The organism is Paenibacillus sp. SC116 (genome assembly GCF_024733555.1).
Classification (GTDB): Bacteria; Bacillota; Bacilli; order Paenibacillales; family Paenibacillaceae; genus Paenibacillus_B.
The window spans coordinates 1-57,671 of sequence record NZ_JANIOF010000002.1 but is presented as its reverse complement, the minus strand read 5'-3'; the positions used below and the strand labels follow the sequence as shown (position 1 = coordinate 57,671).

Below are 57,671 nucleotides of genomic sequence, written 5' to 3'. Positions count from 1 at the left end.
TAATTAGCTCTTCTAGCTCTTCAACCAATACTTTTGCAAGTTCAAAATCAGTATTTTTTAAAGCCATTTCAATTTTCATTTCAACTAATTTTTTATTTTGCTCCATCTCTAGATAATCTTTATCAAAATGACTAGCATAAATCATCTGTCTAAATTTTCGCATAGTCATTTTTCTAATTGTCTTATCGTCAATGATTAAAACATAATCCATACCATTTGCAACCGAATAGAAATCATGAGAAATCATGAGAATCGCGCCTTTATAGTTCTCAATGGCTTTCTCCAGTGCTATTTGCGCATAAGTGTCCAAATGGCTTGTCGGTTCATCTAGAAGCAATACGTTTGCTTTACTCGCAGAAACTTTAGCCAACTGAAGCATATTTTTTTCTCCGCCAGATAAAGACCCTATCTTCTGATTAACGATTTCTCCCTCAAAGCCATAGTTTGAAATATAGGATCTAACCTCATCATACGTTTTAAACCCAGCATCGATAAATTCTTCTAGTATGGTATTAGAATCATTTAGCACTTCGCCTTGGACCTGAGATAAATAAGCCACTTTCGCATCAGCATTTATTTCAATGGAATCATGATTATTTTTAAAGATATCTCGGAGTAAAGTCGTTTTCCCTGTACCGTTTGAACCAATAATGGCTACTTTATCCGTAGATTTTATCTCAAAGTTAACATTGTCTAAAAGCAACTCATCAAAGGCAACACTATAATTACTGACATTTATAACAGTGGTGTCTTCCATTTCGTTATCCATATCAAAACTAATATTCGGTTGCTTAATATCAACAAATGGTGCTTTAATTCTACGCGCTTCCAATCTCTCTTGAAACCTAACTCTAGCTTTTAGTGCTCTTCCTCTAGATGCTTCTGAATTATGAGTAGCGATAGCTCTAAGATTATCAATAATGCTATCGTATCTCTCAATTTCTTCTTGTTCAGCAACTGCGATTTCTTGCAACTCAATTTTTGTCTGAAGTAATGAGAAATTATACTCAATATATCGCCCATCGAACTCTTGGATCTCCATGTTTTCAAGGTGTATAATTTTGTTGAAACAATGATTCAATAGGTATCGGTTGTGCGTAACAACTAGCAGTATTCCTTTGTGGGAATTAATAAGATTTTTAAGCGCATTTAGGTTGTCAAAGTCTAAAAATACATCTGGTTCGTCCATAATGATTACGTCTGGACTACTCAGCATTTCCTTCATTACTTGAATAAGTTTGAATTCCCCGCCACTCAGATCGGATACATTAAGATCTTTTAGCTTCATAAGGTTTGCTAAATTAAGTTTCTTATTAATTTTGCTTTCAAAATCATCGCCACCGATTGCATCCAATGCGTCTAAAGCCAATTGATACTTTTCCAATAACGAATCAATATCCGATGATGTTTCCATTTCAGCACAAATAGATGTTATTTCATTTTGTAGCTTAATAAACGGCTCACCTATATATTCAAAAACGGTTGTTTCTTTCGTTTTGTCTAATTGAGGGAACTGACTTACATACCCTATTTTACAATCAGGGTCTATTTCTAACTTGCCCTCAAACATGTATCTTTCTGGATCCATCAGTATATCGATTAATGTACTTTTCCCATTGCCGCTTGCTCCTATAAAAGCGCAATGTTGCGCCTCTTCAAGCGTAAATGAAATGTCGTTATATAGTTCTTTTTGTGGAAATGAGAAGGATAAGTTATCAACTTTTATCATCGTATTACCTTTCTTTATAACTAAAATAGTGACTATTATTAGATGTATTGTAAAATATAAATTTTGAGTTTACCGTTGTAAGAGTAACACTGTTTACGACCAACTTCAATCTGTTTTGTATCCCATCTCTTGGGGGTCAAAGTTCCCACTGCCATACCCGCTTCTACCTCGTCCGATTACTTGCAAGTAAAGAGCAGCCAGTCCTCACGAACAAATCCGTATTGAGTCGCTATTTATAATTTTATATGACCTTTCAGAGCTTAAACAAACTTCGTCGATTTACCTTTATTTATCACTAAATTCTATTGAATTGGACATAATTAGTTCAAAAAATTGTTCAAGCGTATTTGCTACTTTTTCAACTTCTTCGAATTCGGGCTCACATCCACATACAATAGCACCTTTATCATTTGTTAAATCAATTGCATAGAAGGAATATCCACCATCAACTGACATAGCTATTGGCAAGTAATTATCCCACCACGTAGTTATTTCTGATTTCCAAATATCATCATCCATTGCCGCTTCTAAACTAAGCAATTCATATTCATTCCATTTAAATGCAGTATCTGAACTATTATTGAACTCATCCTCACAAATAAACCAAGTCTTCTCATTTGGTGTAATACATTTTTTAACCACACTTAAAAAATCTAAATATTCATTTGGGATTCCTTTATATCTAGATATAATGCTGCTATTTAAATTTAATTGAAATTCAGATTTTTCGGTTATATCCCAACCGTTTTCATTAGCCCAAATAATAAATTCGCCCATTTTTTTATTCATATTCATCACCTTCTAATCGTTTTCTAACCACTCCAGTTTAGCTATCCTGACCTGTTAGTTAAAACCATTACGGAATCATACGGGATTTTATTAGGGCCTAGATTTCCAAAGCATTATCTTCACCGTCACTTGTGATAAGGTTCCCCACGATTTATTTTCACCGCACGATAAATCTGCTCCACCAGCACAAGTCGCATCAACTGATGCGGCAACGTCATTCGACCGAATGACAACTTCGTCTGAGCACGTCTCAGAACCGCATCAGATAATCCATTCGATCCACCAATAATAAACACAACATGACTCGTTCCATACGTACCAAGTTTATCAATATGCGCAGCCAAGTCCTCACTCGACCATAAATGGCCATTTATCGCTAGCGCAACGACATGAGCATCTGGCTTTACTTGTGCTAGAATACGCTCACCTTCGCGATCCTTCACCTGTTCTACCTCAGCATCACTCATTTTCTCGGGTGCTTGTTCATCAGGTAGCTCCGTCACTTGAAATTTCACATAAGGTGCTAATCGCTTGCTATATTCCGCAATCCCTTGCACCAGGTACTTTTCTTTTAACTTCCCCACAGTAACCAATTGAATCAACATCTATAATAACTCCATTCTTTTGCTCTAATCTGTTATGATGACATGCCGCTTGACACAAACTAGTGTACTCGATGCATTCTTATAATAAAAGAGAGGACCTAAGCCCTCTCTTCCCTTGCAAAAATGTATAGAAAGTATCTTAACGACGCTCGTGAATAGCTTTCTCCATGCGCTCCAACGCCTCTTGAATGACAGCACGCGGAGATGCCATATTCAAGCGCATAAAGCCCGCTCCATTTTCCCCGAACGAAATACCTTGGTTCAACCATACCTTCGCCTTCAACTGCAAGAAGTCTTTCAACTCATCAGGAGACAGACCCAGCTCACGGAAATCGAGCCATTTCAAATACGTGCCTTCCTGCTCAAATACCTTCACCTCTGGAATGCGTGCCGTAATAAACTCCTCAATGAGCTTATTATTGCCCTGAATGTACTCCATCATTGCTTCAAACCACGCTTCGCCTTCCGTATAAGCTGCAATCGTTGCTTCAATTGGCATCACATCAAGATCATTCATACCCAATGCTTGTACCGTTCTACGGAATGCGTTTCGCAGCTTCGAGTTCGAAATGATAATATTAGCTGCCTTAAAGCCAGCAATATTAAACGACTTACCCGCAGAAGTAGCTGTAATCGTAATATCTGCAACCTCCGATGACAAGGACGCAATCGGCGTATACGTATGCCCAGGGAATACAATGTCATGGTGGATATCGTCCGAGAAAATAAGCACGTCATTCGCAAGGCAAATATCTGCAATCCGCTGCAATTCCTCACGTGACCATACCCGACCACCCGGGTTATGTGGATTGCAAAGGAAGAACATTTTCACCGCTGGGTCCTTCGCCTTCTGCTCGAAGTCATAGAAGTCGATTTCATAATGTCCATTTTGCAGTGCGAGCGGACTTGTAACGACTATACCGCCATTGGAATCAATCATACTCGCAAATGGTGGATATAGCGGCGGCAAAATGATGGCTTTCTCGCCTGGCTTCACCCAAGTTCGCATCGTAACCGCCATCGCAGGGACAACCCCTGGAATCGTCACGATCCATTCCTTCTTAACATTCCAGTTATGACGCTTGCCCATCCATCCGATTACCGCGTCATAATAGCGGTCCGAACGCTCCGTATATCCATAGATCGGCGTTTGAAGACGTTTCACAATCGCCTCTTGAATCGCAGGCGCAGCCGCAAAGTCCATATCTGCAACCCAGAGAGGAATACAGTCTCGATGCGCGTCTGATTGCGGAATTACTTTTGATGCATCCGTATGAGAGCGGTCAATGATTTGATCAAATTCGTACATGATGTCGCCACCTCGTTCTAAATCTATGTAAGTGAAATGAACTAATTTACCAAAGTATAACATGCTATATAGGGATCGCGCTGGCGAGCTTTTTATTTTTAATACCTAGCTCAAACGAACACCATTAAAAAAGTATCAACAGCACTTTCAATAAAAAATAACCACGGGGCTCTAGGGCGAATATGACCTATTCACATCTCACAGCCGAATTATCCCCATCTTACGTAATCTAATCCTGCCTATCTTCCTTTTTAAATCTGCCTGTCCACATGTGGATAACCATTATCATTTCAACCAAACCATTAGTTATCCCCACTTTTCCCGAACCTTTCCCCATAACAAGCAAAAAACAAGGGTATCCACAGGCTCTCGCCCGTATACCCTTGCTTGTTCTTCGTGCGCTGCAGTTATACACAATCTCATACAGTAGGCATCTTCATCTTACTTCTGACATGATTACTTTAAAAGCAATCCCGATGCCTGCAACTATGCAACTAACATCCTTCGCTATACGACCAGGAACTGTGCCTCTTGCTCACAATTCATACAACAACGAATTGGGCGCTCCCAATCACTGAATTGCTGCTCATCCAAGTCTACAATATCCGGTGCATCTTCAAATTCATCAACGAACTTATCAATTGCTAGTTCTACATGCTCTTTGCATACTACGTACATGAAGTTCCCTCTTTCTTGCCTAACCAGCTGTTTGTCTTATCTCTAATGTACTCCAAGCTCTGTTTCGTTTCAACCCAGAATCCAAATAAGAACCGAAACACCGAAAAATATCGCAGAACATAAATCACCTAACACCTAGCAGCTAACTGGCTGGTCACGCACGAGCGGCTCCACTTACGAGTTAGGACGATCTCCTAATGTCACGGTAGCCTTCATTTGCTTGCCATCCCGATAATACGTAATCTCCATCTCATCGCCGACCTGCTTCTGTTCATACAAATATCTTCTTAGCTCCAATGTTGTAGCAATATCTTGTTTGTCGAACTTCACAATGACATCATTCAGCTTAAAGCCTGCCTCTTGAGCTGGTCCAGAAGCCTCCAGAACAATAACACCTGATGTAACAGACTTTGGCAGCTTCAAATCACTGCGCTGTTCATCTGTAATCGGGGCATACTCATTTTCCAGATCAACGGTATACACGCCTAGATAAGGACGAACCACCTTTCCGCTTGCCATCAGATGATCGACAACTTTCTCCACCTCGTGCATCGGAATAGCAAAGCCCAGTCCTTCCGCTCCCGTAGAAGCGATCTTCATCGTGTTAATACCAATGACACGTCCGTGTAGGTCAATCAGCGCACCACCGCTATTGCCTTCATTAATAGCCGCATCCGTCTGGATGACGGCTTGTTCCCAATCAAATACACCATCTCCATTTAAGGAAATAGGAATCATTCGATTCGTGTAGCTAATAATGCCTGATGTAAGCGAACCACCGAGTCCGAACGGATTGCCAATGGCAATAACCGTTTCACCGCGACGAAGGCTGCGCGAATCGCCAAATTCCGCAACTTGATTTACACCAGCACCATCGATCTTGAGCACTGCCAAGTCCGATATTTTATCTTTACCCACAACCTCTGCATGCTTGCGCTGCCCATTGGATAATACAATTTCCAGTTGATGAGCTCCGCTTACTACATGCTCATTTGTAAGGATATATGCTTCGTTATCCTTTTTCTCAAAAATAATTCCCGATCCCAAACTAACATCATCAAGTCCTTGCTTGCTGTCCTCTTTCTCGATCGCCTTCTGCTTATTCAAGATGCTCACGATTGTCGGACTAGCTTTATCTGCTGCTTGCACAAGCAAATCATCGTAAGCATTCGCAATCATATCTATAGATGGTTCAGCCGCAGCGACTACCGTTGCTGGAGTTGGAGCATGGATGATCCATGAATACAACAATATAACAAAGGCCGCACTCGTTAGTGAGCTAATCATCGCAACTTGCAGTGTAGATAAACTGGTACGCCGGTGAGACTGACCTGCGCGTTTCCAATTCCATGTTTCCGAATGCTGCTTGCGATTACTGCTGAACTTGCTCCTACGCGACACCTTTGACGAATAGAAATCATCACCGAACAAACCCATCCGCTCCAACTCCCCTGTAACCATGATTACGAACTGCTTATATGGTCAATACTATATTTAATGCAGCTGCTTCTATTATCATGCTATGAACAATCATAGATTTTAATTCTCTTACATACCATTTATATAAATAGAATTGCTAGACAGCAAGGAGGCCGTAATCTCTACGTAGCCAAGTTCTATGAATACGGTTTATTCCGTATCGACTAACCCCGTGTGATGCCTATATCAAATTTATATTAATAGGAGGTTGTTAACATGTCATTCCGAACTTATTCCGATTATCGTGATCAGCACCATTTTCACTCTAATGCCAACGCTCAGTCATCCATGTGGTCCAATATTGATCTCATCGCCCAGATCGCTGATCTGAAGCAAGACAACTACCGCCTAACTCTTGCCCTCTCTACCTTAATGGAATTACTCGTTGAAAAGGGAATCGTCGAACAGGATGATATTTCACGCAAAGCATTGGAGCTTGATCAATTTCTCGAACTTACAGACGAATGATGGATTTCTCACGTACGTTATCCCAAGCTGTTGGTCGATCATAGTACGTATCCAATACTTGAAGCTCTGATTCTTTATAAAAATGACCGTTGCTTTCCATAACATCCTGTACCGTCATGCGGGCAATATCTTTCTGATTATGCTCACGGCTCAAATGGGCTAGATACACTCTACGTGTGTTACCCGTCACCACTTCACTCATCGCTTCACCAGCAGCTTCATTGGACAAGTGTCCCTTGTCGCCAAGAATACGCTGCTTAATATTCCATGGATAACGGCCCATGCGCAGCATCTGAACATCATGATTCGACTCCAGCACGAGTACATCTGCATCTGAGATCGCATCGCGAACCTTGTCTGACATATAACCGAGATCGGTCGCTACGCTCAGCTTAGTGTCACCTTCGTAGAAATTGTAAGCTACCGGCTCGGCCGCATCATGGGAAATACCGAACGATTCGACACGAAGATCGCCAAAGTCCTTTGCTTCCCCCGTATCCATCACAATTCGTTTCTCCTCTGCCAGCTTGCCGACATGCTTCTGCAGCGCCTCCCATGTCTTCTCATTCGCGTATACAGGCACATCATACTTGCGAGCGAATGCACCCAGTCCCTTTACATGATCAGAATGCTCATGCGTAACTAGGATTCCATCAATACTCGAACCTGACAAGCCTTGCTCATGAAGCAGCTCGTCCGTTCTCTTGCAGCTCAAACCGACATCGATCATGAGCGTCGCATCGTCTGTCTTCACGACCGTACAATTGCCTGTAGAGCCGCTCGACAACACTGTAAATCGTAAGCTCATGCTTCTTTCTCCTTCTTATCCACCTGATAATGCTCAACAGCCGCATTATTGGCACTCACATAATAAATATCATTTCCATTCTCTAATACAACACGCCATACAGGCGCAGCAACTTGAATATCCGTATCAAACTGCTGACCATGATAGCCAAGTTTAATACTTTTAACAACGTCACCAGGAGACAAATGGTCTTCTATCAGCTTGCCTAATGCCTTGGAGGCAGGAAGCACCGCCTGTGCCGGGGCTTCATTCGATTCTACTAACTCCATGTACTGCTGACGATAGCTTGTAATCTTCTGGTTATCATAAAACAGATCCAAGCGTACATCGAATATAGGAAACCCCGTTGGCATCATCTGATGCAGTACGAACATATTGTCTCGATAGGAATCATCGTACGAATACTCTTCAATATGCGGCACTTCATCTTTAAGCGCAGCTATCGTTTCCTGATGTGAAAAGATCACTTTACTATGCTCCTTATTGTTAAGGGGTACAGGTTGATCCTGCTTCACCGTGTAACGGTAAGTAATCTCTCGCAATGAAGGAGTCTCAGAAGGAATTGGTCCTTTAATCTGAATCTGCTTCTCCTCCATCGTGCGAATCGTCTCCTCTGATAGAGACCTCCAGTCCATATCAGAATGCATCCGCTCGCGTATATCCTGCCAGAGCTGATAACCGAGCACAATATTTAAGGCTAGAAAAGCAAAAATTAAGATACTCTTGGCCCGACCCCAATCCATAACTGCTCCTCCTTTCATTCCGAGCTAAATTATATGACCCATCCCGTTGTCCCATCTCGATACGTAACTTGCCAAGCAGGGGTTAGCTTCATTCCTTCGTCCAATAGAACAGGCTTATATACAGGCTGCACATCTGTAATTTCAGAATAGCGCTCCATCTGCTTTAACTTGTTTAGCAATGTTTCTCCGGCTGGAAGATTACGCAGCTCTCTTTGTGTCGCGTGCCCACCTAACTTAATAAGTGAACGATCATATGTCGTGACCATGCCATTTTGCAAAGTGACTTGTACATAGCCGAACTTAAGTGCGGAATTCATCATAATCGGGTAAGAACCCCAATATTGTTGGAATCGTACTTGACTATGCTGACCACTTTGCGATTGAATCATAGAACCAGATAGATCATTTACCGTTCCATCCTCAATCAAAGACAAGCGATACTTACCATTCCATCCTCCATGCTGATTGACAAAGGAAATCGCCTTTAATGCATCTGTTGTAGCCTCACTCTTACCTTCAGCCGGCGCGCTAGGATCAGAATAAGTGACCCAATGATGCTCTTGATTGACCTGCAGTCCTCGTTTACTATCCGTGTAAATCACGGATCCATTCGCTTCGGTAATAATCTTCGTTAGTGTTGGGTCAAAGAACAAGCTGTTTTGCATCTCTTCAGGAGTAAAAACTTGATAAGGTAGAACAAGCTGCACCATCTCATACGGCTCAACAGGAATATAGAATTTGTTATCAATACGCTTATAAGCAGGCACACCCCGCCCAAATTCAACTTGCTGCTTCACATCTTCTACAGTCAAGTCTGCATCCGTGGATTCATAGACACGGCCATTATCTTCCGTCACAAATAGTACCCGCACCTGATTCATATCCTCTAAAGCATATATCCATATCGCACGAATATTTTCGTTCATGAACGCGGAATCACCGTCATTAATAGGAATTACCTTTTCCAGCAGCTTCGCAGGGATAGCTGACTCAAACTGCAATTCAATCCCCTCATACTGGCGTCGAATCAAATTCCAATCAATCGTTTCCGCAGATTTCAGCTGAAATGCCTCAAACGACCTGCCTTTCAATCGATTGAGAACAATATTGTAAAACGGCACGTCTGGATACAGCAACGTATGCTTGTCATTCCCTAAATGAAGAACAATTCGATTCGGATAGATCAAATTCTCTACCTTTTCCTCTTGTCCAAGAGGACGTACTGGCATGTATTCATTCTCCCGCTTCATAACTGCATTGAAGTCCGGCATGTTATAGGTTAAAAAGAAGCTTTGCGTCAGGCTCGTCACAATGAGCACTGCCAGCAAGATCGATTTTGCTTGCTCCTTCACCCTAATCACTTCCTTCTTCAATCAATTTAGGCTGGGACAGATTGTCCTTCTCTTCTAGATGCCCAACAGCATCCTCTTTGGTTGGAACAACAGCAGGAATTGTAAAGGTAACTTTCGTTCCTTGCTCCCATTCCGAGTCAATCGTGATCGTGCCGCCATGCACCCTTATAATTTCCCGGGCAATCGACAAGCCTAGTCCCGTACCGCCCATACCGCGCGAGCGAGCCTTATCCACACGGTAAAAACGATCGAAAATGCGGGCAAGATCTTTCTTCGGAATACCCATACCATTATCCTCTACTGTCACTGCCACCATATTGTGACCCTCTGTCCAAACCGCACGTAGACGGATCGTTCCATGATCGGGTGTGTATTTAACCGCATTGGATAATACATTGTCCAATACCTGATCGATCTGATCACGATCCATAACGAGTGATTCAATGCCAGACTCGATTTCAAGACGTGCGTCAATCCGCTTCTTCCGAAATTGGAAAGAGAACCGATCCATCGCTTCATCCAGCAGCTCAGATACATCCGTAAGCTGCATCCGCAAGCTTGACTGTTTTGAATCCAAGCGAGATAAGTGCAGCAAATCGGTTACTAGACGAATCATTCGCTCTGTCTCATTACGAATAACGCCAACGAACCTTCCTGCTAGCTCGGGCTCATCTAATGCGCCATCATCCAACGCTTCTGTATAACTTTTAATCGTCGTTAACGGTGTTCTAAGCTCATGGGATACATTAGCCACGAATTCACGACGTGACTGATCCAGCTTCTCCTGCTCCGTTACATCACGCAGCACAAAGATTGTACCCGTCGTCCCTTCACCACGACGATGAATAGGACTAAACGTTACCCGCAGTATCGATTCATGATCTCCAGCTGCGCCACCTTCATCCATATATGAACTATACGGCAGCAGCATCCAGTTCACTTGCCCTCCGACCCGCTTCTGCAATACATCTGGAGAGATATTCAACATCTGTGCGATGTCTTTGCCCTCTGCATCGCATTCCTTCATTCCTAGAAGCTCACTAGCTCCTCGGTTCAAAAGAATGACTCTGCCATGCTCATCCGTTGCGATTACACCATCGCTCATATTCGTCAAGATCGAAGCTAGCTTCTCATTTTCTTCTTCATTTACACTAAGCGCTTCTTGGAGCCGCCGTGTCATATGGTTGAAAGCCTCGCTCAAATGGCCAATCTCATCATTTCCAAGCACAGGAACCGTTCCTTCAAAGTTCCCTTCTGCTACTTTGGCTGCTTGGCGGGTAACTTCCGTAATCGGCTGCGTAATCGTATGGGCAAGTATAATGCCTAGTGCAGCCGTAAGACCGAGCGCAATAATCATACCGGATAAGAAGATTTGATTAATCGAGTCAATCGTTTCATACAAATCTTCCATCGAAGCAACGATATACACCGCACCAACTACTCCGCCATCCGCAGAATTAGCCATAATCGGCTTGGCCATGACCTTTTTTCGTACATTATGTTCGTCAATGATATCTTCTTCATTTTCTGGTATGCTCTGCAAAGCACGGCTAACGACTGTTTCCGTATTTTTACGTCCAATGTAGCTGCGATGAGCTTGTACAGAGGTCGCTAGCACTCGGCCTGTATCGTCGAGGACCTGGATCTCTACACCATTCATCGTAAACAACGTCTGCAAAATGTTATTTAGTTCATCCCGCAATTTCTGATCGGGTGTCCCTTCATTCTCTTCCAGCTTGGGAGCTGCAAGAAGTTGTACAATGCTTGCCGTCTTATTTAAATCGTCTGTAAAATTGGTCGTAAACAAATCCTTCATCGTACTGATGAAATAAACGCCGATCAACTGCATCGCAATAAGAATGAGCAACACATAAATAATAATCAGCTTTGCCTGAATCGTACGAAAGAAACGACTCACCCATGCAACCATTACAGTCCTCCGTTATTCGGGTTACGCATCATATAACCAAGACCACGACGCGTAATAATATATTCGGGCTTGCTAGGGTCATCTTCAATCTTCTCACGCAGTCGGCGTATCGTTACATCTACGGTCCGCACATCTCCGAAATATTCGTAGCCCCATACCGCTTGCAATAGATGCTCACGTGTCATGACCTTGCCGTTATTCTTCACTAAATAGTAGAGCAACTCATACTCGCGATGTGTGAGATCGAGTGCCTTTCCATTTTTATATACAAGATACATATCGGTATCAATCAACAGCTCATGCAAACGAATGCCCTGTTTGTCCGGTGCATCTGCTTCAGCAGCTGGATCTGCCTTCTGACGACGTAAATGCGCCTTTACTCGTGCGAGCAGTTCACGTGTGCTAAATGGTTTCGTCACATAATCATCAGCGCCCATTTCTAGGCCTAATACTTTGTCCAGTTCCGTATCCTTTGCGGTCAGCATAATGATTGGCATATGACGATGCTGACGCACTTCACGGCAAACATCCATACCGTCTTTGCCTGGCAGCATCAGATCAAGCAGAATCAGATCTGGCTTCTCCGACAATGCCAGCTCTACCGCTTGGTTACCATCGAAAGCGCAGACAACTTCGTAGCCCTCTTTTTCTAAGTTGAATTTCAAAATATCCGCAATCGGCTGTTCATCATCCACGACTAATATTTTGCCGTACATGAACTCCACCTCACTTTAAATTCCATCGAATCTTATTCGTCTATTGTAGCATACTTCCTTTATTCCCCCGATAGCAAACGTTGGGCGTGCAAGCAACGTCCTATATTTCTTCTCAACGTCAAACAGGGACCGTCCTTGCCATTTTCATGACATAGAACAGTCCCTGCTTTTGTTATACGACAACAGCCGAATCTTCTGATTCAATTCACTGCATACGTGATTATAAATACTTAAGTGGGTTTTGCGGCTCGCCATCTTTCAGGATCTCAAAGTGCAAATGTGTTCCTGTAGAATTACCCGTATTCCCCATAACACCGATAGATTGGCCTTGCTCAACAATGTCACCTGCTTCAACACCAATGGAATCTAGATGTGCATACATCGTCGTATATCCATTGCCGTGATCAACAATGATCATGTTGCCGTACCCATTTTTAACACCTGCAAAGGATACTCGTCCTTCATCAGATGCCATAATGGTATGATCACCGGACACAACATCGATGCCCTTATGCAATCGGCCCCAACGTTGGCCAAAGCCACTTGTTAACACAGGCGAGTGGACCGGATTAATAAAGTTGCCCGTTCCTTCTCCTGAAACGACTTTTGTACCTTTAACCACAATTTTAGGAACAGATGGCTTAATAATCTCCTGACCTTGCCATTCTTCCTTCGTCATCATGCCATTGTCCTTAATAAGACGATAGGACATGCGCTTCAGGCCTTCCGTGCCTTCACGAATGACTTTCGACTCACCAGCAGCCATTTCCGGATTTTCTTTCGTAATGACTTGTGGTTCTGTCACGATATACTCACTGTAGGCCTCTACCGTTTTCACCGTGAGCAATGGATCTGGCTCCATCAAGTTTAATTGCTCTCCAACTTCAAGGAATCCTTCCCCTACATTTGGATTGTTACGGTATATTGACTCAATGGATACATCGTTTGCCTTAGCAATGGAAGATACCGTATCGCCTTTCTTAACCGTATAGCCTCTCGGCCAAGCATTTCCTGTCGTTAACAAGGACAATGCTTCTTCCTCATTAAGCATCTTACCCGGTTCTGTCTTAATTTCGTGCATGCTGACACGTTCACGCAGGCTAACCGACTCCAAGCGAGACATCGCCTTCGTCGTCTTCTCTGAAGATGAAGTTAAGGCAGTGACAGGCTTCACTTCATTAAGCCCTACCTCATACTTGCCTTTTACCGTTGCCAAAATTTGTTCAGCTGTATCGTAATCTTTCACAATGCCAACAGGCTTGCTGTTCACTTTCAATTGAACACCTGCTGCATAAGAGGTCAGATGTTTGTCCAATTTGCCAAGTGTTTCACCTGTTGTAACTTCAGGCTTATATGCGATATGCTCCTCCGTACGAATGTTACTCGTATCGAGTTTCATGATCGCATCAGGATGTTTAGTTTGTATAGCTTGTAAATACTTATCATAGTAACTGTCCAAGTCCGATTGACTAGCAACCGTCCCTATATATTGATTGTCGCTGTATACATGAAGGTAAGGCAGTCGGTTCGCTTGTACATAAGATGTACCTCCCCAAATAGCTGCTCCAACGATGGCTGCACCACTAATCGTCATTATTACCTGCTTGCGAGATTGTTGCAGACGCGCAAGCCACGCTTGCTCTCTCATCTTGTTGCTTAGTGCAGTCGCCCATCGCTTCCAGCCACCAGTATGGGGTTGTTGAACATCGACGTTTTCTGTTGTCCCCTCATGCTGAGAATGATCATTTGATGGTTTCATGCTTAGCTCCTTACTATTTTCTCAAAATATGGACCAAATCTTTATTGTAAATTGCGTTTGAATATAAAAATATTGTCTACTAGTAAATAGTTAACGATTTGTCACCTTTTACAATGTAACATAGGTCAAAGTTGAGATGCAACCGACAGCGCCGCCTCACTAGACTCGTTCACCAAATATCCACTGCTTTTTCCACATCCTACGCCTAGATCAAAATGAACCTCCATCTATATAGAAGGAGGCCCATTTTTTGAACATATTATGCATACAACCAGCACTTTTGAGACAAAAGTACATGTATTTACATGCTCGTAATGGTCTACAAACTAGCATGGCTGCTATTACTCAGCAGCTTCTCTATTATTGGTACTGTTCTCATTAGCCTGCGCCTGCTGTATTGGCTTGCTGCTACCGGTCAAAATTTCCCGCATTTGTTTATACTCTTCATCGTTCAAATGCTTTGCTAATATTTGCTCCATTTCAATAAGCTCAGCAGCCGTTAAGCCTTCTTCCATCAACACGGATATACGCTGCCAATCATCAGCAGGAAGCTTCTTCATCAACGTACTAAACAGCTTTTCTTTTGTCTGCTCTGTTAACTTATCCTTACCCTCGACTATTTCTTCAGGCGTTACTAATACACGGTTACCGGATTGTGATGACTCATTAATGTTACCGCTCCATACAGGCAAAGCAGCATCGGATGTTGCTCCTTCCTGTTCAGGTGAATTGCCGCTCTTACGATTCTGTCCGGGAGAAGTTGATCCTTCCGTAGAAGAACGTCCACCATTCGTCCCCACCTCATCAGAGTTGCCCCTATTATCGTTATTGCTAGCACCATTAGTACCGGATGTATCAGGTCTGCCCGTTCCATTTGTACTTTTCTGCCCCGTATTCTGATCGCGCTGTGCCCCTTGCTGAGTTTCCCTACCATTATGGGACTGCTCGCTTTGCTGAGCGGTCTCACGTGTATCTATACGGTCAACTTGTTGTTCAGATTTTGCACCATTCCATAAGCTGCCCCATAGTGACATCACCGTTAATGGCTTTTTATCAATAGGCAGCTGAAACTGTTGAATCGTCGTCTGCAAATACTGGTCGACAACAAGTGCCGTTGTCCCAATAGTTAATAAGCTTGTTATCACACTAATAACGATAAATGCCGCCAACATTCTAAGCCAGCGAGTAATAAACCGCATATGCCCTTATCTCCTTCCGTATCCTTCTCGCTCACAATGCCTCTGTCAGCTGCATTCGGAAGAAGATCGTGATGTTGCACCAACTATGACTGATGTGCTAACTAGACTAGGCAATACTTCTTAGTATCACCCATCAGCCTCGCGTTTATGCGCACACAAAAAAGCGCCCACCCTATCTGCAATTGCAGTAAGGATGAGACGCCTTAGAACGAGCTATAAATGATTCAATTAACGGTAAATGTCACGAACTTGGTTCGTTTGTTCACGGTTACGGCCAACGGAGAAGATCGAGATCGGAATACCTGTCAGTTCAGATACACGCTCTACATAGTTGCGAGTCGTCTCTGGCAATTCAGCAAGTGACTTGCACTGTGTGATGTCTTCAGACCAACCTGGCATTTCCTCATAAATCGCTTCGCATTCGCCAAGTGTTTTCAAGTTCGCAGGGTAGTGCTCGATGATCCCACCACGGTACTTGTATGCTGTACAGATCTTAACTGTCTTAAGTCCAGACAACACGTCCAAGGAGTTCAAGGATAATCCTGTAATACCACTCACACGACGAGCGTGACGAACAACAACCGTATCGAACCAACCTACACGACGCGGACGACCTGTTGTCGTACCATACTCATGACCCGCTTCGCGGATATAGTGGCCAACTTCATCATCCAATTCCGTTGGGAATGGACCATCGCCTACACGAGTTGTGTATGCCTTCGCAACTCCAATAACTTCTTCGATCTTAGAAGGACCTACGCCAGAACCAATACAAACACCACCAGCAGTTGGGTTGGAAGATGTGACGTAAGGATACGTACCTTGGTCAATATCCAACATAACGCCTTGTGCTCCTTCGAAGAGCACTTTCTTGTTAGTGTCAATTGCGTCGTTCAAAGCAACAGAAGTATCTGCTACATATGGACGAATAAATTCTGCATATTCCAAGTACTCTTTCAACGTAGCTTCGATATCAAGCGGCTCTCCGCCGTACATCTTAATCAGCTCATTTTTCTCATTTGCCATGTGGCGGAATTTCTTTGTGAATTCCTCCTCATCCAGCAAATCAGTGATGCGAATACCGATACGCGCAGCCTTATCCATATAAGCAGGGCCGATACCTTTACGAGTCGTACCGATCTTGTTAGGACCTTTGCGTTCCTCTTCCAATTCATCCTGTACCATATGGTATGGCAAGATGATATGAGCACGATCGCTGATGCGAAGATTGTCCGTTGTAAATCCATTATCATGAATGTAAGTAATCTCTTCAATTAAAGCCTTCGGATTGATAACCATACCATTACCGATGACGCACAACTTATCGCCGTAGAAAATACCGGACGGAATTAAGTGCAGCTTGTATTTCTTATTATCGATAAGTATTGTGTGGCCCGCGTTGTTACCACCTTGGTAGCGCGCAACGACATCTGCGCTCTCCGCGAGAAAGTCTGTAATTTTCCCTTTACCTTCATCGCCCCATTGGGTTCCTACAACAACAACTGTGGACATAAAACCATACCCCCATCGGGTGTTTCACACACCAATTTTCGCTGCCCCGATCCATGTTGTCCTCTTGTTAGCGATCGAAGTCAGCAATCCAAGTGTAGCAGTCTGAGCGAACAAAGTCAACGTCAAAAGCGAACAATAAACTTGCACCAATCATGATTGTTCGGAATATTGTCCAATTTTGTCAGAAGAGACAAGAAGACCGCTGCCATTCTATACAAAAAGCAAATGCCCTTGTATAGGAATACACAGCGGTCTTCCCACTAACTGAAGCTCAAACAGCATTTATCATGCTTTATTATCCCGCATAAGGATCAGCTTGATTCCGTTCGTAGCTTACGAATTTATTGAAATTTTTGAGAAACACCAATTCAACCGTACCAACTGGCCCATTACGCTGTTTAGCAATGATGATCTCAATAATATTCTTCTTCTCGGACTCTTTATCATAGTAATCATCACGATACAGAAACGCAACGATATCAGCATCCTGCTCGATGGAACCCGATTCACGAAGGTCAGACATCATAGGACGCTTATCCTGCCGCTGCTCTACCCCACGACTAAGCTGGGATAGTGCGATAACAGGCACTTCCAGTTCACGCGCGATCATTTTGAGCGTACGAGAAATTTCGGATACTTCCTGCTGACGGTTCTCGCCTGCCTTACCGCGACCTGAAATAAGCTGCAAGTAATCAATAAGGATCATCCCAAGACCATGTTCCTTTTTCAAACGACGGCACTTCGCGCGAATGTCCGCAACCGTAATCCCTGGCGTATCGTCAATGAAGATTTGCGCTTCGGATAACGAGGCAATCGACATCGTCAGCTTCTCCCAATCATCATCTTCAAGCTTACCGCTACGCAAGCGAGTCGCGTCTACATTAGACTCCGCACAGATCATACGCTGTACAAGCTGTGCGGCGGACATCTCGAGACTAAAAATAGCGACCGTCTCTTTGGCACGAACTCCGACGTTCTGCGCTACATTCAGTGCGAACGCTGTCTTACCTACCGATGGACGAGCCGCTACAATAATCAAGTCACTGCGCTGGAACCCAGACGTCATCTTATCTAAGTCCGTAAATCCAGATGGAATCCCTGTCGTACCTTCAGCCTGTTCTGATAGCATTTCCACTCGATCAAAGACTTCCATCAATACATCTTTAATCGCAATGAAGCCACTGGAAGAACGACGATTTGATATTTCTAGAATGCGACGTTCCGCATCACTTAAGAGCGCGCCAATATTGTCCTCGCCCGTATACCCTTCACTGGCAATCTGTGTTGCCGTGCGGATAAGACGACGAAGCATCGACTTCTCTTCAATAATTTGTGCATAGTAATCCACATTCGCAGCCGTTGGAACTGCATTAGCCAACTGTGACAAATAAGATACATTGCCGATGTCATCCAGCTGATTCTTGGATTGAAGCTTAGCAGCCAACGTAACGATATCGATCGGCTGGCCTTCTTCACCAAGCTCGATCATCGCCTCATATATAATTTGGTGGGCAGGCTGATAAAAGTCCTCAGCCTGAACCCGCTCCATTGATGTAATTAATGCCTCAGATTGCAGCAAGATTGCTCCGAGCACGGCTTGCTCGGCTTCAGCATGCTGCGGTGGAACACGATCGACTTGAAAGTCGTTCATCTTACTCCTCCGTTACATGAACCTTTAACGTTCCACGTACTTCAGGATGCAGCTTCACTGTAACATTGTTGTATCCCAGTGAGCGGATCGGTTCTGCTAGTTCAATTTTGCGTTTGTCGATCTTTACGTTCATCTTTTGCATCGCTTCCGCGATTTGCTTAGATGTTATAGCTCCAAATAGACGGCCGCCTTCACCAGCTTTCGTCTTAATGACTACTGTCATCTCTCCCAGCTTCGCCGCAAGCGCCTCAGCATCTTGCTTCTCTTGCTCTTTGCGCTTGTCTTCCGATTTCTGCTGCTGTTCGAGCGTCTTCAGATTGCCATCTGTCGCTGGACGACCCAAACCTCGTGGAATAAGAAAGTTCAGCGCGTACCCTTCAGATACTTCCTTTACTTGTCCCTTTTTTCCTTGTCCTTTGACGTCTTGCAGCAATATGACCTTCATTCGAACAACCCCTCTTCTGTTTCGATTTCTGCTAGCACCTGCTTCAGCTGCTTTTCCGCCTCATCCAATGTGCATTGCAACTGTACAGCCGCATTCGTCAGATGTCCGCCTCCGCCAAGTCTCTCCATAACAACTTGCACGTTCATCTGTCCGAGCGAGCGAGCACTTATAGCTATATAGCCATCTGGACGCTCACTAATGACGAACGATGCCAATACACCTGTCATATTTAACAGCGTATCAGCTACTTGTGCGATCAGCAACTGAGAAAATTTGCGGCCAGGCTCCGTTACCGCGATTGCAATATGATCATAATGCATTTCCGCGTGGCGAATAACTTCTGCCTTTTCAATATACTCTTTCAGGTCTTCCTTCAGCATGCGTTGAATGAGCGCTGTATCCGCACCATGACGGCGCAAGAAGCTAGCCGCATCGAATGTTCGCGATCCAGTACGAAGCGAGAAATGCTTCGTATCTACCGTAATACCAGCTAACAGCGCTGTCGATTCCAACACACTAAGATGGAGTCGATTGTGGATGTACTGCAACAACTCCGTTACAAGCTCTGCTGTAGAGGATGCATACGGCTCCAAATAGACAAGCACCGCATCAGAGATAAACTCTTCGCCTCGGCGATGGTGATCAATAATAACGATCCGATCCGTTGCTTGCAGCAGCCTTGGCTCTTCCACCATCGAAGCCTTATGTGTATCGACAACAATAACCAAGCTATCATCCGTCGCCATCTCCAACGCCTCTTGCTTCGAAATAAAGCGAGACCACAGCAGCTCATCCTTCTTCAATTCGGCCACGAGGCGATCAATAGAAGGATTGCTCTCCTCCAACACGATGTACGCTTCCGTTTCCATCATGCGGCACGCGTTCAACACGCCAATTGCTGACCCGACGGAATCCGTGTCTGGGTTGCGGTGTCCCATAATGAACACCGCATCGCTCTGGCGAATGAAATCGCGCAGCGCATGCGCAATGACGCGTGCACGCACGCGCGTCCGCTTCTCTACGGCGTTGGATTTACCGCCGTAGAAGGACAACCGCTGGCCGACCCGCACAGCTACTTGGTCGCCACCGCGGCCCAGCGCAATGTCCAAGCTCGATTGCGCTAATTGCCCAAGTTCTACGATGGATTCAAGTCCCGCCGCAAAGCCCATGCTTAGCGTCACCGGCAGCTTGCTCTCCATCGTCAGCTCCCGCACTTCGTCCAGTACAACGAAGCGCGTCTGTTCAAGTGCTTTTAGCGTCTGGACGTCCATCACCATGAATTGACGCTCAGAAGACAGCCGCTTCATCAAAATGCCGTTCTCAACGGCCCATTCTGTAAGATGAGCAACGACTTTGGCTAACAAGCCTGCCCGCTGCTGATCATCCAGACCTTGCATCGACTCTTCCAAATTATCAAGCACGACGATGCCAACAGCCATGCGTTCGCCCTCATAACGAGCACGAAGCGCCGCCATTTCAGATATGTCTGTAAAGTAAATAAGACGCTCTTCTGAGACAACCTGCACTTGGAGCAATCGTCCACCCATCTCAATCTCGATCGGCAAATGTTTATCTTTGTGAAGACTCAGCTTCGGAAACACCTCTTCGAGACGTTCTCCAACGAGGCTGCCATCACCTTTCAACAATTCTACATATCGGTTGGTCCACTCAATTACCCGCTGATCACTGTATAGCACAATGCCATAAGGCAGCTCTGTTACCGCATCATCTACGGCCCGCTTCACACGCAATCCAAGTGTAGACAAATAGGCTTCCATCTCTGCCCGGAAATTGCGCTCAGCAGCCAGCGTAATAAAAAGCAGTGCGGCAAAGCCGATAAATCCAAGGAATCCAATTATCCAATTGTAATAAGCGACAACGAGAGTTAACACAAGCACATAAAGCATTGACCAGCTATTATGCCTTGCGAACCAGCGTTGAAACCAAATTTTCGGCATCGATGCTCTCCCTATTGCTTTGGTCTAGAGACTGCTTGGCGCAGTGGAAACGCCATATCTATAATGCCGACTAGTCGGCAAATATATTGAAACGGCGGGAAAATAACGACAAGTATCGTTAATGTTACAGGTAAAGCTCGTTTCCAACCCTTGAAATCTGCGTAGAAGAACAAGAATGACACACCTTGTACGATAAAGGCTACTTGCAAAATTTCATACAAGTTAACGATGACTAAAGTAAGGAATGAACCTGCTTCTTTCACGATAACCAGATCAAGGATCATAGCAACCAAGTAGTACCAAAGCAGGGACTTCGGCAGCATCCAATACTTGACTGGCTTCATTCGCTGTACCGAGACACCTTGTGCTGTCAGTAGTCTGCGGCTAATTGCATACGTAATGGAGCCTATATAAATGGCACCTGCAATCAGCAATGACGGAAGTCTCATACTAATGTATGCAACCTGTTCATCTACAGACGGCATATTCGGCATTGTGACACCCATATCAGCAGCCAACTTCTGATACTGCGTAAGATACTCATGTAAGTACGTTGTAATATCGACTTGGAACAAATAACTTGTAAGCCCTAATGCGAGTAATGATTGAATTAAAAAAGCTAGTGTTCCACCTACAAACACCGACCATCCCGTCCGCTGGCGCTTGAATAAAAAGCCCATCACGATAGCAGGGATAATAAAATACAGTGAAATGAGTACGACGATAGAGCCAATTGGCTGTAACAGTAAAAATACGATAAGCAGCACAGCTGCTACACATGCTGTAAATGCAGCCGTTGATAACGTCGTAAACAATACGACAAACGGTATAGCAACAAAGCTCATCGTAATCGGTTGCATTAGCGTCCCGAACGATAGCAGCAGCACAAGTGCAGCAACTGCCCATCCGAGCGCAGTCCAGCGGTTGTTCAAGATGTTCACCTCTTGCGTAAATGTTCTTCCAACTTTGAAATATCCTGATACCAGTCTTCCAACTGGTGACCTTCCTTTTTGAATTGATGCAATTTGTCTAAGATGCTGTTGTCGAGATCCTCATAAGAAATACCGACTCGACGACCTAGGATGTAACTGCTCACGATAAGACTTGCCAGACTATCCATCACTTTCGTCGTGCTGCCTTCCCACAACGACTTGAATAAGCGTGCTGTATAATCCATCACTTCCGTCTTAAGCCACTCAATTACTTTGACCCGTTTGGCCACATCCATATCCTTGGGCATCGTTACAAATTCACACCCCTTCAATACGAGCATTACATTCCATTATATCATTAATTATTAGGCATCCATAGCTTTCGTCATGAACTGCTCGCAATATTCAATAATTTGACTACGACGAACAATACCAATGAATCGCTGTCTGTCATCGACGACAGGAACAAAGTTCTGTACCTTTGCCAACTTAACCAAATCTTCCATGTTCGAATCTATACGTACTGCTTTAATTTGCTTATTCAGTGAGACTTCGCTGAGTAAAAAGTGGGATGCGGTCTCAAATGTAATCTCTCCATTAGAATTTTTCATATGCCACAGCAAATCGCCCTCTGTGACTGTACCTACATATTCCCCTTCATCGTTAATAATCGGAACTGACGTGTAGCGATGATACTCCATTCGCTCCAGCGTCTGCCTTAGTGTAGATTGGTTGCTTGCGCACACAACCTCATGCTTGGGCAGTAAGAAAAATGCGATGTTCATCCGTTCAGTCTCCTCCTCAAACTTTCCATATCTTTAAATTAACACATTCTAGGATAGAAAAACAAAAAAGTCAGCCGCACAATCGCGACTGACTTTCTTATTATCGTATAAGTCTTATAAGAACAATTGAATATGCTACTCAATAGTAAATTGTCTTGGCTTCAAATCACTAGGCTGCGCATTGGGATCCATCCAGTTCTTAATTAACTGCTGGACATACTCGATATCTTCTTCAAGCGGGATGTAATACCAACCGCCATCCATACGCTGACCTTCGCCATGCAGCATATAGCTGCTAATAATTGGAGCACCTGCATTTTGGAACATCGTTTTAGCTAGATCAATCATGTAGCTTGGACGCATGTCTGTTGTAAAGTTCTTGCCCATAATACCAATTAAATCTGGAATTTTATGAATTTGATCCAATTCAACCGCACGATTCATCATTGCTTCAAGGAAGATGCGATGGCGCATAGTCCGATTCATGTCTGAATCTTCACGGTAACGTACATAATACAAAGCTTCCTGACCATTGTATATTGGTTTGTTGCCTTCAATACGGAACTTCTCATGGTTTGGATCTTTGTTCACGATATCTTCCGTAATTGGGAGCTTCACGCCGCCCATTGCATCAACGACGTCTTTCAACCCTTGGAAGTTAACGGTTGCATAATGATCAACCTTGGTGCCGAGCAGATCTTCTACCGTGTCGATACTCATTTTCACACCGCCATGGGCATAGGCATGATTTATTTTGGTTTTCACATCTCCATTGTAACCAATAATCTTTGTGTACGTGTCACGTGGAATGGAAATTAAGAGCACCTTATTGTCTTTCGGACGAACTACACTATAAATCATCGTATCTGAACGTCCAACCTCCTTATCACGCTGATCAACGCCCAGCAGCAATGTAGAGAATGGCTCTGTTACTTCGCGAGATACTTCTGGTTTACCATCAATAGGTTGATACGAGCCATTCAATGACTCCTCCACCTTATCCTGCAGGAACAAATCAAATCCAAGTAAGGCTAATTGCTTGCGGAACATAAATCCACCAACAAGCACAAGAACGATAACAGCTAATAAAATCCACCACTTCTTGGCTGACTTTTTCTTTTTCATTGCTATTCACTTCTTCCCCAATTTGTTCTAAATCTTTATCCCTAATCATGTCATGTATAGGTGTGAATGCACCTGACGCAAATTCACACGTTGTCTTACTGCCATATTCATAACCTGTAGAACCCGCTCCTATGGCCCCAACCCTCTCCAGAATTGATGCTCATAAGGTGAATAGGCTGCTGTGTCCTTTCGTTGATTAAACAAATCAATATACAATTGAAACGCAGCATCTACCTGGACAAGGAATACATCCTGTTCCTTTAATCCTCTTTTCTCTAGCTCCTTACTTAGCCAACCTTTGTCTTTGCCGATCATCTTCAGCTCATCCTCTAACATCGTCCCATCCATCAGGACGATAACAGGCGCTCTTTCAGGCTCTGCTGCTTTGATACCGAGTTGTTCAAGCGTTAGCGGTTGTTTCTGTTTCTTAAGCATGACGTTAATTTCACCGCTCGGCTCCATAATGGCGAATTCCACATCCGCTAGATGAAAAGCATTTTTCTTTCGCAATTGAATCATCATTTCATCTATTGTAAGACGTTCCTTGCGCATATGATGTTCCATGATTCGCCCCTGCTGAATCAATATCGTCCCGCCAGAATCAATAAACCCACGGAACCGCTTGCTCTTCAACTGCAGCCATCCTAAGCCTAGTGACGTCAACACCCACACCGACATCGATACTACCCCTAGATACCATAATCCATCGGTATTTATTGAAATGTAGACGACCAAACTGCCAATTGTTAAGCCTGTCATATACTCAAACAAAGACAACTGCGATACTTGGCGCTTACCGAGTAACTTTGTCATTATGAACAATACGACCATTGACATCCATGTGCGAGCGGCAACTAATACCCACTCTGGCATACGGCCACGCCCCTTTCGCTCATTACTTATAGAATGAACGATTGGGCTTTTTTTTATTGGACCTTATTAATGACAGCAGACTATGCCTTATTGTACTACCTTACAATTAAAAAATAAAATAGTAAAAGATACATGACATGAAAAAGCCTTATTCAGCAATGGTTTCAGCTGCTTTGTCCACTTGCTTACTGCCGTAATTATTGGCTCTACAACTGCTCACAAACTGTTTTTTAGTCCCTCAAAAGCGTAATAATTATCTGTACATATGTGAAATAAATAGATATAATTTGAGTATATTTATATGTATTATTTTGTAATTTCAATAGGACTGGGAGGGGTTTTTCATATGAGCTTATATAGAGGAGACTTTATGGATGACATTGTAAGCAATTATGAGAAAAGCGGGAAGATGAGTGCTCTACATGGCAAAGGTAAACCAATTGAACCCTCAAGCGGTGATCCTCTTCAAAATGTACGTAAAGAAGCTAATTATTTACCTAGCTGGATAGAACAGCAGCAGCTGATTCGCAAGGAGATTATTCAAGCAATTAAGCTCTTGGAACTTGATGGACACACGCCTAAGATGCAAATCTGTCTTGATAAGCTTAATGCTAATATCACTCAATACAATAAAAGCTGCCCTCCTATTATGCAGCGAGGATTTATTACTGCCGAAAATATACATACGAAGCATGAGCAGTGGAGTTAGCATGATTGTTTCTATACTTCATATGCATCTATACCCATACAAATAAAAAAGACAGCCGAACGAATTCGGCTGTCTTTCGACTGAGTACTACTCAGTTGTGTATGGCAACAATGCTACTTGACGGGAACGCTTGATAGCGATCGTCAATGCGCGTTGGTACTTCGCGCTTGTACCAGTTACACGACGTGGCAAGATTTTACCACGCTCACTGATGAACTTTTTGAGAAGATCAGTGTCTTTATAATCAATGTGAGTAATTTTTTGAGCAGTAAAGAAGCACACTTTACGGCGTTTGTTGCGGCCACGACGACCACCAAACTTACGCTCTGGGCGCTCTCCGCCTTCATTACGATTGAAACTCATTCCATTCAGTCCTTTCCATTTTAAAATGGCAGATCGTCATCTGAGATATCGATCGGCTTGCCGTCGTCAGAGAAAGGATCCGCTGCAGGCCCGCGGGAATAACCCGAATTGTTGTTGCCGCCGCGAGATGCGTTGTTTGAACTTGGCGCAGAACCGCCAAAGCTGCCAGCATCATCTCTCGAACCACCACTGTCACGGTTAGATTCCAAGAAGCGTACGTTGTCTGCAATTACTTCTGTAACGTAGACACGCTTTCCTTCGTTGTTATCATAGTTACGCACCTGAATGCGTCCCTCCACAGCCGTTAAGCGACCTTTGCGCAAATAATTTGCACAAGTCTCCGCTAACTGACGCCATGTCACAACAGGTATAAAGTCAGCTTCACGCTCGCCACCTTGGCTAGAGAACGGTCGATCTACCGCAATGGTAAATTGAGTTACAGCTACGCCAGCTGGTGTATAACGTAATTCTGGATCTTTAGTGAGTCGGCCAATTAAGATTACGCGATTTAACATGGTATCCCTCCTTCAACAGCTTGTTTACTTACATGGTATGGCAATTAAGCTACGTCGTTTGTTACGAGATGACGGATAACAGCGTCGGAGATCTTCAATTGACGATCCAACTCTGCTACAACCGCAGGTTCTGCTGTGAAGTTAACCAACACATAGTGACCATCGCGGAATTTCTTAATCTCGTACGCAAGACGGCGCTTACCCATTACATCATGCTTCGTAATTTCGCCACCGTTAGAGATGACGCCCTGGAACTTGTCTACTGCTGCTTGAACAGCATCTTGTTCAATGTCAGGACGAATAATGTACATCAATTCGTACTTACGCATTTGTGATTCACCTCCTTATGGACTTAAGGCCCCCAGTCATTGCCAGGAGCAAGGAGCGAGTAAAACTCGCACTAAAATAATATAACAAAAACCTACACTAAACGCAACTAAAGCCCCAATGTAGTTTCCACCTTACCTTCTAGGAAACGGTACTGATGAATCATCATCATATCGCCCACACTAAATGAGGTAACGATCTGATTATGACTAAGGAGGAATTCAATATGGGTGAACGTACGGAATACAATCCAGGTGATCGCGCTCCAAACGACGCTATTTATATGGAGGTTGGTGAGAACAGCTTCCATACGGAAATCATGAATCCAAAACAAATACGCTTAAAAAAGGGAGATCACTTCCCTGAAACAACAAACAAGGATCGTAAATGGAAGAAGAAATCACATGCACTGACCCACTAATTTAGCATTCTGATGTTTTTTTCGAGCTGATGTATATAAAACTTCTCAGTGGTCATAATAGTTACTGACGGTACGTAGCGAGGTGAGTTCCATTGGACAATGGAGCATTTGAACCAAGTGAAAATCGACATGATGTTCTTACAAAAATGAAGAGAAGCGAGGCGTTGTGCTAAAGGCCATTAAAGTCTCAAACACACCATCAATACAGAGTTTCCTCTGTGGAGAAAGTCCAAGCGATCAGATTTGAAGTAAAGCAGCTAGTCAAATAAGTACCGTCAACCAGAAAGGGACCCTGCTTCGGCAGGGTTCTTTCGTTTTATGTACTTCTTTTATTTTTGGTAATTAGTCATATTTATACCTATCTCAATCCTATAATGGAAGTGAAAGTAAATTATAGATAGCGAAAGGATAGGTGGTTTTCATGAAAATGTTGAAAAAGGTTGCGACTGGCGTTGGCTTATCAGTTCTTGCTCTGACTCTAATGACATCTGCCGCATTAGCTCAATCCAATGTTGAGGTGCAGCAAACGGCTCAAGCAAAGCATACTGTTGTAGATAGCGCAGGGAAAGTATTTACCTACGTAAATAAGTCAGATGCAGATCGCCACATTCAAGCTATTATTACGAAACAAAAAGATGAAGTAAAACCGCTTGAAGGTAATTACCACGCTACATTCTGGGAGCATGCAGGTTATTCTGGCGGTGCATTTGATGTAAGAAACGGATATCAATGGCACTTCGTTGGGTCTTGGAATGATAAAATATCCTCCATTAAAGCCTCTTACCTTGGTAATGGTTTGCAAGTTTTTGAACATAGTGATTTCAATGGTGCTTCCCTCTACCTTGCAGCCGGATCTACAGCACACAATTTATCGAGCTACTCCTTGCGCACAGGGGTATCCTGGAACGATCAAATCTCAAGCATTAAAGTCTATTAATAGAACGTCATAGATGTACTTAGTTTAGTATATCCAATCCATATAACCAAAAAGCTCCTAAGCGAGTAATACGCTTAGGAGCTATCATTTACACATAAGTGGCGGAAAGGGTGGGATTCGAACCCACGCACGCCTCGCGACGCCTAGTTGATTTCGAGTCAACCCCCTTGGGCCTCTTGGGTACCTTTCCACAGTATAGTTGATTATATCATAGCAAATATACTGATGCAACAACTGCTAAATACACATCGCAACTTATAATCATGTAAAGTCAGTTTCCCAAATGGAATAATTCGTAACTACTCTATTGCTAACAAAATCGAAATCATTCAATAGCATTTGTTAGCAATAGAGCTCGTTTGTTATCGTGGAAATACTTTTAAAGTTTACATACTACATGCTTATTCTTGTAAGAACCCAGTTACCATCCCTTTTCTTCATACTAAAATCTATATGAACACCCTCGTAAAAATCTTCAGATTCCATAAAGATACTGTATCTCAAGGAGATATCTCCCCATTCATAAGCAGTACCTTTAGAACTATCCATTAGGTCCCAACTTTTAATTTTTTTATCTAAGTCATCAGCAAATTGTTGAGCTACTTCTTTACCTACCGCCTTACGCAAACCTTCAATATCTTTCTTTACATAATTAAAATTAGACTCAGCATCGTTAAGCTTATATTCTGGGTTATGATCCTTAATATTATCGAAGAAAAACTTTTTAATTTCTGTAAGATCGCCTGTTCTTAATGCCTTAGAGTACAAAGTAAATAAATGTTTAGCTTGCCCTTTATGATTTTCGTACATTTTTGTTGCGCTTGTACTAACTGGGTAGGATGGGAACGTTGAGTTTGAAGTCCCTCCTGTATTCTTTTCAGGCTTAACCGTATTTACATCATCAGAGTTATCCTTAGTAGGTAATGCTGCTGAATCATCGCCTGCAGTGGAGCCACTCCCTTGAGTAATAATTACTTCCTTAGCATCTCCATCCCATTTTGTTGATGCACCTAGAGCCTTAGCCAAATAGATAGCAGGAACATATGTATTTCCGTTATAAACCAATGGAGATGTGTTTCCAGTACTAATGATATCCCCATTAACTCTTAGTTTAATCTCTCCATTTTGGTAAGCAGTTACTTTACGTACGAGGGAGTCAGCATAGGCCAAAGACCCTGCTGCTACAGTTAGCGATATCGCTGTTACAAGCACTAACATTCTTTGTTTCATTTTCATTTTACAATACCCCTTTTCTTAATATCTGGAGTGTTTCGATATCGTACTCCATAGTCCAAAAGTAATAGTATAACGTTCCTATTATAATGGATTATTTATGTAATTGTAATATAAATATATTAAAACTATTATGTATGTTCATTAGTTGTATAATTTAATAACGAATAACTAGCTAGCCTACATATAGAAAAGCCCCTAATTAGGGGCTTTTCTGCGTTACGATCAAAATTTTATTCATGTGCTGTAGCATCAGGATTGGAACGAAGTACTTTTTTCATGCTTTTCTCAAACTTCGCGCGCGGAATTAGCACACTATGCTTGCATCCAACACACTTGATTCGAATGTCCATCCCCATACGAATAATCTCCATCTCATTTGTTCCACAAGGATGCTGCTTTTTCATTTGCACGATATCGCCTAGGTTAAATACCTTACGCTCCATGCGTAGGTCCTCCTTGTTCTTGTCGATGATAAGTAACCATGCGAGGATACGGTATTTCGATACCGTGCTCATCCAGCGACTTCTTCACCTCAAGATTAATTAAGCGTGATACAACTGCTTGTGTATATGGCTTACATTCTGCGATGATGCGTATTGTAATTCCAGAAGCTGCAAGGGATTGTACGCCTAGAACTTGAGGAACTTTAACCAAATTCGTATTTTGTTCAGGCATCTTTTCTAGCGTTTCTTTCATAATTTCGGTCGCTTTATCGATATTTTCTTCATACGCGATGGAAACATCTACGACAGCAATCGAGTTGTTCAAAGAGAAGTTCGTTACTTCAGTAATGTTACCATTTGGAATAATGTGAACTTCACCTGTCCAACTATGAATTCTCGTCGAACGAAGGCCTATCATTTCAACAGTACCTTGGAATTGATTAATCATAACCACATCCCCTACTGCGAATTGATCCTCGAAAATAATGAAGAAACCTGTCATAACATCTTTAACAAGACTCTGTGCCCCGAAACCTACTGCCAAGCCGATAACCCCGGCCCCCGCCAATAGCGGTGCCAAGTTGACATTGAACACAGACAAAATAAACATAATCATAATAAAATTCATAACGAGCGAAATCATATTTTTAAGCAGCTTACCTACTGTAAATAGACGTCTTGGATTCACATTAATTCGAGTCTGACCCTTCGACTTCATCGCATGATCGATCATACGATGAACAACAAAGATTGCTAGCCTTGTAGCGATCGTAATGAACACAATCTTGATTAACGCTACCAGCATAACCTCCCATGTCTGGCTGTTCATAACCCAATTCACAAAATCATCTTTCCACCGTTCAAATACGGTAAACGTCTGCTGTATATCCGGCTCTACATTCGCCGGCTCTGCTACGAAATAGCTATTCAGCATCGTATCCCTCCTATCCATTCCATACACATTCATAATCATCATCCACTGGCTTAAAAATACCACGAATAACAACCTGTTGCTCTATTAACAATACTCGTACTTCTTCTAGTATGGCAAAAGGAAAGCGAATCGACAAGGCACAACCTGCTGTAATTTCTTTCGGGGTGGGGAACGTATCGATGTCCATGTCCATATATTCCATTAGCATTTCTGCTCGCAACGCTTGCTGTGTAGAATCGAACGCCATTACAAGCCATTCGGCTTCAACTGATTGTGTCACGGCAATCCCCTTCCATATTTGCTTTTATCGTCTAGCGAAAGAAAATCTACTTGTACATACGTATGAATCGTCCTTTTCTTCCATATACTGATTACTATCTATTTATAGAAACGGAGGCTGAAACGTATGTCCTACCCTTTCTTTCAACGTCCTTCCTCATCTGAACCAACAATGGTTAAGCTCCCTTATGACCAGCCTGAATCGTTTCCGCTTATCATTAATGCTTGTATGGAGCATATCAAGATGCGTGCACTTCATCAACCTGTAGCTGTTGTATGTATTGGGACAGATCGTTCCACGGGTGATTGCTTGGGGCCTCTCGTCGGAAGCCGATTAGAGCGTCTGGACTCGTATGCCTATCATCTATACGGGACGTTAGCAGAACCTGTCCATGCTGTAAATCTCCAACAAAAGCTTCAGCAATTGAATGAGCAGCTTCCTAATGCGTTTGTCATCGCCGTAGATGCCTGCTTAGGACAAAGTACTAGTGTTGGCCTTATTCAAGTTCAATCCGGTCCTGTTAAGCCTGGAGCAGGCGTAAATAAACAATTGCCCCCGGTTGGTGACATGCATCTTACCGGCATCGTCAACATCGGAGGCTTTATGGAGTATTTTGTGCTGCAAAATACACGACTGCATCTTGTGATGAACATGGCTGATATCATTGCCGATGCTTTGCATCAAGCCATTATTCATTCAGTACGCGCTTATGAAGCTTAATTTATTTGTTACGTTGTTTATAACAATAAATTATGATGAACGTTTGCTCATTGCCTGTTCCATCGCTTTTTGTTCTTCAGGAGACAAAGTGTACATGGACTGACCACTTTCTACTGGCTTTGCATACACATAAGAATGATCCCTGCTATGAATACCAGTTAAAATAAATCCACTGCTTTGTTCATCTAGTACAGCCGCGGAAAAACTAAGCTCGCCTCCGCTTTGATCAAACGCATTGTAGCGCACGATGCCCACATGACCTGCATGCGCCTTAACTTTTTGACTCAACAGTTGGAGCTTGCTTGTCTGTTCCTCATTCCGTGCATGTAGACGCTCTATTTCAGCCTGCATCTGTCCGAGCAAAGACTCCAGATCATCCACTCCTGATTCTCTCATAACGGCTTGGAAGCGACGTTTCAGTTTACGTATTTGGCTTCCTTGAATCATAATTATAATTAATAAAAGGAACGTTATTGCAGCCGTACCGATTACCAACCACGGCCCTACATTAGTCATGTCCATACTCATGTTCGTCGCTCTCTCCTGCTTCAATCAATTCATTTACTTTTGCGAACTTTCGCTACAATGCTTTACTGCCGCTGCTAATTTACTGATATCTTCCAATGTCGTGTCCCAGCCTACGCTTGCCCGTACTGCACCTTCGCCAATAGTCCCTGCTGTTGCATGTGCAAGTGGTGTACAATGATATCCTGCCCGTACTGCGATACCAAATTCCCGATCTAGACGAAATGCTAGCTCTGAGCTATCCAGGGAATGTACTTGAAAAGCAACAATTCCGGTCCTTGCTTCCCCTAATTTCGGTCCAAGCACACGCACTCTCGGTATTGCCATTAGATCCTTCATCAGCTGCTGAGTTAACTGCCATTCATGATCATACAGCTTATTAACCGTTTGGTTCATAATAAAGCGAATACCCGCCTCTAGCCCTGCTATTCCGATCGTATTTGGTGTTCCCGCTTCATAACGATCCGGTCTAGTCTCAGGTTGCTCCACTTCCTCTGAGTGACTACCAGTCCCTCCATATAACAATGGCTTGATATCCAATTCGGGATGAATAAATAACCCGCCAGTACCTGTTGGACCAAGCAATCCCTTATGTCCAGGGAATGCAAGCATATCAATTCCCATAGATTGAACATCAATGGGTACAACACCAGCAGATTGAGCTGCATCAACTAAAAATAACAGCCCATGGTGCTTGGCAAGCATACCTAATTCCTTCACTGGCAATATGGAACCGAGCAGATTCGAACTATGGTTACAAATAAGCAATTTTGTTTTGTTGGTGATTGCAGCCTCAACTTGCTTAACATCCAAATTACCGTGTATATCTGTATCTATATAGGTGACCGAAATGCCTCTATCTTTCTTTAGCCATCCCAATGGCCTGCGCACTGAATTATGCTCCACTGACGTAGCAATGACATGATCGCCAGCATTCAGTACACCCATAATCGCCATATTTAATGCCATCGTAGTATTTAACGTAAAAGCAATATCAAGAGGGTTTTGGATATGGAACAGTTCAGCAATAGCCATCCGAGCCCGCATTAATCGCTTACCTGCTTGTACTGCCATCACATGCCCGCCACGCCCTGGATTAGCTCCTTCTTCCTCCATTGCCTTCCACATGGCTTCCTGCACACATTTAGGCTTGGGCCAAGAAGTAGCCGCATGATCAAGATATACGATACTGTTCTGTGGTGACATGAATAAGTCTCCCCCTCTACAGCCTCACTAGAATGGTTAAATCTACTATTTACGCTTACCCCATAACATGCTCTCTTACTTTATTACAGGTTTGAACCAATTGGATGACAGGGTTTTAACTATTTTGAATTTTATTTGGCAAAAAAAGATAGCATCCCTTATATGCTGCTAACTAAACGCAACAATTAAAGGTGCTATCGCTTATGTTACTCATGTATCATCGTTGTAACTACATATGCCTCTTCAGCCCTAATAGCTATAACGCATTTAACATTTCTAACAAGCGTTCCAGATCCTGTTGATTATAATATGAAATCTCTATTTTGCCCTTACTTTTGCTTGCCTTGATTTTTACCGTCGTACGGAAGCGTTCACGAAGTGATTCTTCCAGTTCATCTAAATAGGGATCCTTGGCTGCCATTTTTTTCTTGTCCTGTAATTTACCCTTACGATTCATCATTTGAATTGCTTCTTCAAGCTGACGTACGCTCCACTCATTACTAATCGAAGATTTCGTCAATTGGATCATTTTAACTGTATCCTTAATGCCAGCCAAAGCTCGGGCATGTCCCATCGTTAGTGTTCCACGTGAAACATACTCCTTTACTTCATCTGGCAATTGAAGAAGTCGCAAAAAGTTAGCAATATGAGAACGAGATTTGCCTACCTTCACGGAAAGCTCTTCTTGTGTTAATGAGAGCTGTTCCATTAAGTTATGGTACGCTTGTGCCAATTCTAGAGCATTCAAGTTTTCACGCTGCAAGTTCTCGATAAGTGCTATTTCCATCGTCTGCTCATCCGTAAATGCACGGACAACAGCTGGAACCTTTTCTAAACCAAGCAGTTGTGAAGCTCTGAAACGCCTCTCACCTGCGATAATTTCGTATCCTTTTAATACACTACGTACGATAATAGGTTGAATAACGCCGTGCTGACGAATAGACTCTGCTAGCTCTTGAATAGCCTGATCATCAAAGTGCTTTCGAGGCTGATAGGGATTCGGTCTGAGCTGCTGAAGTGCTATCTCGATTACTCGATCATCTTCCTGCACCGCCAACGATGGAATGAGCGCATCCAGCCCTCGTCCTAAACGTTTACTCATACGTTATCACTTCCTTCGCCAGTTCCAAATATACTTCCGCACCTTTTGATCTTGAATCATAGGTCATAATCGATTGACCATGCGATGGCGCCTCACTTAAACGAACATTACGTGGGATGATGGTTCGATACACTTTTGTTTGGAAATATTTTTTAACTTCCTCGATGACTTGAAGACCCAGATTGGTACGGGCATCCAACATCGTTAACAATACCCCTTCAATTTGAAGAGCTGTATTCAAGTGCTTCTGCACGAGACGAACCGTATTGAGAAGCTGACTTAATCCTTCGAGCGCATAATACTCACACTGTATCGGGATGATGACAGACTGAGCTGCTGTAAGGGAATTAATCGTTAAAATCCCCAAGGAAGGAGGACAATCAATCAAGATATAGTCATACTGATGTGATACCAATTGAAGTGACTTTTTTAATCTAACTTCCCTTGATATCGTTGGTACGAGCTCTATCTCAGCCCCAGCTAGTTGGATCGTTGCCGGTAGTATATCCATACCCTCAACATTTGTCTTTAGAATGGCTTCCTGTGGATGAACATCATTAATAATGACATCATAAATACAATTTGCTACATCCGCTTTGTTTACACCAACACCGCTTGTTGTATTACCTTGCGGATCAATATCAACAAGCAACACTCTTTTGCCTAATATCGCTAGCCCTGCACCCAAGTTGACGGTGGTAGTTGTTTTCCCCACTCCGCCTTTTTGGTTGGTAATGGCAATGATTTTAGCCGCCATTCCTCTCACCCCAATGCCCTTTCTTGTCGTACCATCTAGCTGCTAAACAAAATATTTGTACAAGCAGATTCTGTATTGTCCCTTTGCCTCTCCAGACTAATTCCATAAGTTAAATCAAAATTAAGTAAATATCCTTCCTTGCTCCACCCACTATATCATGCTGTTAAATAAAAAAAGCGGCATGTGCCGCTTTGCTCCATACGTACAAGATGAATGGCGGGCTATCCAATCCAACTGCAAGTTAAATTATCGCTTCGGTATGCGGATGACGATTTCATAATGATCCTCGTGATCATGTTCATCTGTCTTAATAGCCATACCAGAGCCAGAAATCATATCTACCGATTGACGAATCGTATTGAGCGCTAATCGCACATCTTTCGTATAGGATACACGCTTCGATTTCTTCGGTGTATGAATCTGCTTATAAAAGGCGACTCGCGCCTCCGTCTGTTTTACATTCAACTCTTTTGCAATAATTTCCTCAAGCAGCTTTAGTTGAAGCTCTTCCGGCTCCAATCCTAACAACGCACGCGCATGTCGCTCGGATATTCGCCGTTCCATTAATGCTTCTTTCACTCCATTAGGAAGCTGTAACAAACGAATTTTGTTTGCAATGGTCGACTGACTTTTTCCTAATCTTTGCGCTAAGCTTTCCTGCGTTAAATCATGCAAGTCGATTAACTTTTGATACGCAACTGCCTCTTCAATTGAAGTTAGTCCTTCTCGTTGCAAGTTCTCGATTAATGCAATTGAAGCTGCCTGCGAATCATTGAACTCACGAATAATCGCAGGAATGGTTGGGTGACCGAGTTTAACTACTGCACGATAGCGTCTTTCCCCTGCAATAATTTCATATTTTCCGTCTCGTGGACGAACAACAATCGGTTGAATGACCCCATGTGTTTTAATCGTCTGTGCTAGTTCTTCGATACGTTCTTCATCAAACACCGTTCGCGGTTGATAAGGACTCATAGCAATGTCTCCAATTGGAAGCATCTTCACCTCATCTTGAGCCTGGCGATCCGCAAACCCTAATAACCGAGACAGTTGTTCTTTCATCTTAATGTTCTACCACCTAACCTCATAGTAATGCCAGACAAACACAGAAATATTCTCTGTTCTATCATTATTACAAAATAGGACTATATGTGTATTTTGCTGAAATCGATATCCTTTCATAAAGAATCGATTTTCACCATTATTCTATTACTTCAGAGCCTTAACTACTTGCAGACATTATTGCCGCTCTTCTAAACGTTTGTTACAAATTTATACCTTTATACTAATTCGATTTTATGAGAATATATTCCTGCTTTTTCTTGCAAATATCCTTTTGTTTCACGTGAAACATTAATAATTCATTGCCAAAGTTCCATATATGTATCGTATCATAGTTTTCATAGAAATAGATAGAAGAATTGGCTCCTATTATAGTTACAATTTCAATGGTTTTAAATATAGAAAAAGCACTCTTCTGATATATTCCTATTGAGGGAGTATTGCAGTAAGAGTGCTTATTAGTTTATATATTATACTTTTTGAACGGTAGAAACCGTTAATAAAATAGCATTCGTCGTTCCGCCACCGATATTATCAAATGAATAGCTAGCTGTTGGAACACCACGCAATCTTACTTGGTCACCATCAAGAATGTCTCCAGTAGAGCCGAAATAGATACCGACAATGGAATTTCCACTCTCATCCATAATGTGAACAGTAGCAATCGTACCCATATCGGATTCTTCCTCGGTAACCTGCACAACACTACCTTGCACACTAAACATTTTGTCTAGATATGGAGTTACATTTTTGAACAAATGACGGCTAGTAATGTTTTTATCAACTGCATTTTTTGCAGCCTCTTTAGTTTCAGCCGTAACCGCAGGGAACAATTGATGGTTAGCAACTAAGTAATCAATTGTTTTTTGCTGCAACACTTTATCTGGAGCCAAGTGAGGAACGATAAGTGTCATTGCGTTCGCAACTTGAGTTTGTTTATTAGCCTCTAGTGCTTCCTCTTCCGCTTTTCGTTTAGCCTCTTCCTCTGCTTTAGCTTTTGCTATTGCTTCCTCAGCTTCCTTTGCCGCTTCATCTTCTTTTTCAGTCGATTGCGTGTTGTTTGCGCTAGCAGCAGGCACTTCTGTAGTAGTGGCCTCTGTACTTTCCTTAGCAGGTGAACAAGCAACGAGAGAAGCTGTAATTAAAAGACATGTCATAAGAGTTAATACAGCTTTTTTAGTTGAATTATTGCCTTCCTTTTTTCTAAATCCCCCTAGAGATGTCCACATTCTTTTATTTCTCCCCTTTAATCAGAATGTATGAATAGATTCTCAATTTTATCATTGGAAATTAAATGATTCCAGTAAGAAAATGACTATCAATGTATATTTTTAGTGAAATTTCTCTTAATTAATAGTCTTTAGAGGGGAGGATAATTGAACATGTAACGTAAGTTAGATCAAAGGTGGATAGTTAAACTCAGTGCTATGAGGAATCTGCCAGTACTAGATTAGCAGTAGATGAAGTTCAAAGTGACACTCCTTAATCTTTCCTTTGATGTGGTTGAGCCTTGCTTTACCTGCACAACGCAGTGTCAAACAATGAACACAAACGAAGCGGCAAGGCTCAATTGATATCAAAAATCTACATAATTGGCTCTTTCATCGGGGTACCTGGCTTACGAGGGTAAGCCTTAGGTGTTTTTCCTGTCTTTTCCACAAGTACAATATGACGCTCAGATTGCTCCAATGGAAGCAATAATTTATGATCAGCTGCACGCTTCGCCAGAAGCAGCTGAAGGCTGCGTGAAGCCTCTGCAATCTCTTCTGCTGGATTATTACCTTTCATCGCAGCAAACGTACCACCAGGTCGTACAAACGGCAAACAGAACTCATTTAATACGTTCATACGAGCAACTGCACGAGCTGTAGCAAGATCATATTGATCTCGGTGCTCAGGCTTACGTGCTGCCTCTTCTGCACGAGCATGTACACAATTGACATTCTCAAGCCCCAACTCTGTAGCAAGATGCTTCAAGAACCCAATTCGTTTATTCAAGGAATCCACGATCGTTAATTTCAGATGCGGAAACATAATCTTCAGTGGAATACCTGGGAATCCCGCTCCAGAACCTACATCAATCATCGAGTTGATTTCTTTCATTGGTACGTAGAACGCCAGCGTCAATGAATCGTAAAAATGCTTCTCATATACAGCCGCACGCTCCGTAATTCCAGTCAAGTTCATCCGTTCATTCCAATCAGCCAGTATTTCCACGTACTGATCAAGTTGTTCGAATTGGCGCTCTGTAACAGATAGCCCGTGTGGGGCAAGCCAATCCAGTAACTGTTGTTGAATTTGATCCATAGTTCCGTTCTCCCTCTTCAAGACTGCATAACGGCCCAACGAACACTTAACGTGAACATTGAGCCGTCATCATCATTTATCCAGCATCCGTCTCCGCATGCTTTTTAGCCGTTACACGGTTATAATGTTCCAAATAAACTAACAGGATCGAAATATCAGCAGGTGTTACTCCTGCAATACGCGACGCCTGACCAATAGATAGCGGACGAATACGATCCAGTTTTTGCTTCGCTTCCATCGCAAGCCCATGGATAAGGCTGTAATCGATATCTTCTGGAATACGCTTCTTTTCCATTTTCTGTAGACGTTCTACTTGAATAAGTTGCTTATCAATATAGCCCGCATACTTAACTTGAATCTCAACCTGTTCTTTCATATCCTCATCCAATGGCAAAGGAGATGGATATAGACTCTCGATATGAGCGTAAGACAACTCAGGACGGCGAAGCAATGTTAATGCATCGATACCGTTTACCAATGGTGCAGAATTAGCTTGTTGCAGCATAGCCTGAACGGTTTCATCCGGGCGAACGCGAGTTTCCTTCAAGCGTGCTGTTTCCTGCTCGATAAGCGAAACTTTTTCTTCAAATGCCGCAAAGCGCTCATCCATAATCAATCCAATCTCACGACCAGTCGGCGTTAGACGGAGATCCGCATTGTCATGACGAAGTAGCAAACGATATTCTGCACGAGAAGTAAGCAAGCGATACGGTTCATTCGTCCCTTTCGTCACAAGATCATCGATAAGAACCCCAATATAACCTTGAGAACGGCTCAAAATAACCGGCTCTTTACCTTGGACTTTACGAGCTGCGTTAATACCAGCCATAAGACCTTGACCCGCTGCTTCTTCATAACCAGAAGTACCGTTAATTTGTCCAGCTGTGAACAAGCCGTCTACTTTCTTCGTTTCTAGAGATGGCCATAGCTGTGTAGGTACGACTGCATCATACTCGATGGCATAACCCGTACGCATCATTTCTACGTTCTCAAGTCCAGGAATAGAGCGAAGAATACGCAACTGTACATCTTCCGGCATACTTGTGGAAAGACCTTGTACGTAATACTCACGCGTATTTTTTCCTTCTGGTTCTAAGAAAATTTGATGCTTCGGCTTGTCTGCAAAACGAACAATTTTATCTTCAATCGATGGACAATAACGTGGACCTGTACCTTCAATAACACCAGAGAACATAGGTGCACGGTCCAAGTTGCTGTTAATAATCTCATGCGTATCTGCAGAAGTATACGTCAGCCAGCATGGAAGCTGCTCGTTATCCGCATGCTTCGTCTCATAAGAGAAGAATTTAGGTTTTTCATCACCAGGCTGAATTTCCGTCTTGCTGAAATCAATCGTATCTCCGTGAACACGTGGCGGTGTTCCTGTCTTGAATCTTACGAGTTCAAGCCCAAGATTTTTCAAACTTTCAGACAGCTTCAAAGAAGGCTGCTGGTTGTTCGGGCCGCTCTCATAAATAAGTTCACCGACAATGACTTTACCGCGCAAATACGTACCTGTCGTAACAACGATTGCCTTCGCAAAGTATTGTGCTCCACCCTTCGCTTCAACACCAACGCAGCGACCATCTTCAACGATTAGCTCCTCAACCATGCCTTGACGCAGCGTCAAGTTAGCTGTGTTCTCAATCGTCTCTTTCATTTGATGCTGATAAAGGAATTTATCCGCTTGCGCACGGAGTGCGTGTACAGCAGGTCCTTTACCTGTATTCAACATCCGCATTTGAATGTATGTTTTATCAATGTTACGGCCCATTTCTCCGCCAAGCGCATCAATTTCACGCACGACATGACCTTTTGCAGGTCCGCCTATTGACGGATTGCACGGCATAAATGCGACCATATCTAAGTTAATCGTCAAGAGAAGCGTGTTGCATCCCATACGAGCGGAAGCCAATGCAGATTCACAACCTGCATGCCCTGCTCCTACAACAATAACATCGTACTCACCTGCAACGAATGGCATCTCTTTCCCTCCTTCAAAGGCTCTAAGTCCTAACTGCTGCCTAAATGGAACTAGAACAATAATGTTCATATTATCCACAGCTAGCTGCCTTAAACCAATCTTATTGAAATAATCTGCTCCTTATACACAAGCGGATTCATCCGCTCAACAAAACGACATAAACATCTTGCCTTATTTACCTAAACAGAACTGTGAGAAGATTTGATCAATTAAGGACTCGCCTACTGAATCACCAACAATCTCCCCTAACAGCTCCCATCCCGTACGGACATCGATCTGCATAATGTCGATTGGAATGCCTGCCTGAGACGCTTCAACCGCATCTTGCAAGGAACGACGCGCCTTATGAAGCAAGCCAATATGACGCACATTGCTCACATAAGTTGCATCATTCGATTCCACTTTCCCACTGAAAAATAAATCGGAAATAGCGGATTCCAATGCATCAATACCATCCTGCAGCATTGCAGACATTTTCACAATTGGGAAACGGCCTGCCAATGCAGCTAACTGCTGCATATCTAATTGATTAGGCAAGTCCATTTTATTCACAATGATGATAACTTGTCTACCTTCAATTTGTTGCAACCATTCACGCTCATCGGCTTGCAATGGCTCATTATTGTTAACCACGAACAAGACGAGGTCTGCATCCTGCAGCGCTGTACGTGAACGCTCTACCCCAATACGCTCTACAACGTCATTCGTTTCACGTATTCCTGCAGTATCAAGTAAGCGCAGCGGAATCCCATTGATCGTGATCATTTCCTCAATCACATCACGTGTCGTACCTGGAATATCTGTAACAATCGCTTTATTGTCTTGAGCAAGCGCATTAAGCAACGAGGACTTACCTACATTAGGGCGACCCACGATTGCAGTCATAATACCTTCTCTTAGTATTTTACCCTCAGAAGCTGTCTTAAGCAGCTTATCGATCTCAGCCATAACATAGCCACATTTTTCTTGAATAAAATTACCCGTAAGCTCATCCACGTCATGCTCTGGATAATCAATATTCACTTCAATATGAGCAAGTGTCTCCACCAAGTTATAACGCAAATCTTTAATTCGCTTCGATAGCTGGCCTTGAGCCTGCTTCATCGCAACATCAAAGGCACGGTCAGACTTCGAGCGAATCAAGTCCATAACTGCCTCGGCTTGAGATAGATCAATACGTCCGTTTAAGAAAGCACGCTTCGTAAACTCGCCTGGCTCCGCCACACGAATATCTAGCTTCAGCAGCAGCTCCATGACGCGACGCATCGACACGACTCCGCCATGAACGTTGATCTCAACAACGTCTTCCATTGTATAAGAACGCGGCGCAAGCATAACGGTAATTAATACTTCTTCAATCCGCTCATTTGTATCAGGGTCAACAATATATCCATAATTGACTGTATGGCTTGCTGCCTCAGTCAGCTTAGTCTTTGAATGGAAAATGCGCTCCACTTCCTGCACAGCCGTCTCTCCGCTTACACGGATGACCGCAATACCGCCCTCACCTAGCGGCGTCGATATGGCAGCAATTGTTTCCGTCATCATATATTTTTACCTCCACCTCTAGAAAAAAAGCAATGACTGTCCCTTTGCCTGCCTATATAGGGGCAGAGGGACAATCATTGCGCACATTCGTTCATCATCCTGCAACGATAACATCTATAAGAGCTTGTTTCCAACGCTTTTCTCACGATGAGAAGCCTGCTATAAACAATCACTATACGTTCATTCTTATAAGGTTATTGTGATTTCAAGGCAATGACGATACGGCGATTAGGCTCTTCACCCTTACTGTACGTCTTCACCTTCGGATGATCCTGGAGCTTGGCATGTATAATCTTGCGTTCCTGCGGCGTCATTGGCTCAAGTATCATTTCCTTGTGCGTACGGACCGTTTTGGTCGCAAGCCGATCAGCCAGCGATTCCAAGGTTTGTTTCCGGCGATCACGGAATTGTTCTGCATCAAGGACAAGACGCACATGCTGCTCAGAATAGCGGTTAGCCACCAAATTCGCTAAGTATTGAAGGGAATCTAATGTCTGGCCACGACGACCAATAATAAGGCCAAGGTCGGAACCGGAAATATCGAATACAACCGTGTCTTTACGCTTCACTATCGCAATCTCTACTTCGAGCCCCATCGATTGAGTAACGTCCAATATGAACTGTTTTGCCTCTTCGATACCTGCTGTTTGATCTTGCACGCTAGCACGAACTGTTTTCTCTTCTGACTGTGCGGAATCTGATAACGCTTCTTCCTCCGGTACTGCTTGTACAGCTGATGAAATAGAAGCTTTACCTTCTACTGACTGACTCTCAGCTGGCACTGGCTTGTCCGATTGAACAGCTTCTACCACAGTAAGCTCTACCTTAGCTGGCTTTCCACCAATAAGGCCAAAGAATCCCTTCGTAGGCTGCTCCAAAATACGAACCTGTACACGGTCCTGCGTCACGCCGAGTTCCGCCAAACCTTTCTGAATTGCATGTTCGATTGTCTTTCCTGATACAATTAACGTTTTCATTTCGCCGGTTGAACCTCCTTATCATTGTTCCGATAAAGGAAAAAGTTCTGAATAATGGTGTAAATATTACTGAATACCCAGTAAAGCGGCAACGCTGCCGGGAACTGCATCGACATGATGAAGATCAACACTGGGAATACTAACGTCATAAATTGCATAGCTGGCTGTGCTGGCTGTTGTGACATCATCATTTTAGATTGAATGAATGTCGTCAAAGCAGCAAGGATTGGCAGTACCCATTTATCTGGCTCACCAAGCTGGAGCCACAAGAACGTATGATGTCGAATCTCATCGTTCAAGTAAATTGCGTTGTACAACGCAATGAACACCGGCATCTGAATCAATATCGGTAAGCAACCCGCCATCGGATTGACGTTATGCTGTTGGAACAGCTTCACCGTCTCTTCTTGTTGTTTCTGCGGATTGTCTTTGTACTTCTTCTTCAATTCTACTAGCTTCGGTTGAAGCTTTTGCATTTCCTTAGAGCTACGCATCTGTTTGATCGTCAGCGGCAATATAGCTGTTCGAACGATGATCGTCAATAGCAATATAGCTAATACGTACTCGCCATTGAACCAGTCTGCGAACGTATTGAGTGCCAATGTAAAGTACAAGACAACATTGCGCTCCCAGAAGTTCCCGCTGCGAAGTTGGTCTTCTGTCATTGTTTCCATGGACGTACATCCCGTCAAAACTGCAAGCAGCATGATAGAACCCGCCACCAGAAGCCATTTGCGATTGTTAAGCAACTTCTTAAGTGACAATAGCATTAACTCCTCTCTAAACCATACGATTCCAACTGTAAATATATCATATTTTACGAGTCAATGGAAACGCTTGATCATCTGATTGCACTGCAATTTATCTATATACAGAAGCACGTTTGCACACATGGTGAACGCTCTTCCGCAATTGCTCATAATCCATCTCTGTCGCACCGTTGCGAACGATAAATACGAGATCAACATGATCAATAATTTTGCCTGCCTGCAGACGCATTATTTCCTTAATTAAGCGTCTCATTCGATTGCGGACAACTGCATTTCCTATTTTTTTGCTTGCAGATATCCCGACGCGGAACCGCTCCACCTCAGGACGATGAAAGACATATAGGACTAGCTGGCGATTCGCTGCTGATCGGCCATGGCGATATACACGAGCAAAGTCTCTGCGGTCTTTCAAACGATATTGTTTTTGCACGTTCGCATTCCTCTCACTCATCGAATTCAGGTTCATGATCATACGGAAATCGCTACCTATCGGGTAACTATCTTGCTCCAAGTATGTACCTGAGCTCCGCAGAATAAACCCTATATATAAGAAGTAATTCAAATGTAACCTTCTGAACATATGCCAATTGTTAATGATTTTAGGTAGAAAAAAAGACCACTACCCGTGGTCTTGCATAAACAGCTATTATGCGCTCAACTTAGCTCTGCCTTTTTGACGACGAGCAGCTAGAACCTTACGGCCGTTTTTCGTGCTCATGCGTGCACGGAAACCGTGATTCTTTTTGCGTTTGCTTACGTTTGGTTTGAAAGTCGGTCTCATTTCTGCTTGCACCTCCTCTTGAGAGTCAATCTATTCATTACGAATGTTGTTGTTTGTCTCACGAAAATACCTTTATATATTTAATCAGAATTAATCCTAAAAGTCAATCCATTCACTTACAAACGGTACACTTTGGTCAAATTGAGGATCTTTTCTTTCAAAAAGTAGATCCTCACGATGTTCTCTCCTTCTTAAGATCCACCGCTAGCGCCCCATCTCCCTCTCTTCCTCTTTTCATTCCTTAATAAATGTATATTCTCTACAACCTCTAAAATCTTTAGAAACTATCCACAGCCTATCGTGCAAATTAGATTCCTATTTACGTTCTATATAGTTATTCACATGTGCAAAACCTTTTCGATTTTATCTATTTTTCCATAGTAACCTGTGTATAAATTTCGACGGCAATCGTAAGGAACATGTCGAAAAATCACAGGTTGTAAACAATATCTTGTGGTGTACATAATTTTTATACACAAGTTATTGAATTTGTGGATAAAAAACGCCCTATCGTTGAAAAATAAGGGCTCATCTGCTATGATTATATTGCTTTTCTGATGTGAATAATTTCGATTCACTCTAAGTTATTCACAATCTGTGGATAATGTTGTGAACAAGTTATCCTCAGCCTTATATTATTATTAGTTTATCTGTTTGTATTGTGGATAAATAACTCAACTCAATTTCATTAATTTCGACATGCTCGATGTGTGTCGTATCAGCATAGACCCCGACAATGCGCTTGATATCCGATAGAGGGCTTTCACGTTTCAACCTCCCTCCGTTTGCGCCAATTGTCGGGGAACTTGTCCTTATGGCTTCGTAGCCGGAACAAGCGTCCCTGACGACGTAACAGGTTTGAAGGAGTGAAACCATCTGTGGATCGCCAAGTAAATGAGCATTGGCAGGAAGTACTATCCGTTATTCGATCGAAATTAAGCAAGCCGAGCTTTGACACTTGGTTCAAAGCTACGAATGCGGTCAAGTACACCGACAAAATTATCATTATAACGGCACCGAATACATTTGCTGTCGAGTGGCTGGAAAGTCGCTATACGAATCTTGTCAGCTCGACCATTTATGAAATGAACGGCAAACAAGTAGACGTGAAGTTTATTATTGAAGAGGCAGCCGAACCAGAACCTGAGGTTGTCCCTCTGCCAGCACCAGTCGTTCGTACATCAAATGAAGAGCCGGTTGCCAGTCAATTGAACCCTAAATATACGTTCGATACGTTCGTTATTGGTTCAAATAACCGCTTTGCTCATGCAGCTTCGCTCGCAGTAGCAGAAGCACCTGCTAAAGCTTACAATCCCCTCTTTTTATACGGGGGCGTAGGACTTGGTAAGACGCACTTGATGCACGCTATTGGTCATTACATTATGGAGCATAATGCGAATGCCAAAGTTGTCTATACAACTTCAGAAAAGTTCATGAATGAATTCATTAATGCGATCCGTGATAATCGTGGAGAAAGCTTCCGCAACAAATATCGCAATATCGATATTTTGCTTATTGATGACATTCAGTTCTTAGCGGGCAAGGAATCAACACAAGAGGAATTCTTCCATACTTTTAATGCGCTGCATACGGAAAACAAGCAGATTATCATCTCAAGTGATCGTCCGCCAAAAGAGATCGAGACACTCGAAGAACGTTTGCGTTCTCGTTTTGAATGGGGTTTAATTACCGATATTCAACCGCCTGATCTTGAGACACGTATCGCCATTCTTCGGAAGAAAGCCAAAGCTGAGAACCTTGATATTCCGAATGAAGCAATGGTTTATATTGCGAATCAGATCAATACGAATATTCGTGAGCTGGAAGGGGCTTTAACTCGCGTTGTAGCCTATTCTACGATGATGAATCAAGATATAACGACGCATCTAACAGCGGAAGCACTCAAAGACATTATTCCTTCGAGCCGCCCGAAGATGATTACGATTCAAGACATTCAGCAGCGAGTTGGAGAGTACTATGGCCTACGCCTGGAAGACTTCAAAGCTCGTAAGCGGACGAAGGCTGTCGCTTTCCCAAGGCAAATTGCGATGTATCTGTCACGTGAATTGACGGATTACTCTTTGCCTAAGATTGGTGAGGCGTTCGGTGGGCGTGATCATACAACGGTCATTCATGCCCATGAAAAAATATCGCAAGCCATAGATAATGATCAGGATTTATATAAGGTCATTCAGAATTTAATGGATAAAATTAAAAACCCTACATTGTGAACAAAATACAAAGCCTATGCACAAACTATACACATGTGGATAGGCTTTACTTTATGCGGTTTTTTGGACTTATCCACATATTCAGTGCCCCTACTATTACTACTATATAAATAAATATAAGATCATCTTATAAATAAACGAATACAACTAAGACCTAAACATCGGTTTAAGGAGTGAAACGATGAAGCTATCTATTTTGAAACAACAACTTAACGAAGCGATACAAAACGTTTCGAAAGCAATTTCGAGTCGAACAACGATTCCTATTTTGAGTGGTATCAAAGTTGACGTTACGATGCAGGGAGTAACACTAACAGCAAGCGATACAGATATTTCGATTCAAAGTTTTATTCCTGTTGAGGATGACCGTCAAACCATTGCTCAAATTGAGCGTCCAGGTAGTGTTGTTTTACCTGCTAAGTTTTTCGTGGAAATTATTAAAAAGCTTCCATCCGCTAATATTGAGATTGAAGTAAGAGATCAATTTCAAACATTCCTTCGCGCAGGCTCCACTGATATTCAAATGGTCGGCCTCGATCCAGAAGAATATCCTATTTTGCCTAGCGTTGAAGAGAATCAAGTATTAACTGTTAATGGCGATTTGTTAAAGACCATGATTAAGCAAACTGTGTTCTCTATTTCCTCCAACGAAACAACGCCTATTTTGACAGGTGTACTTTGGCAGTTACAGCATGGGGAAATGAAGTTCGTTGCTACTGATCGTCATCGTCTAGCAAGCCGTTCTGCGACTATTGAGGTTGATTCAGACCTTCATTTTTACAACATTGTTATTGCAGGTAAAACATTGAACGAATTGAGCAGAATTATCCCGGAGCATACGAAAGTGGATATTGTTGTTGCCGACAATCAAGTTCTGTTTAAAGTAGGCAACGTGTTGTTCTATACAAGAATTTTGGATGGGACATACCCTGACACTTCTAAAATTATTCCGAACCAATACAAAACAGAACTTGTTTTGGATACAAAAGGTTTGACGGAAGCTATCGATCGTGCGTATTTGCTATCTCGTGAGGAGAAAACGAATATTGTCCGTTTGCAGACGAAAGAAGATGGAACAATCGAGATTTCTTCCAGCTCAAGTGAGTTAGGACGAGTTACGGAACAACTTGAAGTGAAGCGATTTGATGGTGAACCTTTACGTATCGCTTTCAACTCCAAATATATGCTTGATGTATTGAAAGTTGTCGAATGCGAGCAAATTTTCATCGGCTTCACTGGCGCAATGAGCCCAATTATTATTAAGCCAACTGAGCATGTAAACAGCTTGCATCTCATCTTGCCTTATCGCACGACGAATTAGTTATAGGCAGCTATGCCAGGAGGACACAAATGAAATCGATTCATATACAGACGGACTATATTACATTAGGACAGTTTTTGAAGCTGGCTGATTGCGTTTCTACAGGTGGTCATGTAAAAGTGATGCTCGCAGAGCAGGCGGTTCGAGTAAATGCAGAGCCAGAAGACCGCCGTGGGCGTAAACTGCGTGACGGGGATACGGTTGAAGTAAAGGACTGCGGCACATTCCGTGTCGTGCAGACAACAGAGGCATAATCGGTGTTCGTTAAATCAGTATCTCTCCAACATTATCGAAACTATGAGACGATGGAGCTTGATACGAACAACAACGTGAATATCTTCGTCGGCCGCAACGCCCAGGGGAAGACGAATTTGCTCGAATCGATCTTCGTACTTGCGCTGACGAAGTCGCACCGGACAGCCAAGGATAGGGAGCTAATTGCGTGGGATAAAGATCATACGCTATTGCGTGCTGCCGTTGAACGCAAATACGGAACCTATAACCTAGAACTAAATATTGCAAAGCAAGGCAAGAAGGCCAAGTTGAACGGGTTGGAACAGAAAAAACTGAGCAACTTTATCGGTTCGCTTAACGTGGTTATGTTCGCACCAGAGGATTTGGAAATCGTAAAGGGCGGACCTAGTGTACGCCGACGCTTTCTAGACATGGAAATTGGACAAGTTCACCCTGGCTATTTATTTCATTTGCAGCAATATCAGAAGGTGCTTGTCCAGCGTAACAACCTGCTTAAGCAGATGTGGAACGACCGCAGTAGTGCTCATATGCAGATGCTCGAAATATGGAATGAACAGTTAGTAGAACATGGTGTTAAAATTGTAAAGAAACGGAAACACTATTTAAAGAAACTGCAAGTATGGGCTGAACGTATCCATGCAGGCATTACAAACGGACAAGAACAGCTCGCGATCTCTTATGTTCCTTCCCTTGCGCTGGATGAGGATAACGAAGCTGTCTTATTCGAGCAATTTATGATAAAGTTATCACAAATGAACGATCAGGAAATTCGGCGCGGCATAACTCTTGTCGGGCCGCACCGTGATGACCTCGCTTTTTCCATCAACGGCAAAGAAGTTCAAACGTACGGCTCGCAAGGTCAACAGCGTACAACCGCATTGTCGCTTAAACTTGCCGAGATAGAATTCATGCATGAAGAGATTGGCGAATATCCTGTACTATTACTGGATGACGTGCTTTCTGAACTGGATTCTTATCGACAAACACAGCTCATCGAAACTTTCCAAGAGAAAGTACAGACGTTTATTACAACGACAGGTATTGAGAGCATTCATGCTCATCGGCTGCAAGATGCTAATGTGTTTCACGTGGAAAACGGGCAAGTCAGACGGTAAGGGGTGGGTTAGTTGTATATTCACTTAGGCGGAGAAAGAGTTATTCGTTCCTCTGAGTTGGTCGCAATATTTGATGTGACGATTGAAAAGGCATCGAAGCTGTCCAAGCAGTTCGCCGCTCATTCTCAAAAAATTAAAAATGTAGAATGGATCGGTGAGGAAGAGGCTAAATCCATCGTCGTCACAAAGGGAAAAGTGTACTATTCTCCAATATCGTCTACGACATTGAAGAAGCGCTCTCGCAGCGGGATGCGAGTAGAAGAAGCATAAACGGATTGATTCGGATCTGAATATAGAGAAGTGGGTGAAGGGCATGTCTTTGAATCAGCATACGTATGATGAGAATCAGATACAGGTGTTGGAAGGGCTGGAGGCGGTTCGTAAGCGTCCCGGCATGTACATCGGCTCTACCAGCTCCAAGGGACTTCATCACCTTGTATGGGAAGTTGTCGACAACAGTATTGACGAAGCATTAGCTGGATACTGTACGCGCATTGACGTCACTGTACATGAAGACAACAGCATATCGGTAGCGGATAATGGTCGTGGTATCCCTGTTGGTGAACATGCGAAGATGAAGCGTCCTGCGGTAGAAGTCGTTATGACCGTTCTTCATGCTGGCGGTAAGTTCGGCGGTGAAGGTTATAAAGTGTCCGGCGGCTTACATGGTGTCGGTGTCTCGGTCGTAAATGCCTTGTCTGAGCAGCTTATCGTGACCGTGAGACGAGACGGCCAAGTTCACCAGCAAGAATATCGCCGTGGTGCGCCTCAATATGATTTGCAAGTTATTGGAGAGACAGCAGAAACAGGAACGACAGTAAAATTCAAGCCGGATAGCGAGATTTTTACTGAAACGCTAGTCTATGAATATGACATTTTAGCGTCTCGTATTCGAGAGTTGGCATTCCTCAATCGTGGTCTTGAAATTGTATTGAAGGATGAGCGTACAGGTACATCTAATTCGTTCAAGTACGAGGGCGGTATCATTGAGTTCGTTGAATATTTGAATCGCAATCGAGAGAGTTTGCATGAGCCCCCTATTTTTGTAGAGGGCATGAAAGAGCATATTTCTTGTGAGATTGCCTTGCAATATAATGACAGCTACAGTGAGCATATTTATTCTTTCGCGAATAATATTCACACACATGAGGGTGGAACGCATGAGTTCGGCTTCAAGAGTGCATTGACTCGTGTCATTAACGAATACGCTCGTAAAATGAACTTGGTAAAGGATAATGATTCGAATTTGAGTGGTGATGATGTCCGCGAAGGATTGACGACCATTATTTCGGTGAAAATCCCTGAACCGCAGTTCGAAGGTCAAACGAAGACGAAGCTCGGCAATAGTGAGGTTCGTGGTATCATTGAGTCCATGTTTGCTGAGAAGTTCATGCAATTCCTAGAAGAGAATCCAGCTGTATCACGGAAAATTGTTGAAAAAGGTACGCAAGCAGCCCGCGCTCGTGAAGCGGCTCGCCGTGCCCGTGAATTGACACGCCGTAAAAGTGCGCTGGAAGTTAGTTCATTGCCTGGTAAATTGGCAGATTGCTCTTCTAAGGACCCTGCCAACTCTGAGATATTTATCGTTGAGGGTGACTCCGCAGGCGGTTCAGCGAAGCAAGGACGTGATCGTCATTTCCAAGCGATCTTGCCATTGAAGGGTAAGATTTTGAACGTTGAGAAGTCCCGTCTTGATAAAATATTGTCCAATGCTGAGATTCGCGCCATCATTACGGCGCTTGGAACAGGTATTGGTGAAGACTTTGACATAGCTAAAGCACGTTATCACAAAATTGTGATTATGACAGATGCAGACGTTGACGGTGCTCATATTCGTACACTGTTGCTAACGTTCTTCTACCGTTACATGCGTAAGCTTGTTGATTCTGGCTATATTTACATCGCTCAGCCACCGCTCTTCAAGATCGAACGCAACAAAGTGATTCGCTATGCAGATAGCGAAAAGCAGCGCGATGAGATTATGGCAGAGTTCGGTCAAGGTGTGAAGATTAACGTACAGCGTTATAAAGGACTTGGGGAAATGAACGCGACTCAACTATGGGAGACTACGATGGACCCAGAGAGCCGTAAAATGCTTCAAGTTACGATTGATGATGCACGTCAAGCGGATGAAATATTTAATACGTTGATGGGCGATAACGTCGAACCACGACGTGATTTCATTCAGCAACATGCTAAGTTTGTTAAAAATCTAGATATTTAATACATGCTCAAGTGCCCCAGCCAGTAATTGGATGGGGCTTTTATTTTAATACTAGATTGTTTCTAGTCTTTGCGGATTAACAAAGGTGTGGGTACAGGAGGAGCGGGACTTAGAGCAGGACGGGTACGGACCACATTTTTAGCAGCTGTGGAATTAGGTTTTGCCTTAGACATTGGTTGGGGTGCGGGATTAATCTTTGATTTTTTGACTGTACGTTTCAAAACTTGATGGCGAACATAACTCATCATTTTCGAATACAGCTTCTTATTTGCATGGAATCGGAAAATATTTTTATCGGGCTGGGTGTTCAATTCTAGTATCCAAGGCTTTAACTGCTCATCAAGACCAATGTCGATACCGAGCTCGATTAAGGTAGGGAAATGCTTATTGAGGTGCTTGGCTGTCAGTAGGGCATTTTTTTCAAGCTGCTTTTTGAGTTCTTGAAGACGGTTCGGATCAGTATATTGCTTAAGGACAGAATCTACTTGATGCAGTGTGCCCCCTCGGTGATAGTTGGTAACTACTTTTCGAGGAGCTGCAACGCGTGCAAGCATACCTGTCATTTCCCAAGCATCGCCCTTATTTCGTTGTACCATGATACGAAGATCAAGGGGGCGTTTGTTATGTGTAAGTAAGTGAATGCCTTGTTGAATTAGGTACTTTTTTTTGCTGATAAAATGGGTCAAGCGTGCATACAGCTGATCAAATTGCTCATATCTCTCGCTAAACGTATCTTTTTGCAGCAGATAGGAAGCTGAGTGATTCGTTAGCCCAACACGTATAATGCCGGAACCACCGGTTCCCCCCTCTGGCTTAATGTACAGCATGCTATGCTTGAAAAGCATTTGATATAAATTTTCTGGTGAAAAGGATGTAGTTTCTGGTTGAAAGACTCTCAGCCCTACATGTTTGTCAATTGCTGCTGATTTTTTAAGTTTGCTGCGAACACGTCTTATGCGCATCGTGTTCATCCTTTCTCGTTGATAGCATAGGAGTGATGATTTAATTCCGTATTAGGGTAGGATTCATGGTATAATAGTGTGTAGTTTAAAAAGACATCCGCTAAGGGCAAGAACAAACACCTAACTCCACTGGATTATTGTTCGGATATAGACGCTGCTCAAGGAAACGTTTAATTGTTTCCCTTTTGTGAAAGTAATATAATACAAGTAGCGATATATTAGGCTTTTTGAATTCATGTCACTGGGAGAGGCGGTGCTGCTTCCATTTTGGAACGGCGGCCGTTTTTTTGTGAGTTGAAATAAGACGGAATAACTCGTTAAAGTTTCATGTGTTCACGGGGATAAATGATAGGTGAACAAATGTTAGCCCCTGGGAAGCGGACGTTACAGACGATATTATTAAAGGAGGTCCAGCATGGCGGAAGAACAACAATCGCAAATCAAGGAACGTGATATTGGTACAGAGATGCGCGAATCATTCCTCGATTATGCGATGAGCATCATCGTCAGCCGTGCACTGCCTGATGTGCGTGACGGACTGAAACCGGTACATCGCCGGATTCTGTATGCGATGTCAGAGTTAGGCATGACGCCGGACAAGCCTTATAAGAAGTCGGCGAGAATCGTTGGTGAGGTCATCGGTAAGTACCATCCTCATGGTGATTCAGCTGTATACGAAACGATGGTTCGTATGGCACAGGACTTCTCACTGCGCTATATGCTAGTTGATGGGCACGGTAACTTTGGTTCCATTGATGGTGATATGGCTGCGGCTATGCGTTATACGGAGGCGCGTTTATCAAAGATCGCAACAGAATTGCTGCGAGATTTGAATAAAGAAACGGTCGATTTTGCACCGAACTATGACGGCGAAGAGAAAGAGCCGGTTGTGCTGCCAGCAAGATTCCCGAATCTGCTGGTAAATGGATTGTCTGGTATTGCCGTTGGTATGGCAACTAACATCCCACCGCATAACTTAACAGAAGTTATTAACGGGGTTCAAGCCTTAATTCACAATCCAGAATTAACACCGCTTGAGCTAATGGATTATATACAAGGTCCCGATTTCCCAACATCAGGTCTAATACTGGGCAGATCGGGTATACGTCAAGCATATGCTACAGGCCGTGGTTCGGTGACAATGCGCGCGCGTGCAGAGATCGAGGAGAATGGCGGCAAGGCGCGCATTATCGTGCATGAGCTTCCTTATCAAGTGATCAAAGCTCGCCTAGTCGAAAAAATTGCAGAGCTTGTACGTGAGAAGAAGATCGAAGGAATAACGGATTTACGCGATGAATCTGATCGCAATGGTATGCGAATTGTTATCGAGCTGCGTCGTGATGTGAATCCAAGCGTCGTCTTGAACAACTTGTACAAGCAGACGCAGATGCAATCTAACTTCGGTGTAAATATGATTGCACTCGTTAACAACGAGCCGCGTATTTTGAATTTACGCGATATACTGTACTATTATTTGCAGCATCAAATCGTAGTTATCCGTCGTCGTACGGAGTATGACCTGCGTAAAGCGGAAGCTCGTGCTCATATTTTGCAGGGTCTAATTATTGCATTAGATCACATCGACGAGGTTATTGCTCTAATCCGCGCTTCTCATTCTGATGAAGTAGCACGTAATGGATTGATGGAGCGTTTCGAACTGAGCTATGAACAAGCTCAAGCGATTCTCGATATGCGCTTGCGTCGTTTGACTGGCTTGGAGCGTGAGAAGCTCGAAGAAGAGTTTAACGAACTAATGAAGAAGATTGCAGAGTACAAGGAAATTTTAGCGAGTGAACAACTTGTTCTGCAAATTATTCATGAGGAGCTCGAAGAGATTAAGCAGAAGTTCGGTGACGAGCGTCGTACAGAAATTACGATTGGTGAAGACAGCATTTTGGATGAGGACTTGATCCCTCGTGAAGATGTTATCATCACGATTACACATAGCGGCTATATTAAACGTTTGCCTGCTACGACTTATCGTAGTCAGAAGCGAGGCGGACGCGGTGTAATGGGTATGGATACGAAGGAAAATGACTTTGTTGAGCACTTGTTCTTAACGGATTCTCATCATTATTTGATGATATTCACGAACAAAGGAAAAGTGTATCGGATCAAAGCGTATGAGATTCCTGACTTAAGCCGTACCGCACGTGGAACACCGATTATCAATCTAATTCAGATTGAACAAGGTGAAACGATTAACGCCGTTATCCCAGTCGAATCGTTCGAAAGTACTCAGTATCTGTTCTTCGCTACTCGTCAGGGTATCGTGAAGAAGACTCCACTTGATGATTACGTCAACATCCGTAAAGGTGGTCTAATTGCGATCAATTTGCGTGAAGACGATGACCTTATCGGTGTACGTCTAACAGATGGTGAGCAAGAAGTCATTATGGGTACGAATACTGGTATGTCGATCCGATTCTCTGAAAAAGATGTTCGTTCTATGGGACGTAGTGCGACCGGGGTTAAGGGTATTACCCTTGATGAAGGCAACTATGTCATCGATATGGATATCGTAGATGAGAATAACGATGTGTTGATTGTTACAGCCAAGGGGTATGGTAAACGCACACCGACTACAGAGTACCGTTCTCAGTCTCGTGGTGGTAAAGGAATTAAGACGATTAACGTAACAGAGAAAAATGGTGCGGTTGTAGGTCTGAAAATTGTTCAGGATGAAGATGATCTTATGGTCATTACTGCTTCTGGTACAATTATACGGACAAGCATCGCTGGAATTTCTCAAATGGGTCGTTATGCTCAAGGCGTTAAAGTCATTAACATCCGTGAAGAGGATACGGTATCTACCGTAACACGTTGCAGCAAAAATGAAGAGGAAACTCTTACTGAAGATATAGACGGCGAACCATCAATAGATGGAGCTGCTCCAGAAGTAGACGGCAGCACAGAGGAATAAGTGCTACAGCTAACTATAAATAGCTCTATCGATAGATGAGGACATGGTATTTGCTTCGTCCTATGCGTGAAGGCGGCGTACCTGCAAGGTACATCGTCTTCACGTTTTTTATTGTCTAGCATTTGCGAATAAGCATCGCGTACTTAAATTTGATCGTGGGAGTGTGGAAGCTATGTCTATGTTGCCAATCGCACAGATTAAACTGGGGGATTGTTTGAGTAAGGATGTAAGCTCCGAGCTTGGTGGCATCATTATGCCTAAAGGACGTGTATTGACGGAACGTGATATCGAAGTACTGGATGCCTTTATGATCAAGCACGTATATGTTAATTCTAAAAAGAGAATAGAGTCAGCCAAACCAGCTCCAGCTAAGACACCTGTTTCTAAAGATCAGCAGACTAAACCAGCAGAGCAGCTATTAGAGATGGATACAGCCGAATTGGATACAAAGACTCCGAGCATTGACCAACCATTTCACTTAGCTTGGACGGAGCTAGCTAAATTGATGTCACAAGTATTGAATATGGCTCGGGCTAATCAAGTACCAACGATGGAAATGCGTAAGCTATTAAGACCCCTAATGGAGCAAATAAAAGAATATAAGCCTTTAGCTGTCCAAATATATATAAAAGAGATTGATCAGGATCTCTCTACAAACTTTTTAATACATAAATCGATTGCCGTAGCACTTACGACATACTTAATTGGACATTGGAATGGTTGTTCTGAAAAAGAAGGCATGCAAATTGCCCTCGCGGGTTTGCTTCATGATATAGGGAAAGTAAAAGTAGATGAAGATGTTCTTCGCAAAAAAGAGTCCCTAACGGAAGTGGAGCAAACAGAGGTACGTCGTCATACGCTCTACGGCTATGAAATACTACGTTCTGCGAACATGATCACTGAAGGCGTAAAGCTAGCTGCACTACAGCATCATGAGAGGCTTGATGGAAGTGGCTATCCATTGAGAATTATGAGTGATCAAATTCATCCCTATGCCAAAATGGTAGCTATTGCTGATATGTTCCATGCTATGACACAAAATCGCAGCTATCGTAAGGCTGCTTCGCCTTATGTTGTACTGGAGCAATTACATCGCCAAGCATTTGGCAAACTTGATCCGCAAATGGTGCAAGTGTTTATTCAAAAACTTACTCTACTTACACAAGGGACTATTGTTCAACTGAATGATGGTAGAACGGGTGAGATTGTATTTATAGATAGCATATATCCTACAAGGCCATGGGTATCAGTAGAGGGGACGATCATTCGACTAGCAGAGGAAAGACAACTTCATATTGAAAAGGTTATATCGGAATAGTTATATCGCTTCATAATGAACTTACTTTGTTTCATTAGTTGTTTACAAAGAAGAATTAGAAATTTGAAAAGAACCGCTATTATGAATCAACAGTGAAGGAATAGATGATCGAGTAGCGGTTTTACTGTGTATCTAGTTAGTTGAAATTAAACAATGAAACATAGCCATTATTTGGATTGGTACATATACTTGAACTTTTCAGATCACCGTGATATATTATAACTCCGCCACCGAGAGGCGCGGTTGAGACAAGCTTGAATAGAACAGAAACTTGAAGTAAGTTGAAAAACAAGGCTTCAAAAAAAGTTTTAAAAAAAGCTTGACTCGAAAGAATGAAAATGATATATTATAAAGGTCGCCACTGAGAAACACGGCGAACGAGAGCGAAAGAAAACGAATCGTAAGATGAGTGATCTGGAGCGAAATTGTTCTTTGAAAACTGAACAACGAGTGAAACGTTTGATATAAGAAATTCAGCAATGAATTTCGTCAGCATTACAAATGAGCAAGTCAAACACTTTTATGGAGAGTTTGATCCTGGCTCAGGACGAACGCTGGCGGCGTGCCTAATAC

56 protein-coding genes and 1 tRNA gene (1 of these 57 running past the window's edge) are annotated in these 57,671 nt (G+C 43.0%); 13 read left to right on the top strand and 44 right to left on the bottom strand.

Annotated elements, in window-relative coordinates; all coding sequences use genetic code 11:
• The 6 genes from NQ117_RS12015 to NQ117_RS11990 form a co-directional block, all read right to left on the bottom strand.
• Positions 1–1,729, bottom strand: the 5' portion of a protein-coding gene (locus NQ117_RS12015) for an ABC-F family ATP-binding cassette domain-containing protein (RefSeq protein WP_258278284.1). 11 nt of this gene lie to the left of the window's left edge; 1,729 of the gene's 1,740 nt are visible here — the first part of the coding sequence; it begins with the start codon at positions 1,727–1,729; the stop codon falls past the left edge of the window.
• A gap of 285 nt (positions 1,730–2,014) precedes the next feature.
• Complete coding sequence (locus NQ117_RS12010; protein ID WP_258278283.1) at positions 2,015–2,518, bottom strand: SMI1/KNR4 family protein; 504 nt, start codon at positions 2,516–2,518, stop codon at positions 2,015–2,017.
• 125 nt (positions 2,519–2,643) lie between these two features.
• A complete protein-coding gene (gene rlmH, locus NQ117_RS12005) occupies positions 2,644–3,123 on the bottom strand; it encodes a 23S rRNA (pseudouridine(1915)-N(3))-methyltransferase RlmH (RefSeq protein ID WP_258278282.1) in 480 nt (159 codons plus the stop codon).
• A gap of 139 nt (positions 3,124–3,262) precedes the next feature.
• On the bottom strand, positions 3,263–4,432 hold the full coding sequence (locus NQ117_RS12000) for a MalY/PatB family protein (protein WP_258278281.1): 1,170 nt from the start codon (positions 4,430–4,432) through the stop codon (positions 3,263–3,265).
• Between the two features lie 507 nt (positions 4,433–4,939).
• Complete coding sequence (locus NQ117_RS11995) at positions 4,940–5,110, bottom strand: CxxH/CxxC protein (RefSeq protein ID WP_144992606.1); 171 nt, start codon at positions 5,108–5,110, stop codon at positions 4,940–4,942.
• Between the two features lie 174 nt (positions 5,111–5,284).
• Entirely contained in the window at positions 5,285–6,547 is a 1,263-nt protein-coding gene (locus NQ117_RS11990; RefSeq protein ID WP_258278688.1) for a S1C family serine protease, read from the bottom strand.
• A gap of 258 nt (positions 6,548–6,805) precedes the next feature.
• Between NQ117_RS11990 and NQ117_RS11985 the strand changes: the two genes are divergently transcribed.
• Entirely contained in the window at positions 6,806–7,057 is a 252-nt protein-coding gene (locus tag NQ117_RS11985) for a hypothetical protein (RefSeq protein WP_375163065.1), read from the top strand.
• Here the strand turns inward: NQ117_RS11985 and NQ117_RS11980 are convergent.
• From NQ117_RS11980 to NQ117_RS11905, 16 genes are all read right to left on the bottom strand, one after another.
• Complete coding sequence (locus tag NQ117_RS11980) at positions 7,044–7,865, bottom strand: MBL fold metallo-hydrolase (protein WP_258278280.1); 822 nt, start codon at positions 7,863–7,865, stop codon at positions 7,044–7,046. The two genes, NQ117_RS11985 and NQ117_RS11980, sit on opposite strands and share 14 nt — an antisense overlap.
• Positions 7,862–8,608 (bottom strand): two-component system regulatory protein YycI, encoded by a 747-nt coding sequence (gene yycI, locus NQ117_RS11975; RefSeq protein WP_258278279.1) that lies wholly within the window; start codon positions 8,606–8,608, stop codon positions 7,862–7,864. Before yycI ends, NQ117_RS11980 begins: the two co-directional genes overlap by 4 nt.
• Positions 8,609–8,637: 29 nt before the next feature.
• Positions 8,638–9,960 carry a YycH family regulatory protein gene (locus tag NQ117_RS11970; protein WP_258278278.1) on the bottom strand — a complete coding sequence of 441 codons (1,323 nt, stop codon included), beginning with the start codon at positions 9,958–9,960 and terminating at the stop codon, positions 8,638–8,640.
• Between the two features lies 1 nt (position 9,961).
• A complete protein-coding gene (gene walK / locus NQ117_RS11965) occupies positions 9,962–11,890 on the bottom strand; it encodes a cell wall metabolism sensor histidine kinase WalK (protein WP_258278277.1) in 1,929 nt (642 codons plus the stop codon).
• The gene (gene yycF / locus NQ117_RS11960; protein ID WP_258278276.1) at positions 11,890–12,606 is read right to left on the bottom strand and encodes a response regulator YycF; all 717 of its coding nucleotides are present in this window, start codon (positions 12,604–12,606) and stop codon (positions 11,890–11,892) included. Before yycF ends, walK begins: the two co-directional genes overlap by 1 nt.
• A 220-nt stretch (positions 12,607–12,826) precedes the next feature.
• The gene (locus NQ117_RS11955; RefSeq protein WP_258278275.1) at positions 12,827–14,365 is read right to left on the bottom strand and encodes a peptidoglycan DD-metalloendopeptidase family protein; all 1,539 of its coding nucleotides are present in this window, start codon (positions 14,363–14,365) and stop codon (positions 12,827–12,829) included.
• 341 nt (positions 14,366–14,706) lie between these two features.
• Positions 14,707–15,564 carry a spore coat protein gene (locus NQ117_RS11950; protein ID WP_258278274.1) on the bottom strand — a complete coding sequence of 286 codons (858 nt, stop codon included), beginning with the start codon at positions 15,562–15,564 and terminating at the stop codon, positions 14,707–14,709.
• Between the two features lie 228 nt (positions 15,565–15,792).
• Positions 15,793–17,076: an adenylosuccinate synthase gene (locus NQ117_RS11945; protein ID WP_258278273.1), complete on the bottom strand. Its 1,284-nt coding sequence runs from the start codon at positions 17,074–17,076 to the stop codon at positions 15,793–15,795.
• 295 nt (positions 17,077–17,371) lie between these two features.
• Positions 17,372–18,727, bottom strand: a complete 1,356-nt coding sequence (gene dnaB / locus NQ117_RS11940) for a replicative DNA helicase (RefSeq protein WP_192024292.1) — start codon at positions 18,725–18,727, stop codon at positions 17,372–17,374.
• 1 nt (position 18,728) lies between these two features.
• Entirely contained in the window at positions 18,729–19,172 is a 444-nt protein-coding gene (gene rplI, locus NQ117_RS11935; RefSeq protein ID WP_258278272.1) for a 50S ribosomal protein L9, read from the bottom strand.
• The gene (locus tag NQ117_RS11930) at positions 19,169–21,130 is read right to left on the bottom strand and encodes a DHH family phosphoesterase (protein WP_258278271.1); all 1,962 of its coding nucleotides are present in this window, start codon (positions 21,128–21,130) and stop codon (positions 19,169–19,171) included. The genes rplI and NQ117_RS11930 overlap by 4 nt, the downstream gene beginning before the upstream one ends.
• A gap of 11 nt (positions 21,131–21,141) precedes the next feature.
• The gene (locus tag NQ117_RS11925; protein ID WP_375163064.1) at positions 21,142–22,071 is read right to left on the bottom strand and encodes a DUF2232 domain-containing protein; all 930 of its coding nucleotides are present in this window, start codon (positions 22,069–22,071) and stop codon (positions 21,142–21,144) included.
• Entirely contained in the window at positions 22,068–22,370 is a 303-nt protein-coding gene (locus NQ117_RS11920) for a MazG-like family protein (protein WP_258278269.1), read from the bottom strand. Before NQ117_RS11920 ends, NQ117_RS11925 begins: the two co-directional genes overlap by 4 nt.
• Before the next feature lie 57 nt (positions 22,371–22,427).
• Positions 22,428–22,847, bottom strand: coding sequence for a CBS domain-containing protein (locus NQ117_RS11915; protein ID WP_144992632.1), 420 nt, complete (start codon positions 22,845–22,847; stop codon positions 22,428–22,430).
• A 135-nt stretch (positions 22,848–22,982) separates the two neighbouring features.
• A complete protein-coding gene (locus tag NQ117_RS11910) occupies positions 22,983–23,972 on the bottom strand; it encodes an LCP family protein (RefSeq protein ID WP_258278268.1) in 990 nt (329 codons plus the stop codon).
• 129 nt (positions 23,973–24,101) lie between these two features.
• Positions 24,102–24,845, bottom strand: a complete 744-nt coding sequence (locus NQ117_RS11905; RefSeq protein ID WP_258278267.1) for a DUF421 domain-containing protein — start codon at positions 24,843–24,845, stop codon at positions 24,102–24,104.
• A 346-nt stretch (positions 24,846–25,191) separates the two neighbouring features.
• Here NQ117_RS11905 and NQ117_RS11900 point away from each other — a divergent pair, with 346 nt between their 5' ends.
• Positions 25,192–25,554 (top strand): DnaJ family domain-containing protein, encoded by a 363-nt coding sequence (locus tag NQ117_RS11900; protein ID WP_258278266.1) that lies wholly within the window; start codon positions 25,192–25,194, stop codon positions 25,552–25,554.
• Between the two features lie 87 nt (positions 25,555–25,641).
• Here NQ117_RS11900 and rpsR read toward each other — a convergent pair whose 3' ends face one another.
• The 3 genes from rpsR to rpsF are packed head-to-tail and all read right to left on the bottom strand — an operon-like array spanning position 25,642 to position 26,761.
• On the bottom strand, positions 25,642–25,917 hold the full coding sequence (gene rpsR, locus NQ117_RS11895) for a 30S ribosomal protein S18 (protein WP_258278265.1): 276 nt from the start codon (positions 25,915–25,917) through the stop codon (positions 25,642–25,644).
• A 20-nt stretch (positions 25,918–25,937) separates the two neighbouring features.
• Positions 25,938–26,432: a single-stranded DNA-binding protein gene (ssb, locus tag NQ117_RS11890; RefSeq protein ID WP_258278264.1), complete on the bottom strand. Its 495-nt coding sequence runs from the start codon at positions 26,430–26,432 to the stop codon at positions 25,938–25,940.
• 44 nt (positions 26,433–26,476) lie between these two features.
• Positions 26,477–26,761, bottom strand: a complete 285-nt coding sequence (gene rpsF / locus NQ117_RS11885; RefSeq protein WP_258278263.1) for a 30S ribosomal protein S6 — start codon at positions 26,759–26,761, stop codon at positions 26,477–26,479.
• A 224-nt stretch (positions 26,762–26,985) separates the two neighbouring features.
• On the opposite strand from rpsF, the gene NQ117_RS11880 reads away from it, so the two are divergent.
• The gene (locus tag NQ117_RS11880) at positions 26,986–27,180 is read left to right on the top strand and encodes a YjzC family protein (RefSeq protein ID WP_028594536.1); all 195 of its coding nucleotides are present in this window, start codon (positions 26,986–26,988) and stop codon (positions 27,178–27,180) included.
• 421 nt (positions 27,181–27,601) lie between these two features.
• The gene (locus NQ117_RS11875; RefSeq protein ID WP_258278262.1) at positions 27,602–28,117 is read left to right on the top strand and encodes a beta/gamma crystallin domain-containing protein; all 516 of its coding nucleotides are present in this window, start codon (positions 27,602–27,604) and stop codon (positions 28,115–28,117) included.
• A 99-nt stretch (positions 28,118–28,216) separates the two neighbouring features.
• On the opposite strand, the gene NQ117_RS11870 is transcribed toward NQ117_RS11875, so the two are convergent.
• The 5 genes from NQ117_RS11870 to NQ117_RS11850 all read right to left on the bottom strand — a co-directional run bounded on the left by NQ117_RS11870 (position 28,217) and on the right by NQ117_RS11850 (position 30,977).
• Positions 28,217–28,307 (bottom strand) — tRNA-Ser (locus NQ117_RS11870).
• A 203-nt stretch (positions 28,308–28,510) separates the two neighbouring features.
• Positions 28,511–29,353 carry a copper amine oxidase N-terminal domain-containing protein gene (locus NQ117_RS11865; RefSeq protein WP_258278261.1) on the bottom strand — a complete coding sequence of 281 codons (843 nt, stop codon included), beginning with the start codon at positions 29,351–29,353 and terminating at the stop codon, positions 28,511–28,513.
• A gap of 230 nt (positions 29,354–29,583) precedes the next feature.
• Positions 29,584–29,796, bottom strand: coding sequence for a DUF951 domain-containing protein (locus NQ117_RS11860; RefSeq protein WP_144992646.1), 213 nt, complete (start codon positions 29,794–29,796; stop codon positions 29,584–29,586).
• Positions 29,786–30,730 (bottom strand): mechanosensitive ion channel family protein, encoded by a 945-nt coding sequence (locus NQ117_RS11855; protein ID WP_258278260.1) that lies wholly within the window; start codon positions 30,728–30,730, stop codon positions 29,786–29,788. Before NQ117_RS11855 ends, NQ117_RS11860 begins: the two co-directional genes overlap by 11 nt.
• 10 nt (positions 30,731–30,740) lie before the next feature.
• The gene (locus tag NQ117_RS11850) at positions 30,741–30,977 is read right to left on the bottom strand and encodes a putative Se/S carrier protein (RefSeq protein WP_036605000.1); all 237 of its coding nucleotides are present in this window, start codon (positions 30,975–30,977) and stop codon (positions 30,741–30,743) included.
• A gap of 159 nt (positions 30,978–31,136) precedes the next feature.
• On the opposite strand from NQ117_RS11850, the gene yyaC reads away from it, so the two are divergent.
• Entirely contained in the window at positions 31,137–31,730 is a 594-nt protein-coding gene (yyaC, locus tag NQ117_RS11845; protein WP_258278259.1) for a spore protease YyaC, read from the top strand.
• A gap of 30 nt (positions 31,731–31,760) precedes the next feature.
• On the opposite strand, the gene NQ117_RS11840 is transcribed toward yyaC, so the two are convergent.
• The 13 genes from NQ117_RS11840 to rpmH form a co-directional block, all read right to left on the bottom strand.
• Positions 31,761–32,258 (bottom strand): DUF4446 family protein, encoded by a 498-nt coding sequence (locus NQ117_RS11840; protein WP_258278258.1) that lies wholly within the window; start codon positions 32,256–32,258, stop codon positions 31,761–31,763.
• Between the two features lie 33 nt (positions 32,259–32,291).
• Complete coding sequence (locus tag NQ117_RS11835; RefSeq protein ID WP_258278257.1) at positions 32,292–33,461, bottom strand: aminotransferase class V-fold PLP-dependent enzyme; 1,170 nt, start codon at positions 33,459–33,461, stop codon at positions 32,292–32,294.
• 256 nt (positions 33,462–33,717) lie between these two features.
• Complete coding sequence (locus NQ117_RS11830) at positions 33,718–34,563, bottom strand: ParB/RepB/Spo0J family partition protein (RefSeq protein WP_258278256.1); 846 nt, start codon at positions 34,561–34,563, stop codon at positions 33,718–33,720.
• Entirely contained in the window at positions 34,556–35,320 is a 765-nt protein-coding gene (locus NQ117_RS11825) for a ParA family protein (RefSeq protein ID WP_258278255.1), read from the bottom strand. The genes NQ117_RS11830 and NQ117_RS11825 overlap by 8 nt, the downstream gene beginning before the upstream one ends.
• A 246-nt stretch (positions 35,321–35,566) precedes the next feature.
• Complete coding sequence (gene noc, locus NQ117_RS11820) at positions 35,567–36,382, bottom strand: nucleoid occlusion protein (protein WP_258278254.1); 816 nt, start codon at positions 36,380–36,382, stop codon at positions 35,567–35,569.
• A 470-nt stretch (positions 36,383–36,852) separates the two neighbouring features.
• Complete coding sequence (locus NQ117_RS11815; protein ID WP_258278253.1) at positions 36,853–37,611, bottom strand: hypothetical protein; 759 nt, start codon at positions 37,609–37,611, stop codon at positions 36,853–36,855.
• 355 nt (positions 37,612–37,966) lie between these two features.
• A complete protein-coding gene (gene rsmG / locus NQ117_RS11810; RefSeq protein WP_258278252.1) occupies positions 37,967–38,689 on the bottom strand; it encodes a 16S rRNA (guanine(527)-N(7))-methyltransferase RsmG in 723 nt (240 codons plus the stop codon).
• Between the two features lie 76 nt (positions 38,690–38,765).
• Positions 38,766–40,673 (bottom strand): tRNA uridine-5-carboxymethylaminomethyl(34) synthesis enzyme MnmG, encoded by a 1,908-nt coding sequence (gene mnmG, locus NQ117_RS11805; RefSeq protein ID WP_258278251.1) that lies wholly within the window; start codon positions 40,671–40,673, stop codon positions 38,766–38,768.
• Positions 40,674–40,844: 171 nt separating this feature from the next.
• The gene (gene mnmE / locus NQ117_RS11800; RefSeq protein ID WP_258278250.1) at positions 40,845–42,221 is read right to left on the bottom strand and encodes a tRNA uridine-5-carboxymethylaminomethyl(34) synthesis GTPase MnmE; all 1,377 of its coding nucleotides are present in this window, start codon (positions 42,219–42,221) and stop codon (positions 40,845–40,847) included.
• Positions 42,222–42,415: 194 nt separating this feature from the next.
• The gene (jag, locus tag NQ117_RS11795) at positions 42,416–43,198 is read right to left on the bottom strand and encodes an RNA-binding cell elongation regulator Jag/EloR (protein ID WP_258278249.1); all 783 of its coding nucleotides are present in this window, start codon (positions 43,196–43,198) and stop codon (positions 42,416–42,418) included.
• Positions 43,195–43,968 (bottom strand): YidC/Oxa1 family membrane protein insertase, encoded by a 774-nt coding sequence (locus NQ117_RS11790; RefSeq protein ID WP_258278248.1) that lies wholly within the window; start codon positions 43,966–43,968, stop codon positions 43,195–43,197. The genes jag and NQ117_RS11790 overlap by 4 nt, the downstream gene beginning before the upstream one ends.
• Positions 43,969–44,059: 91 nt before the next feature.
• A complete protein-coding gene (gene rnpA / locus NQ117_RS11785) occupies positions 44,060–44,398 on the bottom strand; it encodes a ribonuclease P protein component (protein WP_144992675.1) in 339 nt (112 codons plus the stop codon).
• Positions 44,399–44,614: 216 nt separating this feature from the next.
• Entirely contained in the window at positions 44,615–44,749 is a 135-nt protein-coding gene (gene rpmH / locus NQ117_RS11780) for a 50S ribosomal protein L34 (protein ID WP_028594520.1), read from the bottom strand.
• An 878-nt stretch (positions 44,750–45,627) separates the two neighbouring features.
• Here rpmH and dnaA point away from each other — a divergent pair.
• The 6 genes from dnaA (at position 45,628) to gyrB (ending at position 51,895) form a co-directional block, all read left to right on the top strand.
• Positions 45,628–46,980, top strand: a complete 1,353-nt coding sequence (gene dnaA / locus NQ117_RS11775) for a chromosomal replication initiator protein DnaA (protein ID WP_258278247.1) — start codon at positions 45,628–45,630, stop codon at positions 46,978–46,980.
• Between the two features lie 181 nt (positions 46,981–47,161).
• Entirely contained in the window at positions 47,162–48,301 is a 1,140-nt protein-coding gene (gene dnaN / locus NQ117_RS11770) for a DNA polymerase III subunit beta (protein ID WP_258278246.1), read from the top strand.
• A gap of 29 nt (positions 48,302–48,330) precedes the next feature.
• On the top strand, positions 48,331–48,555 hold the full coding sequence (gene yaaA / locus NQ117_RS11765; RefSeq protein ID WP_192027225.1) for a S4 domain-containing protein YaaA: 225 nt from the start codon (positions 48,331–48,333) through the stop codon (positions 48,553–48,555).
• Between the two features lie 3 nt (positions 48,556–48,558).
• Complete coding sequence (recF, locus tag NQ117_RS11760; protein ID WP_258278245.1) at positions 48,559–49,671, top strand: DNA replication/repair protein RecF; 1,113 nt, start codon at positions 48,559–48,561, stop codon at positions 49,669–49,671.
• A 12-nt stretch (positions 49,672–49,683) separates the two neighbouring features.
• Positions 49,684–49,941, top strand: coding sequence for an extracellular matrix regulator RemB (remB, locus tag NQ117_RS11755; RefSeq protein ID WP_144992687.1), 258 nt, complete (start codon positions 49,684–49,686; stop codon positions 49,939–49,941).
• Between the two features lie 43 nt (positions 49,942–49,984).
• Positions 49,985–51,895 carry a DNA topoisomerase (ATP-hydrolyzing) subunit B gene (gyrB, locus tag NQ117_RS11750; RefSeq protein ID WP_258278244.1) on the top strand — a complete coding sequence of 637 codons (1,911 nt, stop codon included), beginning with the start codon at positions 49,985–49,987 and terminating at the stop codon, positions 51,893–51,895.
• Positions 51,896–51,957: 62 nt separating this feature from the next.
• Here the strand turns inward: gyrB and NQ117_RS11745 are convergent, their stop codons facing one another.
• Complete coding sequence (locus NQ117_RS11745) at positions 51,958–52,857, bottom strand: YheC/YheD family protein (protein ID WP_258278243.1); 900 nt, start codon at positions 52,855–52,857, stop codon at positions 51,958–51,960.
• Positions 52,858–53,272: 415 nt separating this feature from the next.
• On the opposite strand from NQ117_RS11745, the gene gyrA reads away from it, so the two are divergent.
• Both gyrA and NQ117_RS11735 read left to right on the top strand, forming a co-directional pair.
• Positions 53,273–55,780 carry a DNA gyrase subunit A gene (gene gyrA / locus NQ117_RS11740; protein WP_258278242.1) on the top strand — a complete coding sequence of 836 codons (2,508 nt, stop codon included), beginning with the start codon at positions 53,273–53,275 and terminating at the stop codon, positions 55,778–55,780.
• Positions 55,781–55,952: 172 nt separating this feature from the next.
• Complete coding sequence (locus NQ117_RS11735; protein ID WP_258278241.1) at positions 55,953–57,098, top strand: HD-GYP domain-containing protein; 1,146 nt, start codon at positions 55,953–55,955, stop codon at positions 57,096–57,098.
• The last annotated feature ends 573 nt before the right edge of the window (positions 57,099–57,671 follow it).

Bases quoted from the DNA above. Each gene is read 5' to 3' on its own strand.
- NQ117_RS11815 (WP_258278253.1), bottom strand. From the start codon at position 37,611: ATGTGGACATCTCTAGGGGGATTTAGAAAAAAGGAAGGCAATAATTCA.
- rpmH (WP_028594520.1), bottom strand. From the start codon at position 44,749: ATGAGACCGACTTTCAAACCAAACGTAAGCAAACGCAAAAAGAATCAC.
- NQ117_RS12010 (WP_258278283.1), bottom strand. From the start codon at position 2,518: ATGAATAAAAAAATGGGCGAATTTATTATTTGGGCTAATGAAAACGGT.
- noc (WP_258278254.1), bottom strand. From the start codon at position 36,382: ATGAAAGAACAACTGTCTCGGTTATTAGGGTTTGCGGATCGCCAGGCT.
- dnaN (WP_258278246.1), top strand. From the start codon at position 47,162: ATGAAGCTATCTATTTTGAAACAACAACTTAACGAAGCGATACAAAAC.
- rlmH (WP_258278282.1), bottom strand. From the start codon at position 3,123: ATGTTGATTCAATTGGTTACTGTGGGGAAGTTAAAAGAAAAGTACCTG.
- NQ117_RS11980 (WP_258278280.1), bottom strand. From the start codon at position 7,865: ATGAGCTTACGATTTACAGTGTTGTCGAGCGGCTCTACAGGCAATTGT.
- mnmG (WP_258278251.1), bottom strand. From the start codon at position 40,673: ATGCCATTCGTTGCAGGTGAGTACGATGTTATTGTTGTAGGAGCAGGG.
- mnmE (WP_258278250.1), bottom strand. From the start codon at position 42,221: ATGATGACGGAAACAATTGCTGCCATATCGACGCCGCTAGGTGAGGGC.
- dnaB (WP_192024292.1), bottom strand. From the start codon at position 18,727: ATGAACGACTTTCAAGTCGATCGTGTTCCACCGCAGCATGCTGAAGCC.
- NQ117_RS11930 (WP_258278271.1), bottom strand. From the start codon at position 21,130: ATGCCGAAAATTTGGTTTCAACGCTGGTTCGCAAGGCATAATAGCTGG.
- NQ117_RS11850 (WP_036605000.1), bottom strand. From the start codon at position 30,977: ATGGCGTTCGATTCTACACAGCAAGCGTTGCGAGCAGAAATGCTAATG.
- NQ117_RS11995 (WP_144992606.1), bottom strand. From the start codon at position 5,110: ATGTACGTAGTATGCAAAGAGCATGTAGAACTAGCAATTGATAAGTTC.
- NQ117_RS11920 (WP_258278269.1), bottom strand. From the start codon at position 22,370: ATGCCCAAGGATATGGATGTGGCCAAACGGGTCAAAGTAATTGAGTGG.
- yyaC (WP_258278259.1), top strand. From the start codon at position 31,137: ATGTCCTACCCTTTCTTTCAACGTCCTTCCTCATCTGAACCAACAATG.
- NQ117_RS11735 (WP_258278241.1), top strand. From the start codon at position 55,953: ATGTCTATGTTGCCAATCGCACAGATTAAACTGGGGGATTGTTTGAGT.
- NQ117_RS11830 (WP_258278256.1), bottom strand. From the start codon at position 34,563: ATGAGTAAACGTTTAGGACGAGGGCTGGATGCGCTCATTCCATCGTTG.
- NQ117_RS11900 (WP_258278266.1), top strand. From the start codon at position 25,192: ATGAGCTTATATAGAGGAGACTTTATGGATGACATTGTAAGCAATTAT.
- NQ117_RS11955 (WP_258278275.1), bottom strand. From the start codon at position 14,365: ATGAAACCATCAAATGATCATTCTCAGCATGAGGGGACAACAGAAAAC.
- NQ117_RS11790 (WP_258278248.1), bottom strand. From the start codon at position 43,968: ATGCTATTGTCACTTAAGAAGTTGCTTAACAATCGCAAATGGCTTCTG.
- NQ117_RS12000 (WP_258278281.1), bottom strand. From the start codon at position 4,432: ATGTACGAATTTGATCAAATCATTGACCGCTCTCATACGGATGCATCA.
- NQ117_RS11855 (WP_258278260.1), bottom strand. From the start codon at position 30,730: ATGCTGAATAGCTATTTCGTAGCAGAGCCGGCGAATGTAGAGCCGGAT.
- NQ117_RS11880 (WP_028594536.1), top strand. From the start codon at position 26,986: ATGGGTGAACGTACGGAATACAATCCAGGTGATCGCGCTCCAAACGAC.
- gyrB (WP_258278244.1), top strand. From the start codon at position 49,985: ATGTCTTTGAATCAGCATACGTATGATGAGAATCAGATACAGGTGTTG.
- NQ117_RS11860 (WP_144992646.1), bottom strand. From the start codon at position 29,796: ATGGAGCGTAAGGTATTTAACCTAGGCGATATCGTGCAAATGAAAAAG.
- rplI (WP_258278272.1), bottom strand. From the start codon at position 19,172: ATGAAGGTCATATTGCTGCAAGACGTCAAAGGACAAGGAAAAAAGGGA.
- NQ117_RS11985 (WP_375163065.1), top strand. From the start codon at position 6,806: ATGTCATTCCGAACTTATTCCGATTATCGTGATCAGCACCATTTTCAC.
- NQ117_RS11990 (WP_258278688.1), bottom strand. From the start codon at position 6,547: ATGGGTTTGTTCGGTGATGATTTCTATTCGTCAAAGGTGTCGCGTAGG.
- yycI (WP_258278279.1), bottom strand. From the start codon at position 8,608: ATGGATTGGGGTCGGGCCAAGAGTATCTTAATTTTTGCTTTTCTAGCC.
- NQ117_RS11905 (WP_258278267.1), bottom strand. From the start codon at position 24,845: ATGCCAGAGTGGGTATTAGTTGCCGCTCGCACATGGATGTCAATGGTC.
- gyrA (WP_258278242.1), top strand. From the start codon at position 53,273: ATGGCGGAAGAACAACAATCGCAAATCAAGGAACGTGATATTGGTACA.
- yycF (WP_258278276.1), bottom strand. From the start codon at position 12,606: ATGTACGGCAAAATATTAGTCGTGGATGATGAACAGCCGATTGCGGAT.
- NQ117_RS11865 (WP_258278261.1), bottom strand. From the start codon at position 29,353: ATGAAAATGAAACAAAGAATGTTAGTGCTTGTAACAGCGATATCGCTA.
- rpsF (WP_258278263.1), bottom strand. From the start codon at position 26,761: ATGCGTAAGTACGAATTGATGTACATTATTCGTCCTGACATTGAACAA.
- ssb (WP_258278264.1), bottom strand. From the start codon at position 26,432: ATGTTAAATCGCGTAATCTTAATTGGCCGACTCACTAAAGATCCAGAA.
- NQ117_RS11835 (WP_258278257.1), bottom strand. From the start codon at position 33,461: ATGTCACCACAGAACAGTATCGTATATCTTGATCATGCGGCTACTTCT.
- NQ117_RS11875 (WP_258278262.1), top strand. From the start codon at position 27,602: ATGAAAATGTTGAAAAAGGTTGCGACTGGCGTTGGCTTATCAGTTCTT.
- jag (WP_258278249.1), bottom strand. From the start codon at position 43,198: ATGAAAACGTTAATTGTATCAGGAAAGACAATCGAACATGCAATTCAG.
- NQ117_RS11840 (WP_258278258.1), bottom strand. From the start codon at position 32,258: ATGAGTATGGACATGACTAATGTAGGGCCGTGGTTGGTAATCGGTACG.
- rpsR (WP_258278265.1), bottom strand. From the start codon at position 25,917: ATGAGTTTCAATCGTAATGAAGGCGGAGAGCGCCCAGAGCGTAAGTTT.
- NQ117_RS11915 (WP_144992632.1), bottom strand. From the start codon at position 22,847: ATGAACATCGCATTTTTCTTACTGCCCAAGCATGAGGTTGTGTGCGCA.
- walK (WP_258278277.1), bottom strand. From the start codon at position 11,890: ATGGTTGCATGGGTGAGTCGTTTCTTTCGTACGATTCAGGCAAAGCTG.
- yaaA (WP_192027225.1), top strand. From the start codon at position 48,331: ATGAAATCGATTCATATACAGACGGACTATATTACATTAGGACAGTTT.
- NQ117_RS11745 (WP_258278243.1), bottom strand. From the start codon at position 52,857: ATGCGCATAAGACGTGTTCGCAGCAAACTTAAAAAATCAGCAGCAATT.
- NQ117_RS11825 (WP_258278255.1), bottom strand. From the start codon at position 35,320: ATGGCGGCTAAAATCATTGCCATTACCAACCAAAAAGGCGGAGTGGGG.
- NQ117_RS11945 (WP_258278273.1), bottom strand. From the start codon at position 17,076: ATGTCCACAGTTGTTGTTGTAGGAACCCAATGGGGCGATGAAGGTAAA.
- rsmG (WP_258278252.1), bottom strand. From the start codon at position 38,689: ATGGATCAAATTCAACAACAGTTACTGGATTGGCTTGCCCCACACGGG.
- NQ117_RS11910 (WP_258278268.1), bottom strand. From the start codon at position 23,972: ATGAAAAAGAAAAAGTCAGCCAAGAAGTGGTGGATTTTATTAGCTGTT.
- NQ117_RS11950 (WP_258278274.1), bottom strand. From the start codon at position 15,564: ATGCGGTTTATTACTCGCTGGCTTAGAATGTTGGCGGCATTTATCGTT.